General features: G+C 42.5%; 41 protein-coding genes, 1 other RNA gene, 1 pseudogene and 2 other annotated features. Of the genes and pseudogenes, 7 read left to right on the forward strand and 36 right to left on the reverse strand.

All coding sequences use genetic code 11. The features are described from left to right. Positions 1 to 620: 620 nt before the first annotated feature. The 5 genes from V179_RS0114170 to V179_RS31335 form a co-directional block, all read right to left on the reverse strand. Positions 621 to 884, reverse strand: coding sequence for a hypothetical protein (locus V179_RS0114170; RefSeq protein WP_028392045.1), 264 nt, complete (start codon positions 882 to 884; stop codon positions 621 to 623). A gap of 123 nt (positions 885 to 1,007) precedes the next feature. Then, a non-coding RNA gene (gene ssrS, locus V179_RS30115) (6S RNA) lies at positions 1,008 to 1,192 on the reverse strand. Positions 1,193 to 1,253: 61 nt separating this feature from the next. Continuing rightward, positions 1,254 to 3,029: an aspartate--tRNA ligase gene (gene aspS / locus V179_RS0114175; protein WP_028392046.1), complete on the reverse strand. Its 1,776-nt coding sequence runs from the start codon at positions 3,027 to 3,029 to the stop codon at positions 1,254 to 1,256. A 12-nt stretch (positions 3,030 to 3,041) separates the two neighbouring features. Then, complete coding sequence (gene hisS, locus V179_RS0114180; RefSeq protein ID WP_028392047.1) at positions 3,042 to 4,313, reverse strand: histidine--tRNA ligase; 1,272 nt, start codon at positions 4,311 to 4,313, stop codon at positions 3,042 to 3,044. Positions 4,314 to 4,390: 77 nt separating this feature from the next. Next, positions 4,391 to 4,626: a binding site (T-box leader), on the reverse strand. Positions 4,627 to 4,729: 103 nt separating this feature from the next. Beyond that, positions 4,730 to 4,906, reverse strand: coding sequence for a hypothetical protein (locus V179_RS31335; protein WP_028392048.1), 177 nt, complete (start codon positions 4,904 to 4,906; stop codon positions 4,730 to 4,732). A gap of 127 nt (positions 4,907 to 5,033) precedes the next feature. On the opposite strand from V179_RS31335, the gene V179_RS0114190 reads away from it, so the two are divergent. Further along, positions 5,034 to 6,737 (forward strand): SH3 domain-containing protein, encoded by a 1,704-nt coding sequence (locus V179_RS0114190; RefSeq protein WP_051404965.1) that lies wholly within the window; start codon positions 5,034 to 5,036, stop codon positions 6,735 to 6,737. A 372-nt stretch (positions 6,738 to 7,109) separates the two neighbouring features. On the opposite strand, the gene dtd is transcribed toward V179_RS0114190, so the two are convergent. The 7 genes from dtd to V179_RS0114225 form a co-directional block, all read right to left on the reverse strand. Then, positions 7,110 to 7,550 carry a D-aminoacyl-tRNA deacylase gene (gene dtd / locus V179_RS0114195; RefSeq protein ID WP_028392050.1) on the reverse strand — a complete coding sequence of 147 codons (441 nt, stop codon included), beginning with the start codon at positions 7,548 to 7,550 and terminating at the stop codon, positions 7,110 to 7,112. Positions 7,551 to 7,562: 12 nt separating this feature from the next. Continuing rightward, the gene (locus V179_RS0114200; RefSeq protein WP_028392051.1) at positions 7,563 to 9,758 is read right to left on the reverse strand and encodes a RelA/SpoT family protein; all 2,196 of its coding nucleotides are present in this window, start codon (positions 9,756 to 9,758) and stop codon (positions 7,563 to 7,565) included. 401 nt (positions 9,759 to 10,159) lie between these two features. Then, complete coding sequence (locus tag V179_RS0114205; protein ID WP_028392052.1) at positions 10,160 to 10,672, reverse strand: adenine phosphoribosyltransferase; 513 nt, start codon at positions 10,670 to 10,672, stop codon at positions 10,160 to 10,162. Beyond that, complete coding sequence (gene recJ, locus V179_RS0114210) at positions 10,663 to 13,032, reverse strand: single-stranded-DNA-specific exonuclease RecJ (protein ID WP_028392053.1); 2,370 nt, start codon at positions 13,030 to 13,032, stop codon at positions 10,663 to 10,665. Before recJ ends, V179_RS0114205 begins: the two co-directional genes overlap by 10 nt. 252 nt (positions 13,033 to 13,284) lie before the next feature. Then, the gene (locus tag V179_RS0114215) at positions 13,285 to 14,202 is read right to left on the reverse strand and encodes a nuclease-related domain-containing protein (RefSeq protein ID WP_161632348.1); all 918 of its coding nucleotides are present in this window, start codon (positions 14,200 to 14,202) and stop codon (positions 13,285 to 13,287) included. A gap of 368 nt (positions 14,203 to 14,570) precedes the next feature. Continuing rightward, on the reverse strand, positions 14,571 to 16,820 hold the full coding sequence (gene secDF, locus V179_RS0114220; RefSeq protein ID WP_028392055.1) for a protein translocase subunit SecDF: 2,250 nt from the start codon (positions 16,818 to 16,820) through the stop codon (positions 14,571 to 14,573). A gap of 260 nt (positions 16,821 to 17,080) precedes the next feature. Next, positions 17,081 to 17,383 (reverse strand): post-transcriptional regulator, encoded by a 303-nt coding sequence (locus V179_RS0114225; RefSeq protein WP_028392056.1) that lies wholly within the window; start codon positions 17,381 to 17,383, stop codon positions 17,081 to 17,083. Positions 17,384 to 17,517: 134 nt separating this feature from the next. On the opposite strand from V179_RS0114225, the gene spoVB reads away from it, so the two are divergent. Then, a complete protein-coding gene (gene spoVB, locus V179_RS0114230; RefSeq protein WP_028392057.1) occupies positions 17,518 to 19,080 on the forward strand; it encodes a stage V sporulation protein B in 1,563 nt (520 codons plus the stop codon). On the opposite strand, the gene V179_RS0114235 is transcribed toward spoVB, so the two are convergent. Further along, positions 19,081 to 19,740 carry a DUF421 domain-containing protein gene (locus V179_RS0114235; RefSeq protein WP_028392058.1) on the reverse strand — a complete coding sequence of 220 codons (660 nt, stop codon included), beginning with the start codon at positions 19,738 to 19,740 and terminating at the stop codon, positions 19,081 to 19,083. A gap of 248 nt (positions 19,741 to 19,988) precedes the next feature. On the opposite strand from V179_RS0114235, the gene V179_RS0114240 reads away from it, so the two are divergent. Further along, a complete protein-coding gene (locus tag V179_RS0114240) occupies positions 19,989 to 20,354 on the forward strand; it encodes a TIGR04086 family membrane protein (protein WP_034301183.1) in 366 nt (121 codons plus the stop codon). A gap of 125 nt (positions 20,355 to 20,479) precedes the next feature. Here V179_RS0114240 and yajC read toward each other — a convergent pair whose 3' ends face one another. From yajC to V179_RS32225, 9 genes are all read right to left on the reverse strand, one after another. Next, entirely contained in the window at positions 20,480 to 20,764 is a 285-nt protein-coding gene (gene yajC / locus V179_RS0114245) for a preprotein translocase subunit YajC (RefSeq protein WP_028392060.1), read from the reverse strand. 38 nt (positions 20,765 to 20,802) lie between these two features. Next, positions 20,803 to 21,942 carry a tRNA guanosine(34) transglycosylase Tgt gene (tgt, locus tag V179_RS0114250; protein WP_028392061.1) on the reverse strand — a complete coding sequence of 380 codons (1,140 nt, stop codon included), beginning with the start codon at positions 21,940 to 21,942 and terminating at the stop codon, positions 20,803 to 20,805. 67 nt (positions 21,943 to 22,009) lie between these two features. Then, positions 22,010 to 23,038 (reverse strand): tRNA preQ1(34) S-adenosylmethionine ribosyltransferase-isomerase QueA, encoded by a 1,029-nt coding sequence (queA, locus tag V179_RS0114255; RefSeq protein ID WP_028392062.1) that lies wholly within the window; start codon positions 23,036 to 23,038, stop codon positions 22,010 to 22,012. A gap of 70 nt (positions 23,039 to 23,108) precedes the next feature. After that, positions 23,109 to 24,113 carry a Holliday junction branch migration DNA helicase RuvB gene (ruvB, locus tag V179_RS0114260; RefSeq protein WP_028392063.1) on the reverse strand — a complete coding sequence of 335 codons (1,005 nt, stop codon included), beginning with the start codon at positions 24,111 to 24,113 and terminating at the stop codon, positions 23,109 to 23,111. A 12-nt stretch (positions 24,114 to 24,125) separates the two neighbouring features. After that, positions 24,126 to 24,740 (reverse strand): Holliday junction branch migration protein RuvA, encoded by a 615-nt coding sequence (gene ruvA / locus V179_RS0114265; RefSeq protein ID WP_028392064.1) that lies wholly within the window; start codon positions 24,738 to 24,740, stop codon positions 24,126 to 24,128. 597 nt (positions 24,741 to 25,337) lie between these two features. Next, entirely contained in the window at positions 25,338 to 25,850 is a 513-nt protein-coding gene (locus V179_RS0114270) for an intercompartmental signaling factor BofC (RefSeq protein ID WP_028392065.1), read from the reverse strand. A 180-nt stretch (positions 25,851 to 26,030) separates the two neighbouring features. Then, positions 26,031 to 26,738, reverse strand: coding sequence for a YhcN/YlaJ family sporulation lipoprotein (locus tag V179_RS0114275; protein WP_235179113.1), 708 nt, complete (start codon positions 26,736 to 26,738; stop codon positions 26,031 to 26,033). A 109-nt stretch (positions 26,739 to 26,847) separates the two neighbouring features. Continuing rightward, positions 26,848 to 27,855 (reverse strand): phosphotransferase, encoded by a 1,008-nt coding sequence (locus tag V179_RS0114280; protein WP_084552357.1) that lies wholly within the window; start codon positions 27,853 to 27,855, stop codon positions 26,848 to 26,850. Positions 27,856 to 27,870: 15 nt separating this feature from the next. After that, entirely contained in the window at positions 27,871 to 31,422 is a 3,552-nt protein-coding gene (locus V179_RS32225; protein ID WP_326929548.1) for a hypothetical protein, read from the reverse strand. A gap of 855 nt (positions 31,423 to 32,277) precedes the next feature. Between V179_RS32225 and V179_RS31740 the strand changes: the two genes are divergently transcribed. Further along, on the forward strand, positions 32,278 to 32,448 hold the full coding sequence (locus tag V179_RS31740) for a hypothetical protein (RefSeq protein WP_235179123.1): 171 nt from the start codon (positions 32,278 to 32,280) through the stop codon (positions 32,446 to 32,448). A gap of 148 nt (positions 32,449 to 32,596) precedes the next feature. Here V179_RS31740 and V179_RS32485 read toward each other — a convergent pair. The 4 genes and pseudogenes from V179_RS32485 to nadB all read right to left on the reverse strand — a co-directional run. Then, positions 32,597 to 32,710, reverse strand: a pseudogene (locus tag V179_RS32485) (LysM peptidoglycan-binding domain-containing protein); the annotation flags it as partial. Positions 32,711 to 33,005: 295 nt separating this feature from the next. Beyond that, positions 33,006 to 34,112, reverse strand: coding sequence for a quinolinate synthase NadA (gene nadA, locus V179_RS0114290; RefSeq protein WP_028392069.1), 1,107 nt, complete (start codon positions 34,110 to 34,112; stop codon positions 33,006 to 33,008). Continuing rightward, on the reverse strand, positions 34,112 to 34,960 hold the full coding sequence (gene nadC / locus V179_RS0114295; protein ID WP_028392070.1) for a carboxylating nicotinate-nucleotide diphosphorylase: 849 nt from the start codon (positions 34,958 to 34,960) through the stop codon (positions 34,112 to 34,114). Before nadC ends, nadA begins: the two co-directional genes overlap by 1 nt. After that, on the reverse strand, positions 34,941 to 36,524 hold the full coding sequence (gene nadB, locus V179_RS0114300; RefSeq protein ID WP_028392071.1) for an L-aspartate oxidase: 1,584 nt from the start codon (positions 36,522 to 36,524) through the stop codon (positions 34,941 to 34,943). The genes nadC and nadB overlap by 20 nt, the downstream gene beginning before the upstream one ends. Between nadB and V179_RS32490 the strand changes: the two genes are divergently transcribed. The 3 genes from V179_RS32490 to V179_RS0114310 all read left to right on the forward strand — a co-directional run bounded on the left by V179_RS32490 (position 36,444) and on the right by V179_RS0114310 (position 38,367). Beyond that, a complete protein-coding gene (locus V179_RS32490) occupies positions 36,444 to 36,620 on the forward strand; it encodes a hypothetical protein (protein ID WP_407637236.1) in 177 nt (58 codons plus the stop codon). The two genes, nadB and V179_RS32490, sit on opposite strands and share 81 nt — an antisense overlap. Before the next feature lie 19 nt (positions 36,621 to 36,639). Further along, positions 36,640 to 37,764, forward strand: coding sequence for an IscS subfamily cysteine desulfurase (locus V179_RS27990; RefSeq protein WP_034301187.1), 1,125 nt, complete (start codon positions 36,640 to 36,642; stop codon positions 37,762 to 37,764). Between the two features lie 69 nt (positions 37,765 to 37,833). Then, positions 37,834 to 38,367 carry a transcription repressor NadR gene (locus tag V179_RS0114310; RefSeq protein WP_028392072.1) on the forward strand — a complete coding sequence of 178 codons (534 nt, stop codon included), beginning with the start codon at positions 37,834 to 37,836 and terminating at the stop codon, positions 38,365 to 38,367. 116 nt (positions 38,368 to 38,483) lie between these two features. Here V179_RS0114310 and pheA read toward each other — a convergent pair whose 3' ends face one another. The 10 genes from pheA to V179_RS0114360 form a co-directional block, all read right to left on the reverse strand. Beyond that, complete coding sequence (gene pheA / locus V179_RS0114315; protein ID WP_028392073.1) at positions 38,484 to 39,359, reverse strand: prephenate dehydratase; 876 nt, start codon at positions 39,357 to 39,359, stop codon at positions 38,484 to 38,486. A gap of 300 nt (positions 39,360 to 39,659) precedes the next feature. Beyond that, positions 39,660 to 40,112, reverse strand: coding sequence for an ACT domain-containing protein (locus V179_RS0114320; protein ID WP_028392074.1), 453 nt, complete (start codon positions 40,110 to 40,112; stop codon positions 39,660 to 39,662). A gap of 303 nt (positions 40,113 to 40,415) precedes the next feature. Next, complete coding sequence (gene obgE / locus V179_RS0114325) at positions 40,416 to 41,705, reverse strand: GTPase ObgE (protein WP_028392075.1); 1,290 nt, start codon at positions 41,703 to 41,705, stop codon at positions 40,416 to 40,418. 30 nt (positions 41,706 to 41,735) lie between these two features. Further along, on the reverse strand, positions 41,736 to 42,293 hold the full coding sequence (locus tag V179_RS0114330) for a Spo0B C-terminal domain-containing protein (RefSeq protein WP_028392076.1): 558 nt from the start codon (positions 42,291 to 42,293) through the stop codon (positions 41,736 to 41,738). A gap of 467 nt (positions 42,294 to 42,760) precedes the next feature. Further along, the gene (gene rpmA, locus V179_RS0114335) at positions 42,761 to 43,051 is read right to left on the reverse strand and encodes a 50S ribosomal protein L27 (protein WP_028392077.1); all 291 of its coding nucleotides are present in this window, start codon (positions 43,049 to 43,051) and stop codon (positions 42,761 to 42,763) included. 15 nt (positions 43,052 to 43,066) lie between these two features. Then, complete coding sequence (locus tag V179_RS0114340; RefSeq protein ID WP_028392078.1) at positions 43,067 to 43,396, reverse strand: ribosomal-processing cysteine protease Prp; 330 nt, start codon at positions 43,394 to 43,396, stop codon at positions 43,067 to 43,069. Between the two features lie 11 nt (positions 43,397 to 43,407). Next, the gene (gene rplU, locus V179_RS0114345; protein ID WP_028392079.1) at positions 43,408 to 43,716 is read right to left on the reverse strand and encodes a 50S ribosomal protein L21; all 309 of its coding nucleotides are present in this window, start codon (positions 43,714 to 43,716) and stop codon (positions 43,408 to 43,410) included. A gap of 13 nt (positions 43,717 to 43,729) precedes the next feature. Continuing rightward, positions 43,730 to 43,811, reverse strand: a sequence feature (ribosomal protein L21 leader region). 42 nt (positions 43,812 to 43,853) lie between these two features. After that, entirely contained in the window at positions 43,854 to 45,341 is a 1,488-nt protein-coding gene (locus V179_RS0114350; RefSeq protein WP_028392080.1) for an Rne/Rng family ribonuclease, read from the reverse strand. Between the two features lie 43 nt (positions 45,342 to 45,384). Continuing rightward, positions 45,385 to 46,251, reverse strand: a complete 867-nt coding sequence (locus tag V179_RS0114355; protein WP_028392081.1) for a M50 family metallopeptidase — start codon at positions 46,249 to 46,251, stop codon at positions 45,385 to 45,387. Beyond that, positions 46,244 to 47,014, reverse strand: a complete 771-nt coding sequence (locus V179_RS0114360) for a M23 family metallopeptidase (protein WP_028392082.1) — start codon at positions 47,012 to 47,014, stop codon at positions 46,244 to 46,246. Before V179_RS0114360 ends, V179_RS0114355 begins: the two co-directional genes overlap by 8 nt. Between the last annotated feature and the right edge of the window lie 976 nt (positions 47,015 to 47,990).

Below are 47,990 nucleotides of genomic sequence, written 5' to 3' on the forward strand. Positions count from 1 at the left end.
CCTTTACACTACATACCTTAGTTAGCCATGAAAAGTTTGCTTTTTTGAAAAAAAATTAAATCTTTTGTTGGTTACCCTAGAAAAATCTCAACTCTTTCTATAAACCTGCCCGTAATGAATTATTTTATATAAGCCCGATTCTAAGTATTTCGGTTCCACCTATGTTAGCTACGGCACATCGGCCAGAGCGCATGCACAAACCGTCTTTACGTGCCGGATATCAAATTTACGTGCCGATTTGGCTTCTTTTCGGTCCGGAACGGAGCTCTTTCGTGCCGAAATCATCACTTTTCGAGCGAGATTGGCGATTTTCGCGCCGGAGCTTAAATCTCTACGGTTCAACCACTTAATTACTATTTTTTTATGAACCCCGTTGCTGTCCCAGTTATGTTAGCTATGGCACATCAGCTAATGCACATGCACAAACCATCATTACGGGCCGGATTTCAAATTTACGTGCCGGTTTGGCTTCAATTCGGTCCGGAACGGAGCTCTTTCGTGCCGAAATCATCACTTTTCGAGCGAGATTGGCGATTTTCGCGCCGGAGCTTAAATCTCTACGGTTCAACCACTTAATTACTATTTTTTTATGAACCCCGATGCTGTCCCAGTTATGTTAGCTACGGCACATCAGCTAATGCACATGCACAAACCATCAGTACGGGCCGGATTTCAAATTTACATGCCGGTTTGGCTTCTTTTCGGTCCGGAACGGAGCTCTTTCGTGCCGAAATCATCACTTTTCGAGCGAGATTGGCGATTTTCGCGCCGGAGCTTAAATCTCTACGGTTCAACCACTTAATTACTATTTTTTTATGAACCCCGATGCTAAGTATTTCGGTACTAGCTATGCTAGCTAAGTCATAACGGCCAGAGCCATGCATAAACCATCATTACGGGCCGGATTTCAAATTGCGCGCCAAAGCTAATTTCTTTACGACTATTAAAAATCCATACAAAAAACCCCACTCCTATGGAGCAGGGTTAATCATCTAATGTTATGAAGTAAGAGGCCCGATTGTGCCGTTTACGCCTTTGTTTTGAACCCGCTCTTCGCAGGTGGGTGCGCTGTTCTGATCGTTGGCAAGTCCTCTTTCATGGAGGCATTTGCGTAGGGCAGAAACCTGGGCTCCCAAAACAATAAGTGTTCGGTCAAAACTTATCGGTTAAAGAACGAACACATCAGGACTCTTACTTGTTGGAATCATCATAACATACTGAATATTCACTTACAAGATTATTTATCTAGGAATTTATTCTTGTTTTTCCCCAACAATTGACAAATGTAATTCATCAAGTTGGGCCTTGCTTACTACACCTGGAGCTTGTGTAAGCATGTCTGACGCACTTGCAGTTTTCGGGAAGGCAATGGTGTCACGTAAGTTTGTACGGCCTGCCAATAGCATCACAAGACGGTCTAGTCCTAATGCGATCCCGCCATGTGGAGGTGTACCGTATTCGAATGCTTCTAATAAGAAGCCGAATTGTTCTTTTGCTTCTTCTTCACTAAAGCCGAGCGCCTTGAACATTTTTTCTTGGACATTGCGTTCGAAAATACGTAATGAACCGCCACCTAATTCGTAACCATTTAAAACTAGGTCATACGCTTGGGCACGTACACTTGCTGGGTCTGTTTCAAGCATTTCTAGGTCTTCACGGAAAGGCATTGTGAATGGATGGTGAGCTGCGAAATAGCGTCCCGCTTCTTCATCATACTCAAGCAATGGCCAGTCGGTAACCCAAAGGAAATTGAATTGGCTATTGTCGATTAAGCCTCTGTCTTTTCCAAGCTTAATTCGTAGTGAACCAAGTGCATCCGCGACAACATTTTTCTTATCAGCAACGAAAAGAAGAAGATCGCCTGTTTCTGCTTCAACAATTGAACTTAATTGTGCTTGGTCTTCTTCTGTGAAGAATTTTGCGATTGGTCCTTTTAAGCCATCTTCTTCCACTTTCAGCCAAGCAAGTCCTTTTGCTCCGTATACAGCAGCAAATTCGCCAAGTGCATCAATGTCTTTACGTGAATAATCAGCTGCACCAGCTTTTACATTTAAAGCTTTTACTTGTCCACCATTTGCAATGGCACCAGAGAATACTTTAAATCCACTATCTTTCACAAGTTCAGATACATCAATTAATTCCATAGCAAAACGAGTATCTGGTTTGTCTGATCCATAACGGCTCATCGCTTCTTCATATTTCATGCGTGGCAGTGGTAAGGTGATGTCGATTCCTTTTACATCTTTCATGACTTTTGACATCATAGCTTCTGCCATGTTCATAATGTCTTCTTGGCTCATAAAGCTTGTTTCAATATCGATTTGTGTAAATTCAGGCTGTCTGTCGGCACGTAAGTCTTCATCACGGAAACAGCGGGCGATTTGATAATAACGTTCAACGCCAGATACCATCAGCATTTGTTTGAAAAGCTGTGGAGATTGAGGCAATGCATAGAATTCTCCGTCATGAACACGGCTAGGAACTAAATAGTCACGTGCCCCTTCTGGTGTGCTTTTTGTTAAAATCGGTGTTTCAATATCAAGAAAACCTTCACCATCTAAGTATTCACGAACAGCTTTCGTCGTTTGGTGACGCATTTTCAATGTTTCAAACATAACCGGACGACGTAGATCCAAGTAACGATATTTCAGACGAAGGTCTTCTGACACTTCTGTTTTATCAGTAATTGCAAACGGTGTTGTTTTTGCTTCATTAATAATCGTGATCGCTTCTGCCAAAACTTCAATCTTACCTGTTGTAATATTGTTGTTGACGTTGCTTTCGTCACGGGTCACGACTTTCCCTTGTATATCGACAACATATTCGGTACGAATTTTATCCGCAACCGCTAATGCATCTTTTGATATGTCAGGATTAAAGACAACTTGGACAACCCCAGATCGATCTCTAAGATCAATAAATATCAAACCGCCTAGGTCGCGTCGTTTTTGGACCCAACCTTTTAATGTAACTTGTTCGCCAACTGCTGTTTCAGTTACTTCACCACAAAAATAACTTCTCCCAAACATTCTATTTCCTCCTTAAGCGTAAAGCTTCTTAAATTCAGCAACAAATGTAGCTAGTTCATATTCAACCTGTTCACCGGTCGCCATATTTTTTACATTAATTTTTCCTTTTTCAAGCTCATCGTCACCAAGTACAGCCACGAATTTCGCTTCTAGTCGATCGGCAGATTTAAATTGCGCCTTCACTTTCCGATCGCTGTAATCTTTTTCCACTGTAAAACCTGCTTCGCGTAATTGATACGCTAGTTTTACCGTGTAATCTTTCGCTGCATCGCCCATGGAAACGAGGTAGCAGTCGATGCCTTGCTCAATCGGCAGTTCAACGTTTTCCGCTTGAAGTGCCGCAATTAGTCGCTCAATACTTAGGGCAAAGCCGATTCCAGGCGTTTCAGGACCGCCGATTTCTTCAGCTAAGCCATTGTAACGGCCACCGCCGCAAAGCGTTGTAATCGCACCGAATCCTTCCGCTTCACTCATAATTTCAAATGCCGTATGATTGTAATAATCTAAACCACGTACAAGGGTCGGATCAACGACAAATTCAATGCCAAGGTCTGTCAAATGCTTTTGAACTTTTTCAAAATACACACGTGATTCTTCATTTAAATATTCAAGAATCGACGGTGCTGTTTTCATCAATTCATGATCACGGTCTTTTTTACAATCCAAAATACGCAATGGATTTTTCTCCAAACGACTTTGGCAATCACTACAAAACTCGCTAATCCGCGGTTTAAAATGGTCGACCAAAGCATTACGGTGAGCCGTTCGACTTTCTTTGTCGCCAAGACTGTTAATCACAAGCTTCAACTTTTTCAAACCAAGCTCTTTATACAGTCCCATGGAAAGAGCCAATACTTCAGCATCAATCGCCGGATCCTTACTTCCTAACGCTTCAATTCCGAACTGCACGAATTGACGGAAACGGCCTGCCTGCGGACGCTCATAACGGAACATCGGCCCGATATAATATAATTTTACCGGCTGATTCGGAAGACCGAACATTTTATTCTCGATATACGAACGAACTACAGCAGCCGTTCCCTCCGGACGTAACGTCAAGTCCCGATCGCCACGGTCTTTGAATGTATACATTTCCTTTTGAACGATATCTGTCGTATCACCGACACTGCGTAAAAACAATTCTGTGTGCTCAAAAATCGGTGTTCTGATTTCTTTATATTGATAGCGACGGCATAAATCACGCGCCGTTTTCTCGATATATTGCCAAATCTCCGTTGTACCCGGAAGCAAATCTTGCGTACCTCTTGGAATTTGAATGCTCATGAGAGATCCCCCTTAAAAAATTATGTAAATTCACATTTAATAAACAAAAAACTCCCATCCCTTGTAACATTGCTGCTACAAGGGACGAGAGTTGAAATTCCCGTGGTGCCACCCTTATTGAAACATATCATTATGCTTCCACTTAAAAAACAGTTAACGCCTGTCCTACGTTCATCTCTTACTAAAAAATTTTTTCAGAGTGAAACCTCAGAAGTGTTCTTCATTAAGGCATCATGTAGAAATGCTTTCAGCCTAAGGCATTTCTTCTCTTTTCATGTGGTTCTTAATTACTTTTCTTCATCATTGGTTGTTTATATGTATAAAAACTATAATAATTCTACTCATATACTTCATTAATAATAAGGACTATACCTAGTCTTGTCAATACCGCCATATTATTTCCCAATAGAAAGAGACTAACGGCCACCGAGCTTTTTTTTCAATTTTTGTACCTCTCGCTGATTTAAGCCATATTCTGATGCAAGTTCAAACATTGTTGAATCTTGTTCTTTTTGTAAATGATCTCGGAAATCGACACCGGAAAGTTGATTGGCTGGGTCTAGGCTTAATTGCCCTTTTTCACTAAATTTCATCATTCATCCCTCCTGCTTTTTTCTTAGTTTTACCCAAACCTCCAAGTTTTCTTCCTAAATAAACAGGAATTTTTATGAAAAAGTAGAATTATTTATTGCTAGACGATTTTTCAACGAGGAGGAAGACATGAAAACTAAAACATATATCGCCGGGATTCTGACAGCAGCTCTTCTTACATCAAGTGGTTTTTCGATCCAACCTGTATATGGTCAAAGTAACTCAGACATCACTGTCAATACAGAAGTGATCAATGTACGGGAAGGTCCGGCTTTAAGTTTCCCGGTTGTAGAAGAAGTTTACCGAGGAAGTACGTATCAGGTCGTTTCTGAGGAGAATGATTGGCTGGAAATTAAACTTGGTGAAAACAAATCGGGCTGGATTGCAGGCTATCTTGTTGCCGATCAAGCGGAACGTGCAAAGCGTCTTGAAAAAGCAACGGTAACGTCTGATCATGTACGGATCCGCAAAGGCCCTGGCACGACTTTTGAAGAAACAGGTTATATAAATAGTGGCACTGAAATTAGCATCCTAGATCGAGATAATAATTGGATCCATTTTAAAAACGAGACGATTTCTGGATGGATATCTGCCGATTTTATCCAAGCGGGTAGAACTGAAAATAAAGTTACCAACGTACAACCTGTTAAAGCGACAGGAATTGCCTTAACGAACAATCTCAATGTCCGTGCATCTGCTTCTAAGGACGGGAGAGTAATTGGCAAACTAAAAAAAGATGCGACTATTTCATTCGAAGACATTCAAGGTGAGTGGGGGAAAATTACCTTGAATGGCGAAAGTGGTTGGGTAAATACATCATTCATTGCAATCGACGGTGAAGAAAAAGCCACTGTAACCGCGTCTGAACTAGTTGTTCGGAAATTTGCTACGACCGATGGAGAAATCATTGCGACTGTTCATCAAGGGGATTCCTTCACTATTTTGCAAGAGCGAAACGACATGGCAAAAATCCAATATGAATCTGGAAAAACCGGTTGGGTTGCGACTCGGTATTTGCAACAGCCAGGAAAATCGGTTCAAACCGTACCTATAAAGGAAGAAAAACCTACTAGTTCCACGATCGTCATACTTCGTGATGGTACTAGTTTGCGAAGTGGTCCAGATACAAATACTACCTTACTCGCTCGTGCAAATAAGGGCGAAACTTTTTCCGTCCTCGGCGTGGAAAATGACTGGTACAAAATCCAGCTCGCAGAACAGACGGCTTATGTGGCAGGCTGGCTCGTTTCAACGGATGGACAAGCCCAACAAAGTAAACAATCCGGTATAGAAAAAAATCTCGCCGGTAAAGTGATTGTCCTTGACCCAGGCCATGGCGGAAGCGATCCAGGTACGATTGGCGTAGGCGGTACAATGGAAAAAGATTTAACGTTACGAACAGCTCGGATGCTTCAGGCAAAGCTAGAACAAGCAGGAGCAAACGTTATATTAACGCGCAGCCTTGATGCGTACATCACACTGCCAGCTCGGGTCGGGATTTCACAACTAAACGCGGCAGATGCCTATATTAGCATCCATTACGATGCGACTGAAGATACAAGAATTAACGGCTTTACGACATATTACTATCATTCCTATCAAATGCCGCTTGCCAAAGTACTTGACGATGCCCTAAGCTCAAGCTTGAAAATTAATAATCGCGGATATCGTTTCGGCGACTATCACGTTTTACGAGAAAATGACCAAAACGCAGTCCTACTCGAACTCGGCTATTTAAGTAATCCAATTGAGGAAGTTAAAATCACCTCAGGTGCATATCAAGAAAAGGTAACTACTGCTATTCATAATGGATTAATGACGTTTTTTAAATAAAATGAAGTTAGACGTGCCTACTCCGGGCACGTTTTTTGGTTATGTTCAAAACTGTTCTTTCCTCTTCCTAAATGGGGTGCTGGCATGTAAATCTCGGATCGCGCTCGATAAGTAGAGACTCCGGCGCGAAAGGATCCCATTCTCGCACGTAAAGAGACGAATCCGGCACGCAAATCTGATTTGCGGCACGTAACGGATAAAAAGGACGCATCTTTTTTCAGTTTGCGCTCCGGATCGCAATATGTAAATGAGCAACACCTGGAAAGAAGTTCTCCTCTATTTGGTAAGCGTCTATCAACTTGGAGGCTAAACTATGAAACATAACCGGAAAATGTCAAAAAAAAGAAAGCAAACCAGCTTTGGTCTACTTTCTTATTTACTCTCAACAATCAAGGTTACCGGGCCATCATTGGTAAGCTCGACTTGCATATTAGCTCCGAATTGGCCTGTTTCAATGCGGATGTTTCGCTTACGAAATTCTTCGTTGAAAAGTTCGTAAATGGCGTTCGCTTCATCTGGACGAGCGGCGTCCATGAAGTTCGGGCGGCGGCCTTTTTTGCAATCGCCGTATAAGGTGAATTGTGAAATAGAGAGGATTGAACCACCTACGTCGAGTAGGGAATGATTCATTTTCTCGTTTTCATCTTCAAAAATACGGAGATTAGCAATTTTTTCAGCGAGGTATGCGGCGTCTTCCGCTGTGTCGCCATGTGTAACACCGACCAGTAAAACAAGACCATGGTCGATGCTACCAATTGTTTCATGATTCACAAGTACTCTTGCTGCTTTAGAACGCTGTACAACAACACGCATGGTGATAACTCCTTAGTTCATGATTCTTCTAACTGAATAAATATCGGAAATTTGCTTCACTCGTTCGACGACCTTCTGCAGATGACTAATATTTTGGATCGCAATGGACATATTGATCGTCGCTACTTTGTTGCGATCCGACTTACCAGATACAGCCGTGATGTCCGTTTTCGTTTCATAGACCGCTTGTAGCACCTCGTTCAATAAACCGCGACGGTCATAGCCGCTAATTTCAATATCTACATTGTATTCTTTGCGATCATTCAGATTTCCTTCCCACTCAACCGGGATGAGACGGTTTTCTGCTTCGCTCGTGTTTAGATTGGTACAATCTCTTCTGTGAACAGAAACCCCACGGCCTTTCGTAATGAAGCCGACAATTTCGTCGCCTGGAACTGGATTACAGCATTTTGATAAACGAATTAATAGATTATCAATGCCTGCTACGCGAACACCAGATTCCCGTTTTTTCGATTTATGAATCGTTTTAAGTTCAGAAACAGCTTCGGTAATCGTTGGCCCTTGTTCCATTTCTTTCTGTTTCCGCAATTTCTCGGTAAGCCTAGTGGTAATTTGTGCAGCCGTGATGCCGTTATAGCCAACAGCCGCATACATGTCTTCTTCGTTAGAGAAATTAAATTTTTCAGCAACACGTTTGATGTTTTCTTGAGTTAAGATTTCTTTTAACTCAAAATCCAAAGCTTTAATTTCCTTCTCGACCATTTCGCGGCCTTTATCGATATTTTCTTCCCGACGTTGCTTTTTAAAAAATTGTCGAATTTTATTTTTTGCCTGTGAGGTTTGCGTGAGCTTCAACCAATCTGGACTTGGTCCATAGGAATGCTTAGACGTTAGAATTTCAATGATATCGCCTGTTTTCAGCTTGTTATCAAGCGGGACCATCTTGCCATTTACTTTAGCTCCTATCGTCTTATTGCCGATCTCTGAGTGAATGCGATAAGCAAAGTCAATCGGATTCGATCCAGATGGCAGCTCAATCACATCGCCTTTTGGGGTAAAAATAAACACCATATCTGAGAATAAATCAATCTTCAATGATTCGATAAATTCTTCAGCATTCGTCGCATCGTCCTGGAATTCAAGAATTTCACGGAAAAAGGTGAGTTTTTCTTCTAATGAAGATTGCTCATCAATTTCTTTGCCTTCTTTATACGCCCAGTGTGCAGCAATCCCGTATTCTGCAATTCGATGCATTTCGGACGTACGAATTTGCACTTCCAGCGGATCGCCTTTTGGACCGATCACCGTCGTATGCAGCGATTGATACATATTTTGTTTCGGCATCGCGATATAATCTTTGAAGCGGCCTGGCATCGGTTTCCAGCATGTATGGATAATACCAAGCACGGCATAACAATCTTTAATGCTATTGACGACAATCCGTACAGCAAGCAAATCATAGATTTCACTGAATTGCTTGTTTTGCATGGCCATCTTGCGGTAAATGCTGTATATATGTTTCGGTCGACCAGAAATATCCGCTTTGATTTTCACTTCATCTACTTCTTTGCGTACTTCCTGAATGACTTCATCTAAGTATTCTTCACGTTCGGCCCGCTTTTTCTTCATTAAATTTACGATACGGTAATATTGCTGAGGATTCAAATATCGAAGCGCTGTATCCTCAAGCTCCCATTTTATCGTACTAATCCCAAGACGGTGAGCGAGCGGTGCAAATATTTCCAATGTTTCGTTGGAAATCCGCCGTTGCTTTTCATGTGGAAGATGCTTTAACGTTCTCATGTTATGAAGACGGTCAGCTAGTTTAATTAAGATTACTCGAATATCTTGAGCCATGGCCACGAACATCTTCCTATGATTCTCGGCCTGTTGCTCTTCTTGTGATTTATATTTAATTTTACCGAGCTTAGTTACACCATCAACAAGCATCGCCACTTCTTCACCAAACTGCGTTTCGATATCTTTCAACGTCACTTCGGTATCCTCCACTACATCGTGCAAAAATCCACCTGCAATGGTCGAAGGATCCATCTCAAGTTCTGTTAAAATGCCTGCAACTTGAATGGGATGAATAATATACGGCTCGCCTGATTTACGAAACTGCTCTCTGTGAGCGTGCTCCGCAAATTTATAGGCACGATAAATAAAGTCTGTCTCATCCTGTTGAAGATAGTTACTTGCCCGTTCAACAACCTGTTCAGCTGTTAAAATTTGATCATTTGCCATCGTATCATCTTTACCCCACTTTACCCAGCAGAATCGCCTATCAAAAGGTTTTTTCGAATCAGGTTAATAAAAAATAGCCACATTTAGTGCTGCCGCTGATGCTTCATCTTTCTACAAGACAAAATGGAAGGTACAGGTATTCAGCAAAAAGTGACATGTATTACAATTGGAAGTCAAGATCTTCCGCTATTTACGTCCAGAAAACAGAAAATTAGTATTGTATCTATTATCAAGAAAAAGAAGCCATATGTAAAGAGCTAAGACAGTATTTTCTGCATAATTCGAGGTGTTTTTAATTGGTAACGACAATATTCACCGTTTCTTTACAATATATCCATAATAAAAAGGGCCGACTTCACATTTTCACAGTGAGGTCTGACCCTTGGAAATATTCTCTCGTTTTAGTAGCTCATTAAAGTTAACACGTCATAACCTTCTAACTTACTTCTTCCTTCTAAGTATGTTAAGTCAATTAAGAAGGCAATTCCTGCAACTACACCACCAAGTTCTTCAACAAGCTTGATCGTTGCTTCAATCGTTCCGCCCGTTGCAAGCAGGTCGTCTGTAATTAGTACACGTTGTCCTGGTTTAATAACATCTTTATGCATCGTTAATACGTCTTTGCCGTACTCTAAGCCGTATTCAACTTTAATCGTTTCGCGTGGCAGTTTCCCTTCTTTACGAACTGGTGCAAAACCGACACCAAGTGAGTAGGCTACTGGGCAACCAATAATGAAGCCACGTGCTTCCGGTCCTACAACGATGTCAATTTGTTTGTCTTTCGCATATTCAACGATTTGATCTGTTGCGTAACGATACGCTTCGCCGTTCTCCATAAGACTTGAGATGTCTTTAAATGAGATCCCTGGTTTCGGCCAGTCAGGTACAATCGTGATAAACTGCTTTAAATCCATTGCTTTGTTTCCTCCTCAAGGCTTTGAGCCTTATGAACTAAATGATTGAACCAATCGAATAACTGCTGATAGGAAGAATAAACAAGCTCGCGTTCAAGCTCAAATTGCTCTTTCTTACGTGCATATGATTCTGATTCGCTCAAGTCGCGTTTATTCGCATTGTTTGTGAGCATAATTAACCCATTCTCTATTGTAACAAAATCTAGTTCAAAAAACACCTGTGAGATAAAATCAATCGTATCTCGTGACCAACCGCGATATTTCGCTAAATCATCACCATGTCGTTTCAAATCAAGCGGGCCTTTTTTTGCTAAAAAAGCATAAAACCATTTGAAATGTTCGCGCGTTGGCATCGTGCTGAGAAAATTCTCTTGCTGATGGTACAGATGAACATAAATCCGAGCAGGTTCTTTGTTTGCGATTAATTTTTCCAAAATAGACTTATACGGCGGCATATCCATTAAGATTAATGAACAATCGTTTACATCAACTTGTGCTGCCTCTTCTTCATTCTGAATGTGCAAAAACCCTTGTTCCTGTTGTAAAAATGGGTAACGACTAAGTGTCGTTTCTGAGAAAATAATGACTTTACGATTTTGCTTCGGCACATCTTCAAGCCATTTTTCCACCTTATTCAGGCCGCGGTAATCGAAAAGCTGCCAATTCGTAACCGAAATATCTTGAAGAAAAATTTGCGGTTTCTTCATATTATTCCATTCATTAATCCCTAATTCCCCTATTACCGAAACTTCCGCATTTGGTGAAATATGATCAGCATAATTGCCGATTCCAAATCCGATTCCATCCAGTTTGACCGTTCCATTATCAAGTTGAAGTTTCAAGTGGTTTTGGTTCGAACCTATTTTACGAATCCCTGTAACACCAACGCTATCAATGACAACACGAGGTTTCGGATTGCTCATCCCGAACGGAGCAAGCAGACTCATTTCTTCAATGGTTTGAATGCTCACCTCGGTAAGATCCGTTTTCGCATCAAGCTTAGTGATCGGTGTGAAATCTTCTTCTGTTAATTGGTCAGCCGCTAGTTTGTTCAACCTGTTTCTTAAATCTGAAACATCATCGAGCTTCAACGTCATTCCTGCAGCCATTGGATGACCCCCGAAGTGAGGTAGAATATCTGAGCACAAGGTTAGATTTTTAAATAAATCAAAGCCTTCGATACTTCGAGCTGACCCTTTTGCAAGTCCTGTTTCGCTGTCATAACTTAACACGATAGTTGGGCGGTAAAATTTCTCAACAAGCTTGGATGCCACAATACCGACGATGCCCGAATTCCAGCCTTCTTTCCCAATAATCAGGACACCATTATCGGCTGGTGGATAGTTTTCCTCTACTTCACGAATGGCTTCTTCGGCTATTTCAGCCACAATCGCTTGCCGTTCTTTATTCATTGCATCAATTTCTGTCGCTAGATCAGCCGCCGTTTCCATATCTTCTGCCATGAGTAAATCTACAGCAGGATCAGCTGCTCCGAGTCGTCCAGCAGCATTAATCCGCGGCGCCATGCCGAACCCGATCGATTCTTCATTCAACGTGTCCTGCTGGATGCTTGCTTTTTTCATAAGTGCAAGGAGTCCTGGACGTCTAGTCTGACGCAGCTGTTCAATTCCCTTTGCTGCAAGTAAGCGATTTTCCCCATGAAGCGGGACAAGATCAGCAATCGTTCCAATCGCTGCAATTTCAAGCAAGTCCTCTGGCAGTTCTCCAAGCAGCGCATGTGCAAGCTTGAAGGCAACGCCAACTCCAGCCAAGTCTTTGAATGGATAAGGGTTTCCGTCAATTTTAGGATGGATAATTGCCAACGCTTCTGGTAATTCCACACCTGGTTCGTGGTGATCGGTGACAATGTAATCGATGCCTAACTCTTTCGCAATCTTGGACTCGTGAATAGCTGAAATCCCTGTATCCACCGTAATTAATAGCTTTACTCCTTCTTGCGCTGCTAATCGAAAGGCCATTTCATTCGGGCCGTACCCTTCCGTAAATCGATTAGGAATGTAAAAATCAACATTCGCACCAAGCTTATTCAACGTATCCATCATCACGGTCGTCGAACTAACGCCGTCCGCATCGTAATCACCGAAAATGCGAATTTTTTCGCCTTGATTTATGGCAGCTTTTATTCGTTCAACAGCCAGATCCATCCCTTTTAGTAAAAACGGATCGTGAAAGGCTTGTTTTTTTATAAAAAGAAAAGAGCGAGCTTCTTCAACCGTTTGGAAGCCTCGATTAACCAATAGCGATGCAACCAGAGGTGTTATATGAAGTTCCTTTGCTAGCATATTCGTAATCTGCTCATCAGCAGATTGTAAATTCCAACGAGTTCTTGGCTTTAACAATACATTCACCCCTCAATCCTATAATTATACAAAAGAGGACGAGGGGTTTCAAACTTATTTCGTTTCCATCCGGTCTCGCTGCATAGATTTTTCTTCCTTTTCATCTATTACGTGCCGCAAATCAAATTTGCGTGCCGGATTCGTCTCTTTACGTGCCAGTTCGGAAGGTTTTCGTGCCGGAATAGGGACGTTTCGTGCGTGATTTACGATTTGCGTGCCAAAGAAACATTTTGACCTAAAATGATGAGATACTTATTCATCAATAATAAGTTGATATGTAACAGCTCTTGATTTGCCTTCTTTAGGGAGGTTCATAGAGTTAAGGAGTTTTGCAGAAATCGATGCTGAAGGTATATCGAGAAAATTGCGAAACTCCCTATTCGTAATTTTAGTATCAACAAGTAGTGCATAATCTTGGATAGATTGGATGTGAGCTTTACTTGATTGATGATCACAAATATTGCATCTCCATTTACCTAATAATTTTTCCATTGGCAGTGTAAAGCAGATTGGACAATGAACACCACTCATAAGGATTTCTCTTTGGATTTGATATTTCAATAATAAATCTTGATTCAGTGGTGTATGTGATTTCATAATAGTTTTTGACACTTTCTTCATTGCTTTATGTGTCAGAAATTCTTTTGAATATTTATTCTCTAATCCTTGAAAAATGTGCAGAAATTTCTCTTTATGAATAACCTTTTTTGTAATTTTATGATTTCCCTGGGTTGTTTTTAATTGAGTATAAGGATTTGAAAAAATAACGAGGGTTTCAATTGGAATTGATCCGAGTTTTTGTTCATGAAGATATATTAGAAGATTGGAGCGGTGTTGTTCTACTTGTGAAACAGGATCCGGGAAGGTTTCCTCGATGTCCTGTTGAGTCGTTCGGATTAATTGATCAAACTGGGGATCAAAATAAACCGTCCCTACATAATTCTTCACTTCAAGAATTAACGCAAAATTGGCGGAAAGAATTAAATAATCGATCTGAAAAAAATGATTTTTAATCGGCAGTCTTATATCATGAAAAATCAGGTATTGTTTCTCATTCAAAAAACTCAATGTATAAACGAGCGACTGCTCACCTCGAAAACCAGCCAAATACTTGCCATAATCATTCTCAATAATTGGTCGTTTCGGATCTTCTAAAGGTAATCTTCGCAATAAAGCCTCCATTTTTCTTAATGTTAGCGAAGGTCTACATTCTTTAATAAACAAAAAATCACTCCTTATATGTTGTTATCTAAATCATTCGACAAAATCAAAGGAAATCCTACTCATTATAGCAAAACCCTATTTAATCTTTACAAAATAAGGTGGAAAATTGTCTAGTTCTGTATCATATCAAACCTTTACGGGCCGCTATTCAATTTTGCGTGCCTGGTTCGTCTCTTTACGTGCCAGTTCGGAAGGTTTTCATGCCGGAATGGACACGTTTCGTGCGTGATTTACGATTTGCGTGCCACAGCCTTATTCAATCAATTCACGAAGAAAACAAAATAAAGGACCAGCACAATCGCTGGTCCTTCATATTATACTTGTCCTTCTAGATTTTCTTTTTTAGCTTTTTCTGTGTTGAGTGTTCCTTTTTTCTTCAGTTCTTTTACTTTCAAGTCAAGCCAGAATTGAGAAGCAATGAAGAGTGAAGAATATACGCCGCAAAGCATTCCGATTAGGAGTGCAAGTGCGAAGTTTCTAATTGCATCGCTACCGAAGATTAACAAGGCGACAACAGCAACAAGTACGGTTAATACGGTGTTGATGGAGCGTGTTAATGTTTGGCGGATACTGATGTTCGTAATTTCTTCGAGTTCTTCCACTGTCTTGATTTTCTTCTTATGACGTAGGTTTTCCCGGATCCGGTCAAAGGTTACGATCGTATCATTGATCGAGTAGCCGATGATCGTCAGTACCGCTGCGATAAAGGTTAGATCGACTTCAATTTGCAGTAAGCTGAATATGGTTATGATGAAAAATGCATCATGCAGGAGCGCGATAACCGTTGGTACACCCATTCTCCATTCAAAACGAACAGAAACATACAGGATGATACCTAGTGATGCAATCAAGACAGCCTTCAAAGCATTTTTCGCAAGTTCTTTACCGACTGTTGGCGAAACAGTGCTGACATTCGGCTCAGATTTATACTTTTTGATGAAATGGCTTTTTAGGTCAGCGATTTCTTGTTTAGTCAGGACACCTTTTAATCGGACAACACCTGATTGATTATTTGTACCAGCAAGGACTATATCTTCTGTCTTCAGATTGAGAGAATCAAATTCACCTTTAATTTCTTCTTTCGTGAGCGGCTGAGCTGAAGACACTTCAATGCGTGTACCACTGCTGAAGTCAATGCCAAGGTTCAAGCCGAAAACAAATAGGAAGATGATGCCGATGATCGTTACACCAATTGATAGCCCGTAAAAGATTTTTCTTGTTTTAACAAAATCAAGTTTATCAAAACGAGTAGGCAAGTGATATAGGTCCATTTTTTCAGCAAGATCATGAATATGTTTCTTGTTTACCCCAAACCAGCCTGGGCGCTTGTTAAAGATATTGCTGTTCACCCATAGGTTCATACAGAAGCGAGTTCCATAAACCGCTGTAATAAAGCTCATTAAAATACTGATGATAAGCGTCGTTGCGAATCCTTTAACAGAGCTTGTGCCATAAAAGAACAATACGCCTGCAGCAAGTAGCGTCGTTAAGTTGGCATCGAAAATCGTGCTAAGTGAGTTTTTCGTGCCTTCAGCTACAGCAGCTTTCACAGAGCGGCCAAGCTTGATTTCATCCTTAATCCGTTCATATGTAATAATATTCGCGTCTACAGCCATTCCAACTCCGAGAATCAATGCAGCGATTCCTGGCAATGTCAAGACAGCGTTCATCCAATCAAACACAAGTAATGTTAAGAAAATATAAACAGCTAAAGTCACGACCGCGATGAAGCCTGGGAATCGGTAATAGCCTAACATGAATACGAAAATAAGCAGAATACCGATGATTCCTGCAAGAATGGTTTCATTTAATGCCTGCTCACCAAACTGTGCCCCCACTGATGTTGAATATACTTCTTTCAATTCAACTGGCAGGGAACCTGCATTTAACAGATCAGCTAGTTCTTTTGATTCTTTCACTGTGAAGTTTCCAGTAATCTGAACCGTATCTGTATTAAATACTTGGGATACTGCAGGTGCGGAGATCATATTCTCTTGATTTCCTTTGATGGAATCTTTTCCTTCTTCAAAATCAAGCCAAATTGCCAAAAGATTGGTACCTTGAGGCATAGCTGAAATTTTTTGCGTCACTTCTTTGAATTTATTTTTATCTTTTAAGGTGACAGATACAGCAGGAGTGTTATTTTCATCAAAAGTTGGCTTTGCTCCGCCTTCTTTTAAATCAGAACCAGTTAGCATCAATTTATCGTTGTAATCACGGAACGTGAGCTTCGCTTGAGTCGATAAAATTTCCCGGGCTTTATTCTGGTCTTTAACACCAGCTAATTGCACACGAATTCTATTTTTTCCCTCAATTGAAATGACTGGTTCACTAACACCAAGGACATTCACTCTTCGGTTTAAAGACTCTACCGTACTACTTAGTACATCTTGAGTCACCTTTTGATTTTCACCTGGTATTACTTCATACAGAACCTCAAATCCACCTTGAAGATCAAGACCGAGCTTAATATTGCTCAAGATTCCTTTTGAAGTGGTACCTATCGTCGCGATAATTAATAACAAGATGAGAAAAAACGCAACGATTCTACTTCTTTTTACCATTGATTTGTGGACCCCTTTCTATTACACGCCTTACCCAATAGTTTCAATGATCGGTATTATCGGCATCCTCACGAAAGAAACGGGTTCTCCCGAACTAAGTTTCAACCTGTTCGTAGTTGATGAAAAGCGTATAACGTACCTAATCAAAAAATAGGCTTAAAGCGCTATTTCTCCAAGAAATTTTCATAATAATTGCAACACCATTATTATGAAACAATTACAAACTACTGTCAATTTAAGTTTATCCCATTTACAAAACATTAATCTTTAAGTAGTTCTTTCAGCTCTTCACTCGATAATTCCTCGAATAAATTGGGTGCTGTATAGGCTTCTATCATTTTATAGGTCATATATTGGTTAGAAGAAAGAGTGAGGATGTCTTGGACAATTTCATGAATATGTATATCTGGCTCTGGTTTTTTCCATCTTTTCGAAACAAGACATCCCCATAGTTCATTTTCGTTCACCTCATCTAAACCGAACAGTCGTAATTCTTCTACTTTGTTGCGTAAAACAGGCTTTACTTTTATAAAATAGCGCTGATAGGGATGATGTTTCTCCATTAGTGACACCTCCATGGGATCATTTTGCTGATTTTTCCGTTGCTTTTTAGAAGACTAAGTCATGCTTTGTCCACATTCTCATATAGATAATTGTATATGATATTAGCTTTTTTGAGAAGGCAGGGATGAATGGCATGTCGAAGTTTTTAAAAGGAACCCTCATTTTGCTTGGTGCGAGCTTGATAACGAGGATTCTTGGATTTATTAATCGAATCGTAATTGCCCGTTTCATCGGTGAAGAGGGCGTTGGTTTATACATGATGGCGCTTCCCACTTTATTCCTTGTCGTCAATATTACGCAACTCGGCTTGCCCGTAGCCATTTCCAAGTATGTTGCAGAAGCAAATGCTAAAGGTGATGAACGAAAAGTAAAGAAAATCCTTGTCGTTTCAATTGCCTGTACGATTACTTTATCACTCATTTTCACACCAGCTATGATTTTACTTGCTCCTTGGATAAGTCAACATCTTTTCACAGATGATCGTACCGAGTGGCCGTTAATGGCTATTGCACCAATTGTGCCGATTATCGCTATTTCATCGGTTATTCGAGGCTACTTCCAAGGCAAGCAAAATATGAAGCCGTTCGCGTTTTCGCAAGTGATTGAACAAATTGCTCGGATTACCTTCATTGCTGTTTTGACAAAAGCGTTTCTGCCATATGGGATTGAATATGCAGCAGCTGGTGCGATGTTTGCTTCAATTATCGGTGAACTTGTTTCACTCGTTTATTTACTTACGATGTTTAAAATAAAAAAACATTTTAAAATGCGTAAAAATTTCTTTTCCGTTTTTTCATCTAGTAAATCAACGCTTAAGGAATTGATGAGTATTGCCTTACCAAATACCGGTAGCCGCTTCATTGGAAATGTCGCTTGGTTTCTCGAGCCAATTGTCGTTGCTCAAAGCCTAGCCATTGCCGGATTAACAGCTTCTATGGCGACAAAACAATATGGAGAACTAGCCGGATATGCCTTACCTTTATTAATGTTGCCATCTTTCGTGACCGCGTCCTTAGCAACATCCCTAATCCCATCTATTAGCGAAGCTCGATCGGTTGGTGATACTAATTTAATCGAGCGAAGGCTTCAGCAATCGATCCGAATTACCTTAATAACAGGTGCCTTAGCTGTTGTCGTTTTATTCGTCCTGGCTGAACCGATTTTACAAATGATGTACGGATCTGATAATGCGGCTGTTTTCATTAAATTTTTAGCCCCGTTTTTCATCTTGTTTTATTTTCAAACGCCATTACAGTCGATGCTTCAGGCACTCGATTTGGCCAAAGCGGCTATGGTAAACAGCTTAATCGGTTCCATTGTCAAAATTGCAGCTATTTGGTTTCTTGCTTCAAAAGAAAGTTTCGGCATCATGGGTGCCACAATCGGAATTGCCGTAGGCACTGTATTAGTCACATTCCTACATTTCACAACTCTTTTAAAAATCATCCCGGTTACGATCCATCTTCGTTTATATGCATCGACACTATTCATTACACTGCTAACTGGACTTTGTGGACATTATTCGTATTATACACTGGTCATTTCTCAGCCTTTGTTGCCAAGACTGTTGATTTCATGCGTTAATATGGTTGTCACATTCACTTTGCTTCTTTTACTTCTTGGAGAAATAAAGAAAACCGAACTGCAACGGATTCCGGTTATTGGCCATATGCTTGCAAGACTTGCCTGGCGCTAGCTAATGCTCCGGGCTATTTTTTTCATCAATAAACAATTGACCGTCCGTATAGCTGCAAAACGAAATGTGCTTAATGTTTGTGTATCCTTTTTTATCTAGCTCTTGCATGAGCCACTCGGGCGTTTGATTAATATAAGTCAAATTATCTTCTTGTAATTCGCCATCTAAAATAAGTGGAAAAGGACCCGTTTTCGCCGATTTCTTTACTTTAGACTTTTCAATGACAGAAAGCTCACCAGACGTTTCTAATATTGCATACTCGACATCGCCAATATTAATAATATTTTGTGATCTTAACTGAGCCAGTAAATCATCGAAATTATAGCGCTGACTCCGCATCGCATTTTCATTAATTTTCCCTTTACTAATAATGACTGTCGGTGATCCTTCAACAAGATTCCGGAATTTTAGGCTTTTTAATGAAAAATAAGCAAATGTGATTTGCGTGATTAATAAAATCATCATCGGTAATAACGTAGACATGATCGGTTGATCCAATCTATCTATAGAAACGACTGCCATTTCCCCAATCATGATAAATACGACTAAATCCAACACACTAAGCTCCCCTACTTCTCTTTTCCCCATCATCCGAAAAATAATCAGAATGACGATGTAAAGAAACAGGGTCCTCAAACTTAATTCGATATAATCATGCATCTGTCATTCCCCCAATCTGTTTTAGGATAGACGGAATACAGGGAAATTATTTACCTTGTTTAGCACTCTTTTTTGTCCCAGTTTAACAGGCTGTATTCCCCACCTCTTGAAGTTTCACTTAATCCGGCTGATCCGTTATTCACTTGGTCTAAAACTAGACACATACGAATATGCTTGTACAAAGACATCTAGGCCTATTAGACTTCGAGCCATGATGAAAGGGGAGGAATACAATCGAAACGAGAAAAATGGGGACTGCAATTCTGCATGGAGTAGGCGTCATTTTTATATTAATCATTCTGTTTAGCTTTATTTTTTCAATGATTCTGCGATTTACGAGTGTTACGGAAAGTTCACTCACTTATATTATTATGGCGCTTTCTTTTATCACATTGTTTATTGGGGGCTTTGTTTCAGGTGGCAAGGGGAAGAAACAAGGGTTACTGTTAGGTAGTGGAACAGGGGTGCTTTATGTACTGATTATTCTTATGTTCCAATATCTTGGTCATGACTCACTATTCTCGTTGAAACAATGGATTCATCAAGGCTGCTTCGTTGTGACCGCAATGATGGGCGGCGTCCTTGGAGTGAATATGAGCTCATCACAGACGTAAAAAAGATCATAGATACAAAGAAAGGGTCAGACCCCGCAACAATTAAACACAGCATAAGATAGGTGTATGAGACACTATATACTGATTTAGAGTGCGAGGTCAGACCCTTCAATTTTCATTCTGAATTATACGAGTTCTTTTTCCGGAGCGCTTTCCTTTACTTCGCGGATTGCAGAACGCTCGAATTTCAGTTTACTTCCATCTGTCGCTTTAATGACAGCTGTTGCATCTTCAATGCTGTCAATTGTTCCATGAAGACCGCCGATTGTAACGACTTTGTCCCCTCTCTTTAAGCTTGATTGCATCAAATTAACCGCTTTTTGTCGCTTTTGATTTGGACGAATCAATAAGAAGTAAAACAGAACAAACATTAATACTAATGGTAGAATTCCACCTAGTCCTTGTGGCATAATATCTCTCCTTTCTGAATAATATCTATTTTTTTGAGTTAGAAATTCCTAGCATTTGGCTTATTAAAACCGTATTGCTCAAAAAATTCTTCTCTAAAGTCTAACAATCGATCTTCACGGATCGCTTGTCTAACCTGTTCCATTAAGTTTAACAGAAAATGAAGGTTATGGTAAGTAGTTAATCGAATTCCGAATGTTTCTTCACATTTAATTAAATGACGAATATAAGCGCGACTGTAATTTTTACAAACATGGCAATCACAATTTTCATCGATTGGTCCGAAATCACGCGCATATTTCGCATTCTTGACAACTAATCGACCATTGCTTGTCATTAAAGTACCATTGCGGGCAATCCTTGTTGGCAATACACAGTCAAACATATCCACACCACGTATCGCGCCATCAATTAATGAATCCGGTGAACCAACCCCCATTAAATAACGCGGCTTGTCACTTGGCAATAGCGGTGTCGTAAATTCAAGAACGCGGTTCATGATATCTTTCGGTTCACCGACAGATAAACCACCAATTGCATAACCAGGGAAATCTAGTGAAACAAGATCTTTGGCACTTTGTTTACGTAAATGTTCGAATTCGCCACCTTGGACGATCCCGAATAACCCTTGATCATGTGGGCGCTCATGAGCGTTTAAACAACGTTCAGCCCAACGAGATGTCCTCTCAACCGATTTCCTCATATACTCTTCAGTTGCTGGGAATGGCGGGCATTCATCAAACGCCATCATAATATCAGAGCCAAGTGCATTTTGAATTTCCATCGCTTTTTCAGGACTTAAGAAAAGCTTGTCCCCATTCAAGTGATTTCGGAAATGTACGCCTTCTTCTTCAATTTTTCGGAAGTCGCTTAAGCTAAATACTTGGAATCCGCCTGAGTCGGTCAATATAGCCCGATCCCAGTTCATGAATTTATGCAGGCCGCCTGCTTCCTTAATAATATCATGACCCGGACGCAGCCATAGATGGTACGTATTACTTAAAATAATATTGGCACCCATTTGTTTTAAATCTTCTGGTGACATGGTTTTTACAGTCGCCATTGTTCCTACTGGCATAAAGGCCGGCGTTTCATAAGAGCCGTGTGGTGTATGAACAATTCCTAGCCTCGCACCACTTTGTTTACATGTTTTAATATGTTCATAACGTATTGCAGTCAAAAGCAAGAACTCCTTTATTTATTAAATTTTTTATCCCTGTAAAACTCCCACTGATGAAAGTTCCACTTTATATAATCAACATCGCATCGCCAAAACTGAAAAAGCGGTATTTTTCTAATACGGCTGTTTCATAAGCATGTAGCACATGTTCTCTAGTGGATAGTGCACTGACTAACATAATCAACGTTGATTTTGGCAAATGGAAATTCGTGATCATGCCATCAATCCCCTTAAACTCATAACCCGGGTGAATAAAGATACTCGTCCAACCACTTTCTTCTTGAAAAACACCATCATGACGCGATGCAATCGTTTCTAGTGTTCGGGTTGAAGTCGTGCCGACGGTGATAATTCTTCCTCCAGCCGAACGAACTTGGTTCAAGATCTGTGCCGTTACAGCTGTCATTTGATAAAATTCCGAATGCATATCATGGTTGTCGATATCATCGACGCTTACGGGGCGGAAGGTGCCTAAGCCGACATGCAATGTGATAAAGGCTATATGAACACCCATCTCTTTAATTTTTCTAAGCAGTGGTTCGGTAAAATGCAGCCCAGCTGTAGGAGCTGCTGCTGATCCCCGCTCCCTTGCAAAAACAGTTTGATAGCGGTCCTGATCATCCAATTGTTCTTTAATATAAGGAGGCAGCGGCATCGTTCCAAGCTCGTCCAACACTTCGTAAAAAATCCCATCATAACTAAAGTCAAGGATTCTACCGCCATGTTCAAGCACGCCTGTACAAACGGCTTTGAGCTTCCCATCACCAAATACGATAACCGATCCTTCTTTAATCCGTTTTGCTGGTTTTACAAGCGTTTCCCACGAATCATTTTCTTCTTGCTTTAAAAGAAGAACTTCTATCTTCGCACCTGTTCCATCCTTACTACCGAATAATCGAGCTGGAAGAACTTTCGTATCATTCAATACGAGACAATCTCCTGGCTTCAGATAATTCGTTATTTGCTTGAATGTTTCATGCTCCATCTCACCAGTCTCTTTATTTAGCACCATTAAACGGCTTGATTCACGGTCTAAAAGCGGAACTTGGGCAATCAATTCTTCTGGCAAATGAAAATCAAATAAATCTACCTTCAACTTTTTCACTTCCTAAATCTTCAAATCATTCTCTTGATGCTTGACGAAAACGCATGCGTGTTCGCTCCAATCATTTTTCCATTAGCGGATCGATCTGAAAATGCCGATAGACAAGCTCAGTGACAATCCGGCCTCTTGGCGTTCGCTGGATAAACCCGATTTGCAGGAGGTACGGTTCGTAAACATCCTCAATCGTATGGGATTCTTCACCAATTGTCGCTGCAATCGTTTCTAAACCAACCGGTCCACCGCGGAATTTTTCAATAATGGCTTTAAGTAATTTATGGTCAATATGATCTAAGCCTAAACGGTCCACTTGCATTAATTCGAGTGCATAATCAGCCATGTCCCGTGTAATTGTACCATCTCCACGTACTTGGGCAAAATCACGAACCCTTCTAAGCAAACGGTTGGCAATCCGCGGTGTACCACGAGAGCGCCGCGCTAATTCCCCTGCTGCTTGTTGATCCATTTCTGTCTCCATAATCACAGCAGTTCGCTCGATTATATCCGCTAACTGTGGTTCCGTGTAGTATTCAAGCCTGCTTAATACACCAAAACGATCTCGCAATGGCGCAGACAAGGAACCTGCCCGAGTCGTTGCTCCGACAAGCGTAAAGGGCGGCAAGTCAATTCTAACAGAACGAGCAGTCGGCCCTTTTCCAATGACGATATCTAAACAGAAATCTTCCATCGCTGGATACAGCACTTCCTCAACGGTGCGGGGTAGACGGTGGATTTCATCGATAAAGAGCACATCACCTGGTTCAAGGGCACTAAGAATCGCCGCTAAATCACCAGGTCTTTCAATTGCCGGACCAGATGTTGTCCGAACATTCACACCCATTTCATTGGCAATGATTACCGCAAGGGTTGTTTTCCCAAGTCCAGGTGGGCCATATAAAAGAACATGGTCCAATGTTTCTTCACGCATTCTCGCTGCTTCTATATACACACTTAAATTCGCCTTTACTTTCTCTTGGCCAATATATTGTTTTAAATATTGAGGTCGTAGGCTTTGTTCAAAGGATTGTTCGTTCAATTCAGCTTCCTGGTTGAGCAGTCTCTCCTCCATATTCGCCACCCCTTATCTTAACATCATTTGCAATGCTTTTTTAATATATTGTTCTGTCGTCATTTCCTCATCCTGAAGCTTTTTCGCTACCCGCTGCACTTCTTTCTCAGAATAACCGAGTGCTTTCAACGCAAGTGTCGCCTCTTCCAATGCTTCACTGATCCCTGCAGCTCTTATAGCTTTATCATGACCGTCATTGAAAAGATTCGGAAAAGCATCAGGAATGATATTCTCAAGCTTCCCTTTCAAATCAAGTACGATCTGACGTGCCGTTTTCTTGCCGACACCTGGGAATTTCACAAGGAAGCTTTCATCTTCATTTTCAATGGCCTGTACCACTTGCTCTACTTGGCCGGAAGCCAAAATCGCAAGCGCCCCCTTTGGACCAATTCCCGTTACATTCAATAATTTTGTGAACAAAGCTTTTTGCTCACGTGTTTCAAAGCCATAAAACGCGGCAATATCTTCGCGTACATGGTGGTAGAGGAAAACTTGCACCTTTTCATTCATCTTTGCTGAAAAAACAAAAGGATTGGGCGTCATAATCTGATAGCCAATCTCTCCATTTTCCACCACTATGTATTCTGGTCCAATATAATTAATGGTCCCTTTTATATAATCATACAAATCTCTTCGCTCCCTGAATTTGCTTTACCTCTTATTTTACCACAAAAACACGGACAAGACAGAGAAATGATTGCGATCAAGTTAGCAAACAATGAATGGCGTTAAAACGCCACCAGTTACTATGAAGGGTAGATCATGAAGCACGCTATACTTCTCCTAATCACAATGGTGGCGGTACAGAGCCGAAATTTCAGATGCTTTCTCGATCATATAGTGAAACTTCAATCAGTGGGGAGCTTCTTCATCCCCTACTGATTGTTTGTCCCGTTCTACTGCTGCTAAATCTTTGATAAAGCGATAGTACGAACCAGATTCAATGAATCACAGACTAAGTACGCCACGTCCTGTGGCAACATCTGTGTGACCCACATCCTGTGGGCCTCAACTAAACCTCTGCTCGCGCGCATCGGTAAGTTTCAATGTTTATCACCAATGGGGCTTTTACGGGCAGTTATCCCCCACCTCCGCTTCCACGATTCCTGCTAAGTAGAAGGTCTATACTAGTAAGTCGCAAAGCCCCGTCCCCATGTCCTTCATACAAAAATAGACATGCTCGTCCCCATTCCCGAAACGAAACATGTCTTTTATTGGCTTGATTCATTTTTTATTATATGGAAGAGAATAAGACTTGTACGCTTCAAGCACCTTTTCATATTGATTCTTATTCAAAATGGGAATTCCATGTACAAGCTCTTCTTGTTCTTTCACTTCTAGCTTCTCTATATCGAGTTGGAAAAAAGACTGAATGATTTTTTGCTCCTCCGGTTTGCCGTTAAATATGGAGAAGATTCCATCTTCACTGATTCCAAAAAATCCATTTGATTTTAGTAACGGGGAAATATCTGGTTCGTTTTTCTTTAAAACTATTCTTTCATTATTTTGGTCAACAAGCTCCCAACCTACATATTCCGCCCAAAAATCCTCCATCGCTAAAATAGACTCAGTATGCGTCTCTTCACTCATCTCACCATCCAAATACACCCGCTGCAAAACGACCTTTCTTTCTAAAGCTGCCGTTATCACATTGGTTTGTTCTGATGCTGATGAAACAGATCCAATCCAAGCTATTCCTGTTAATAGAATAGATAGAAAAACTAATTTCAATTTCACTTAGTAATCACCTCTTCTGGCCGAAGTGGAATCATTTATTCCATAGTTTGACCAAGAAGAAAGATTTTACTCATATCCCTCAAAAAAAGGGCCAGACCTTACATCTACTATAACGTTTGTATGACGAGTAAAGTCATAATAAATGTTGTATAGAGTGTTGGCCAGACCCTTTGGAAATTATTATTTTATATGGTTTTCATGAATGTTAAGCGTATCCATCATATTTTCCACATTTAAGATGACTTGTTCTTTTGGTCCGCCGCCACGAAGCTTATTGTCTAGCACGGTTGTGCGATAATAAACTCCTTGGTCAGTTAAGACGTACAGCTTTCGACCGCCTGCCATAGATTTAACGCTGCTTTCAACTTTTTCTTTAGCAGCAATTGCCACGTCCCTAGAATAATCATCGAGCAATAATGTAACTATGAGCTCTTTATCTCTGACAATTGCGCATGATTCTTGCACATGATCGACTTTGTTTGCTGTTTTCATGATGGCGTCGACAAGTCTGCCTTCATACGCATTGTAATACGACGATTTCGTCCTTAGTGGAGTAATGTGACCGTGGTAATTACGATCTTTTGAGCTGAAACGGCGATCTTGAAATAGGATGCCATCCCCATATTCCGATCTCGGAATGGTGGGATCCTCGCCATTTCTTTCTAGATTTTCTTGAATCTGATTGGCTTCGTTATAATCGTACACCACCTGGCCAATTGGTGCTTGATACGTGATTTGCCGGACTAAACGATCCTTACTATTCGAATCATAGCCGCCCGTTTTTAGGACATCGTCTTGATTCTTATCCCCAGCCTGATTATTAGCCGAGCAACCAACGAGTCCGCACAACAAAACCACACATGGGAGCACGAGTTTTTTTTTCTGCACCAACGTAGAAAACCTCCTAAAATGAAAATGAGCGAGTATGCTCTATTTTAGTTTCCATTTCAGCTTCGGTTTTTACACTGTCAGTTGCGTCCAGACGAGAGGATTCCTGTCAAAGCAATTCAATCATACCAGCTATTTCTTCATTGAATTTCATCCGTTCCGCAAATCGTTCAACGGTCATTTTCCAGATGCTATGCATCTGCGTTGAATGGTTGGAAACCTGATGTTTACAGAGCCGATTCCACTCACGTAATATATCGGTTGGATATGTGAGAGCATATAAAAATGCTTTATTATCTTTGTAGACTGCGATTTCCGGATACGACCATAGTTCTTTTGCTGGGTCACCTAAATAGGGCCAGATTCGACTACAATATTGCAAATAGTCGATGAGCGGTGCACCGTAGGCAATCAGGTCAAAATCAATCAGGGCAAGTTCGCCATCTTGTTTTCTTAAAAAATTATGATGGGCACAATCGCCATGAATGATAACTGATTTCTCAGCCGTTAACTCATTTTCATGCTGTTTCATCCCGGCTAACGCCCACTTAGCCCAGTTTATCCAACTAGTTAAAATCGGTTCAGCAACTAACTCGCGGAGAAATGGCTCATTGTAACAAAATAGCCCTAAACGTTCTTCCCATTTAACTATTTGATTAAAATAGCTGAGTTTATTGGTTAAGTTTGAGCCGGTACTTTTATGAAATGTACGAAGTACGCGTAATCCTTCGATCCGATTTTTTTCATTTCTAAAATGAAAGCGGTCCGATGAAGGCGAGACGTACTCGATAGCTCCGAATACTTGGCCGGCATGTTCAAACACAGGTAAATGTTCCAAAAACGAATACGAATCGGTAAACCCATTCTTTTTTAAAAGTTGAGTCAATTCTTTTTGCTTGTTTAATGCTACAATCGAAGCAAACCCTTTCATGATAAAAGAATACTCCTTACATTGAACAAGGTAAACAGAACTACGCAAATGTTCGATTTTCAATGGCTGTAGCTGATGACTTTGCAAATAAGAGAGGAGACAAGTGTAAAATACACTGTCTCCTGTTGCCTTAATATGCATCACTTTCGTCGGCAAATGTCGGTCGTCCAAAAGTTTGCGGAGCATTTACATTTCCTGGCATTAAATCTGGTTGAAACTGTCCGGTAATATCTGGTCGAGCACCGTACCATGGCTGACTTCCATTACCTCGTTGACCATCAACTGCTGGATAATCGCCGAATTCTGGATTGCGACCAAATCCTGGCATACCTCCACCTGGTTGACCTCCCATTCCCGGCATGCCTCCACTTGGTTGACCTCCAAATCCTGGCATGCCTCCACCTGGTTGACCTCCCATTCCCGGCATTCCTCCACCTGGTTGACCTCCCATTCCCGGCATGCCTCCTGGTTGACCTCCCATTCCCGGCATGCCTCCTGGTTGACCTCCCATTCCCGGCATGCCTCCTGGTTGACCTCCCATTCCCGGCATGCCTCCTGGTTGACCTCCCATTCCCGGCATGCCTCCTGGTTGACCACCCATTCCCGGCATACCTCCACCTGGTTGACCTCCCATTCCCGGCATGCCTCCACCTGGTTGACCTCCAAATCCTGGCATACCTCCACCTGGTTGACCTCCCATTCCCGGCATGCCTCCACCTGGTTGACCTCCCATTCCCGGCATGCCTCCACTTGGTTGACCTCCAAATCCTGGCATGCCTCCACCTGGTTGACCTCCAAATCCTGGCATACCTCCACCTGGTTGACCTCCCATTCCCGGCATGCCTCCGCTTGGGTGGAACCCAGGCATGCCTCCGCTTGGTTGGCCGCCGAATCCTGGCATACCTCCACTTGGTTGACCTCCCATTCCCGGCATGCCTCCGCTTGGGTGGAACCCAGGCATGCCTCCGCTTGGTTGGCCGCCGAATCCTGGCATACCTCCACTTGGTTGACCTCCCATTCCCGGCATGCCTCCGCTTGGGTGGAACCCAGGCATGCCTCCGCTTGGTTGGCCGCCGAATCCTGGCATACCTCCACTTGGTTGACCTCCCATTCCCGGCATGCCTCCGCTTGGGTGGAACCCAGGCATGCCTCCGCTTGGTTGGCCGCCGAATCCTGGCATACCTCCACTTGGTTGACCTCCCATTCCCGGCATGCCTCCGCTTGGGTGGAACCCAGGCATGCCTCCGCTTGGTTGGCCGCCGAATCCTGGCATACCTCCACTTGGTTGACCTCCCATTCCCGGCATGCCTCCGCTTGGGTGGAACCCAGGCATGCCTCCGCTTGGTTGGCCGCCGAATCCTGGCATACCTCCACTTGGTTGACCTCCCATTCCCGGCATGCCTCCGCTTGGGTGGAACCCAGGCATGCCTCCGCTTGGTTGGCCGCCGAATCCTGGCATACCTCCACTTGGTTGACCTCCCATTCCCGGCATGCCTCCGCTTGGGTGGAACCCAGGCATGCCTCCGCTTGGTTGGCCGCCGAATCCTGGCATACCTCCACTTGGTTGACCTCCCATTCCCGGCATGCCTCCGCTTGGGTGGAACCCAGGCATGCCTCCGCTTGGTTGGCCGCCGAATCCTGGCATACCTCCACTTGGTTGACCTCCCATTCCCGGCATGCCTCCGCTTGGGTGGAACCCAGGCATGCCTCCGCTTGGTTGGCCGCCGAATCCTGGCATACCTCCACTTGGTTGACCTCCCATTCCCGGCATGCCTCCGCTTGGGTGGAACCCAGGCATGCCTCCGCTTGGTTGGCCGCCGAATCCTGGCATACCTCCACTTGGTTGACCTCCCATTCCCGGCATGCCTCCGCTTGGGTGGAACCCAGGCATGCCTCCGCTTGGTTGGCCGCCGAATCCTGGCATACCTCCACTTGGTTGACCTCCCATTCCCGGCATGCCTCCGCTTGGGTGGAACCCAGGCATGCCTCCGCTTGGTTGGCCGCCGAATCCTGGCATACCTCCACTTGGTTGACCTCCCATTCCCGGCATGCCTCCGCTTGGGTGGAACCCAGGCATGCCTCCGCTTGGTTGGCCGCCGAATCCTGGCATACCTCCACTTGGTTGACCTCCCATTCCCGGCATGCCTCCGCTTGGGTGGAACCCAGGCATGCCTCCGCTTGGTTGGCCGCCGAATCCTGGCATACCTCCACTTGGTTGACCTCCCATTCCCGGCATGCCTCCGCTTGGGTGGAACCCAGGCATGCCTCCGCTTGGTTGGCCGCCGAATCCTGGCATACCTCCACTTGGTTGACCTCCCATTCCCGGCATGCCTCCGCTTGGGTGGAACCCAGGCATGCCTCCGCTTGGTTGGCCGCCGAATCCTGGCATACCTCCACTTGGTTGACCTCCCATTCCCGGCATGCCTCCGCTTGGGTGGAACCCAGGCATGCCTCCGCTTGGTTGGCCGCCGAATCCTGGCATACCTCCACTTGGTTGACCTCCCATTCCCGGCATGCCTCCGCTTGGGTGGAACCCAGGCATGCCTCCGCTTGGTTGGCCGCCGAATCCTGGCATACCTCCACTTGGTTGACCTCCCATTCCCGGCATGCCTCCGCTTGGGTGGAACCCAGGCATGCCTCCGCTTGGTTGGCCGCCGAATCCTGGCATACCTCCACTTGGTTGACCTCCCATTCCCGGCATGCCTCCGCTTGGGTGGAACCCAGGCATGCCTCCGCTTGGTTGGCCGCCGAATCCTGGCATACCTCCACTTGGTTGACCTCCCATTCCCGGCATGCCTCCGCTTGGGTGGAACCCAGGCATGCCTCCGCTTGGTTGGCCGCCGAATCCTGGCATACCTCCACTTGGTTGACCTCCCATTCCCGGCATGCCTCCGCTTGGGTGGAACCCAGGCATGCCTCCGCTTGGTTGGCCGCCGAATCCTGGCATACCTCCACTTGGTTGACCTCCCATTCCCGGCATGCCTCCGCTTGGGTGGAACCCAGGCATGCCTCCGCTTGGTTGGCCGCCGAATCCTGGCATACCTCCACTTGGTTGACCTCCCATTCCCGGCATGCCTCCTGGTTGACCACCCATTCCCGGCATACCTCCACCTGGTTGACCTCCCATTCCCGGCATGCCTCCACCTGGTTGACCTCCAAATCCTGGCATACCTCCACCTGGTTGACCTCCCATTCCCGGCATGCCTCCACCTGGTTGACCTCCCATTCCCGGCATGCCTCCACTTGGTTGACCTCCAAATCCTGGCATGCCTCCACCTGGTTGACCTCCAAATCCTGGCATACCTCCACCTGGTTGACCTCCCATTCCCGGCATGCCTCCGCTTGGGTGGAACCCAGGCATGCCTCCGCTTGGTTGGCCGCCGAATCCTGGCATACCTCCACTTGGTTGACCTCCCATTCCCGGCATGCCTCCACTTGGTTGACCTCCAAATCCTGGCATGCCTCCACTTGGTTGACCTCCGAATCCTGGCATGCCTCCACTTGGGTGGCTTCCGAATCCTGGCATGCCTCCACTTGGTTGGCCTCCGAACCCTGCCATTCCTCCACTTGGTTGATCTCCGAACCCTGACATGCCTCCGCTTGGTTGGCCTCCGAACCCTGCCATTCCTCCACTTGGTTGATCTCCGAACCCTGACATGCCTCCGCTTGGTTGGCCTCCTGATCCCGGATTACTTCCGTGATCTGAATGGTCTCCATATCCCGGATTACTTCCGTGACTTGAATGGCCACCATATCCTGGTTGTGCTACTGGAATATTAGCATCATAATAATCAGACTCTACCGATTCATGTTCGTAGGATCCACCTACATTTTGTGGATAGTTAGCTTGATGATGATGTCCTGGACCCATGGCATACCCTGGTTGATAAGGATTATATGGTTTTGCTACATGTTTTGGGCCACATCCACAATCGGATTCTTGTTTTTGCGGTTGGATATATGGCTGATACTGTGATCCCATCACGCCGCCAAAAGACTCCATAGAGGACTCATGTTTTGCATACGGAACATGATGACCACCCTGATAAGGCTGATTGGGCATGACCCCATGTATATTGTCGGTTCCATAATAATGAGGATGGTGATACATTTCATCAGATGAAGATTCGTGCATATGATAGTGGTGCGATCCAACTTGCGGCATCGGATATCCTGGCCCGTAAACCGGCTGCTGCGGATACTCATAACCAGTTGGACATGGCATGCTTTGCGTGCCTGCTACCATACCAGGCATATGTGGATAGGCCCAAGGATTAGGTGGAGGCGGATAACAAAAACCAGTACCTGGCATGATCGGTGTAATAGGCATACACTCCTCTTCCATAATTACCTCCACAGACTCCACTTCCATGGATTCTACAATCTTCTCTTCTTCATAACTAGGAAGCACATGTTTTGGCTTTTCAGGTATTACAGGCATTTGTGGCTGAACAACGGGCTTTTGCACATTCATATTCGCCATATTGACCATATAATAGTTATTAATATCAATTTCTGGAATAACCGGTTGAGGGATTGGCATTTCTTTTACAATCGGTTTTTCCTTCACGATTACTTTTTCCTTCACAATCGGTTTTTCTTTTATGATTGGCTTTTCCTTTACTACGTGATGCTCTTTTACGATCGGTTGTTCTTTTACGATTGGTTGTTCCTTTACCACTTGAGGCGCTTGAGGTGCTTGCACCATCGGTTGTTCTTTCACCATATGTTGCTCTTTTACGATTGGATATTCTTTCACAGCGTGCTGCTCTTTCATGATTGGATGATGTTCCACAGCCCCAGCCTTCGTACCGTAATTGATTTTCGCATGATGGTGCCCATCTTTCGCGACATGACCGCTTGCTCCAGGAATCTTTATTTTCATACCAGGCATCATCATATCCGGATTGCTAAGATGTGAATTTACCTTCTTAAGTTCTTCAAAGCTTACGCCATATTTCTTTGAAAGTTTCCAAAGTGTATCACCTTTTTGGACTATATGAATTTTCACGCTGTTAACCCCTCCTATGCATAAGTCCATATATACTATGAAGCGTTAGGCAAATTGCTATCATTATCATCAAAACTTATGCGAGAGATTACATTTTTATGAGAGCAATCCCGTTCACCACTGGGGAAGGATCAAAATTTTCTAAAAAACATCCATGAGCGTCTGCTCCTAACTAAAACGATGAAAAAAGTTCAGGTTCTCAAATCGAATAACCTTATGAAGGTGGCGGTGCGGAGGTGATTTTGCAAAGCCCCGCCCCTTTTCCGAAGAGAATGCCATTTAGGTATTATCTTCGGAAAAGGGGCGGGGCTAGAATATTTTAAGCTTACGCACGCTCAAGCATGCGATTTAAAGCAAGAATAGCATCATTTGCGATTTCTTGTGGCACCTCAATCGGATTAAACCGAACTCCACTTACAATTGATTCTAATGACCAGAGTAAATGAGGTAAATCGATGCGGTTCATCGTTAGGCAAGGGCACATATTAGGATTCAAGGAAATAATGTTTTTATCTGGATATTTGTTGATTAATCGTTTGACAAGATTCATTTCTGTGCCAATCGCCCACTCACTGCCGGGACTTGCTTGTTCAATTTTATCGATAATATAGGAGGTAGAACCGGCATAGTCAGACATCTCAACAACTTCTCTACGGCATTCAGGATGAACAATGATATTCATATTTGGACGCTCTATCCGTAACGTTTCTATATTCTTGGTTGTGAAATTTTCATGAACAGAACAATGTCCCTTCCACAATAGCACAAGAACATCTTCCACATTACCATCATAGATCAATTCATCTTTATGCGGGTCCCATACAGCCATTTTATCTAGAGGGATGCCTAGATCATAAGCAGTATTTCTTCCTAAATGCTGATCAGGTAAAAATAATATTCTTTGTTTTTCGGAAAACGCCCACGAAACCATTTCTTTGGCGTTCGATGAGGTGACGGTCGCACCACCATTTTTTCCGACAAAAGCTTTAATGGCAGCTGTTGAATTCACATAAGTAAGCGGCAAAATTGTGTCTCCGTACATCGCTTGTAGCTTTGTCCATGCTCGTTCAGTTTGCTCGATATCAGCCATATCGGCCATCGAACAACCAGCTCTCATATCTGGTAAAATGACCGTTTGCTCTCGTGTTGTCAAAATATCAGCCGTTTCCGCCATAAAGTGAACGCCGCAAAACACGATCGATTCCGCCTCACGGTTTTTGGCAGCAAGTTGTGCCAATTGTAAGGAATCGCCTGTTACATCGGCGAACTGAATCACTTCCTCACGCTGATAGTGATGACCAGGAATAAATAATCGTCCGCCAAGTTCTTTTTTAATTTCCCAAACACGAGCTTCCATTTGTTCGTTTGACATCGTTTTATACATATCAGGTAAAACACTTGTTGATGCTTGTACCAAATCCAGAATACTCATTAGAGAGCCTCCTTACATTCCATTACTTTTGCGCTTATATCCAATGCCCGAACACTATGGGTCAGACAACCTAGAGAAATAAAATCAACATTTGTTTGGCGGTATAATGCCAATGTATCTAAGGTGATCCCCCCAGATGCTTCCGTTATAATATGGGGTGGCACGAGTTTAACAAGCTCAGCAATTTCTTCTGGCGTTCTATTATCAAACATAATAATATCAGCGCCGGCTGCAACGGCTTCTCTTACTTGCTCTGCCGATTCTGTTTCTACTTCAATTTTTATCGTATGACCAAGCTTCGATTTCACAATTTCAACTGCTTTCGTAATCGAACCAGCGAAGGATATATGATTATCCTTAATCATGACAGCATCATATAACCCGTAGCGATGATTAAAAGCTCCGCCAGAACGGACTGCATATTTTTCTAGCATCCTTAAGCCTGGCGTTGTTTTTCGTGTATCACACGCTTTCGTCTTCGTTCCTTCTAATAGGGTACAAGCTTGCTTAGATGCCGTAGCAATACTAGACATTCTTTGCACTAAATTAAGAACAACTCGCTCCCCCTTCAACAGTGCCGCCATGTTTCCAGTGATGGAAACAAGTGTACAGCCTGCCTCAAATTCTTCGCCATCTTGTACAAAAAGCTCAATAAACACATGCTCATCTAGTAACGAAAAGCCGGTCTTAATCACATCACTTCCCGAAAAAACACCTTTTTCCTTCGCTAAAAAAGTTAATGTGCCACGCTCATCTTTAGCAAACAATATATCACTCGTCACATCTCGATCACCGATGTCTTCGATGAAAAATGCTTCTAATATTTGCTTAAGCTTTAATTTGTTCATATAGCTCCCGACCTTTCAATTGATGGATGGCTCGATTTCGATCAAGCACAACTGATTCCTCACGCCAATCCTCATCATGTTCAAACGGATAGTCTGTTCTGAAATGACCGCCTCTACTTTCCGTTCGCTCGATTGCTGAGTATGCAATCAACCATGACACGATGACCGCGTTGATTCTTTCGATATCACGTAAAGCGAGTTGTGTCACATCAACAAACAATAATGCTTCTATATTGAATGATTCCAGCCACGATAGGAGTCTGGAAAGTTTTGCTTGATTACGGACGATTCCCGCATCATTCATTATATTTGCTTGTATAACTGTTAGATTAGGTAAAATTAAATGTGATAGCGCTCGTTTTGTTTGCTTTTTTTCAATAGGCAAAACACGTTCAGGTGCTTCTGCAAGATACCGGCCAACAGACTTTCCAAAAACGAGTCCTTCAAGCAGAGAATTGCTCGCAAGACGGTTCGCACCGTGAACGCCTGTACAAGCGACTTCACCTACTGCATATAACCCTTTGACGGACGTTCTTCCCCATTCATCAACTTCAATGCCACCCATTAAAAAATGATTTCCTGGTGCAACCGGAATTCTTGCCTTGGTTAAATCCTGTCCATTGTTTTCACAAAGCGCAGCAATGGTGGGAAATCTTTTTTTGAAATCAGCAATCATCGAAATGTCTAGATAGACTTGTTCACCATTTTTCAAATAAGCATAAATTGTTTGTGCGACAATATGACGGGGAGCCAGCTCCTTTTGGGGATGCACATCGTTCATTATTCGCTTCCCTGACTCTGAAACTAGCTCTGCTCCTTCTCCCCGAACAGCTTCTGACACAAGTCCTACTGTTTTGCCATTTATATAAAGCAAGGTTGGATGAAATTGAATGAATTCCATATCTCGAATTCTCGCTCCTGCTTTAAATGCTAATGCAATGCCATCTCCGCTCACAGTGGGTGAATTGGAAGTAAATTGAAATAATGAACCACAGCCCCCAGTTGCCAAAACAACCGCTTTCGCATAAATGGAGTTTATTTTTCCTTCTTTGCTCATCGTTTTGACGCCGATACATGAGTCGTCCTCGCCGAGAATTAATTCAATCGCCGCTGTATGCTCCATCACGTGTATGGAAGATTTGGCTAAGCGCTTTAGATAATGTTCCATCAGATGCTTTCCTGTTGCATCACCATGACGATGGAGAATCCTTCTTTGGCTGTGCGCTCCTTCTAGCCCTAGCAATGGCAAACCATGTTCATTACAATCAAACACCATTCCTGAATGCATGAGCTCTTGCATTACGACAGGACCTTCGTTTACAAGCTTGTCAACAGCAAGTCGATTATTGTAATTGCGACCAGCGCAGACTGTATCTATTTTATGTAGCTCAGGTTTATCGTCATTGGCTATGGCACAAGCAACGCCACCTTGAGCTAAGTAGGAATTACATTGTCTTAATTCTGATTTTGTGATGAGTATCACATGTTTAGTCTTGCTAGCTGTAAACGCTGTCTGCAAAGCAGCAACACCACTACCGACTATCAGTACATCCACCGGGTCCATACTTCCGCCTCCTGTATAAACAGATGTCTTGACACATATCTTTACATACTATTTAATGATTTACAAGAGTTTTTTTCTAGCAGTCTATTTAATTAACAAAATGGATGTGGATATATTGAGATATTTTGACTATGCAGCAACAACGCCAATCGATTCTGATGCACAGAAAATTTGGATCGAAGCTTCACAACGTTACTTCGGCAATAGCACAAGCCTTCATGACATCGGTACCAATGCTTCTGGGCTCCTCGATTTATCCCGGCAACAACTTGCCGATATTCTTGGAGTCAGAAAAGAAAGTGTCGTATTTACAAGTGGTGGAACTGAAAGCAATATCCTCGCCTTAGAGACTTTTTTAGCTTCACGAAACCGAGCAAAAAATCATATCATGATCAGCCAAACAGAACACGCTTCGTTAGCAAATTATGTGAAAAAACTTGCAGAAACAGGCTATGAAATAACATATTTACAGCATTTAGCCGATGGAAGAATTGATTTGGAACATCTATATGATAATATGAACGAACAGACATGTATGGTCATTGTTCAGCACGTCAACTCTGAGACTGGCGTCATTCAGCCGATTATAGAAATCGGCCAGATTACGCAGGAACGAGGAATTTTCCTACATGTCGATTGTGTACAATCATTTGGGAAATTTCCGCTTCAAACCATTTGTGCGCTTTGTGATAGCATCAGTATTTCCAGTCATAAGGTCTATGGACCAAAGGGCGTTGGCGCCGTCATTTTTCCGAAAATCGGTGAGCTGACCCCACCGATTCCAAACATGACGCATGAAGCGGGCTTTCGCGCTGGAACGGTCAACGTTCCTGGCATTGCCGCCTTTATTACGGCAGCAAATGCATTCGTAGATCAACAAAGTCAAGAGTTCAGTCGTGTGAAAACATTACGCGATCTTTGCTTGAATCAGCTTTTTGAACATGACGTGGATGTTCAAGTTATTGAATCGTCCTACCAATCCCCATACATTCTTGCGCTTACGTGTAGAGGATTACAAGGCCAATATATGATGCTAGAGTTAAATCGAATGGGGTTTTGTATATCAACAGGAAGTGCTTGTCAAATCGGCAAGCAAGAGCCTTCAAAAACGATGATTGCACTTGGAAAATCAGAAGAAGAGGCACATCAGCTCATACGGATTTCTTTTGGCAAACACACGACGGAGGAAGATGTTCAAAATCTTTGTCAATGTATCATTGAAATTATTACCGTTTCATAACAAGATTACGGTTTAGGAGTCTCTTATGATAAACTTAGGATATCGATAATTACGCTAAGGAGCGGTACAATGACAGACAGAAAGAAATTGTTAGGGGAAGAAAGACGGGAAAAATTACTGAGTTTATTACAAACATCAGCGCAACCGATCACAGGAAGCGCACTCTCGAAAATGACGAATGTAAGCCGACAAGTTATTGTGAGCGATATTACCTTGCTAAAAGCAAGAAATGAACCAATCGTCGCCACGAGTCAAGGATATATATATTTGCAAACAAAAAAGCCAATCATGCATGAACGGACTGTCGCATGCAATCATGACCCATCACTCACTGAAATAGAATTAAATCTGCTTGTTGATCTAGGTATTATGGTAAAGGATGTAAAAGTTGAACATCCTGTGTACGGCGATTTGACAGCTTCCATTATGGTGACCAATCGCAAGGAAGTTCAGCAATTTTTAGAGAAGGTGACAAAGACGAAAGCCGCCTACTTGTCCGAATTGACGAACGGTATTCATTTACATACCATTGCCGCATCTTCAGAAGAACTACTCAATGAAGCAGAGGCAGCGCTAAAGAAAGCAAACATCCTCATTGATTAAAGGATGTCTCCTAAAGGTCTGACCTCGCACTCTAAATCAGTAAGTAGTGTATTTTATCTATAACTGTATTTAGTTATTGCGAGGTCTGACCCTTTGCATGTACAGCACCATTCAACTCACTTTTGCATGACGCTACTTTTAACAGAGAAGCTAGGATAGGAGCCTAGAACAGACACTTTGCAACCTAAAGCCTCTAACTCAGCAATCGTTCCTGGAATCAACACTTCGTCCATCGCCATTTCTACATCAATAATAAAGAGGTAATCGCCAAGACCCGTTTTCATTGGTCGAGACTCGATTTTGGAAAGATTCAACTTCCTCCAAGCAAATGCAGATAACACTTGATGCAGCGCCCCCGTATAATCCGCTGGCAGCGTGACCATAAGCGTCGTCTTCCTGCCACCTTCTGCCGCCATATGTCCACGATACGCTACATCTTTATGAGAAACGACAACGAACTTCGTATGATTATGGGAATAATCATGAATATTATGATTCGTGATGACAAGTCCGTACTCTTCTGCTGCCATCTCATTAGCAATCGCCGCAATTTTCCGCTCTGGATTCTCTTTAACCATTTTTGCTGCCGCAGCCGTTGACGTTGTATATTCATAAGGAATCCCTTTCAACTCACGGTGCAAAAATTTATGACATTGCGCGATCGCATGGGAGTGAGAGTAAACGATATCCGGTTTAAATGCAGGATCACTATGATTAGGATGAACCATAAAATGCTGCTGAATCGGAATAATAATTTCTCCCCGTATCGGCAACTGTGCTTCATGGGTTAAATAATCAATCGTGATGTTAACCGAACCTTCCAACGCATTTTCAATCGGAACGAGAGCAAGTTCCACCTCTCCTTTTTCAACTGCATCTAGACAGTCAAGAATCGTCGGCATCGGTATTTTCTTTGCATCAGGAAAAAGCTTAGAAACCGCTAAATCCGTGAAAGTTGCCTTTGGACCCAAGAAAGCAATTTCATATGTCATGTAAAATAACTCCTTTTTCACGAAAATAATGTTTATCTTATGATATATTCTGATATTTTACAATAGTTTTGCAACAAAAGGGTGGAAAAACAAAAATTAAATGTATGAAATTAAGAATATGCATCGAATTTTGTCATTGATCAGCGATAAAACTTCCATTTTCCAGCTTTACAAGCGCCAAGGGTTTGCGTGCTGGAATCGATACTCTGCGAGCGGGATTTAAGTATTGCTCACCGGAGCTGAATTTATGCGTCAATCTATAGAAAAAAAACCCACGCACAATATGCATGGGACAGCCAATCACGTACCAGATCCTAATACTTCTACCCTTTCGACGAATTCCATTTTCCTGAAATTTGTCATCATTTCATCCACTCCAACCTTCATCGCACTTGCATCGAGTGATAAAGTTACATTGGCTCGACCTTGTAGAGGAATCGTTTGGTGAATAGTTAACACATTACAGCCAGATGATGCGACGACACGCAGCAACTCTGATAAAGTTCCGGAGCGATCTTCCAGATAAAAGAATAATGTAACCAATTTTTCCTTTACAATCGTATGAAACGGAAAAACGGTATCACGATATTTATAATAAGCACTTCTACTTAAATCTACCCGTTGGACGGCTTCCCAGACTGATTCAGCTTTGCCTCTTTCAATCATTTCTTTCGCATCCAGTGTTTTCTTCATCGCTTCCGGCAGCACATCTTCTCTAACTAAGTAGAATTTTTTATCAATTTTGTTCGCCATGCGCGCACCTCCAACTTTATGACGTTAAAATATTTTTGTCTTTATCTCGCATTAACGGGCAGTAAGCCCCCGTTTGGTGAGATACAGTGAAACCTACCGATGTGAACTTCAGCGGTTTTGTTGAGGCCCACAGGATGTAGGTCACACAGACGTTGCCGCAGGACGCGGCGCACTTAGACTGTGATTCATTGAATAGGGTTTTCGTACTGTCGATTGATCGAAGCGAATGCGAAGATCTTAGCGACAGTAGATCCGGACTAGCAATCAGCGGGGAATGAAGCCCCCACCGATTGAAGTTTCACTTTATTCAACAAACTCAAATTCATATTCCAGTATTCGAACAGTCACTCCATTTGTCGCTCCACGTGAGCGTAATGCTTCATCCACACCGAAAGTACGTAGCTGTCTTGCAAAACGGCGAACCGATTCATCGCGGGTGAAATCCGTCATTTTGAATAGGCGTTCGATTTTAAAGCCAGAAACATTAAAGCTTCCGTCAGACTCACGAGTAATTTCAAATTCATCTTGTGCCACTTCATGCTTGTACATGACGCGGTGAACACCTGTCTCTTCCTCTTCATGCTCAAGAGGGAATTCTGGTGTTTCCTCGATTTTATCTGCAACAGCATATACAAGCTCGCGAATTCCTTCACGTGTAACAGCTGAAATCGGGAAGATTGGATAGTCTTCTGTCAATTTTTCTTTAAAGATCTGCAGATTTTCTTCTGAATCAGGCATATCCATCTTACTTGCAACGATGATTTGTGGACGCTCAGTAAGTCTGAGATTGTATTCTTGAAGCTCTTTATTAATCGTTAGATAATCTTCGTAAGGATCTCTACCTTCTAGTCCTGACATATCAATAACGTGTACGATGACACGCGTTCTTTCGATATGACGTAAAAATTGATGTCCGAGGCCAACACCCTCAGAAGCTCCTTCAATTAATCCAGGCAAGTCAGCCATAACAAAGCTACGACCATCTTCAGTTTCAACCATACCAAGATTCGGAACAATCGTAGTGAAATGATATTCAGCAATTTTCGGACGTGCAGCAGAAACAACCGAAAGCAAGGTTGATTTCCCAACACTTGGGAAGCCAACTAGCCCTACATCAGCAAGTAATTTAAGCTCAAGAATAATATTCCGTTCTTGCCCTGGTTCACCATTTTCCGCAATCTCCGGAGCCGGATTGGATGGACTTGCAAAACGGGAGTTCCCACGTCCGCCACGTCCGCCTTTTGCGATAATTGCACGTTGACCATGTTCAACTAAATCAGCAATGACCTCTTTTGTATCATCGTCCATGACAACTGTACCTGGTGGTACTTTAACAATCATATCACTAGCGTTTTTGCCGTGCATATTTTTGGACATGCCGTGTTCGCCACGCGGTGCTTTGAAATGACGTTGATAACGGAAATCCATTAGCGTCCGTAATCCTTCTTCCACTTCAAACACAACATTCGCGCCGTGACCGCCATCTCCTCCAGCCGGTCCGCCCATTGGTACATATTTTTCTCTTCGGTAAGCAACGATTCCGTTCCCACCATCTCCACCTTTTACAAATACTTTGGTTTGATCGATAAACATGTTATCACTTCCTTATCTCTGTATGTAATCCTAAGATGTCTTCTGTTTCCTATTGATATCCATAGTAAAGTAAAACATTTGCTCTGTTGTTTCTTCAAAATCAATCGTCTGGTTATCTTTTGACGAATTCCGCAAAAACTCAGTCACTAAGGCTACATCTTTTATCTTTCCCTGTAAATCAAAGGAAAATCGGATTAAATCGGTACTTTCATTTTTATATATGCTGATTAATAATCTATTTTCGCTATAAGCATCCAGCTGTTCTTCAAGAAAATGAAAAAAATTCATTGTCCAATCGTACATCATTTGATCCATCACGCTCGTACCTTGCACCATATCAATTACTTCGAATTCACTCTGAAACACACGAAATCTCCAATTAGCAGTCAGCAAAAGCTCGCTAAATTTAGGCATGTCAATACTGGATATCTTTGCCTCATGCCTAGCTACTAGTATGATATCATCAATGATTGCTTTCACACGGTCGGGTTTGCTTAGTTCCAGGTTCCCTTTTATTAATTGAATTTTATTCAGCCAGTCATGTCGTGAATGACGTAAAATTTCAACGGTTGACCAATCTTTTTCCATAAATGATTACTCCTGCTATTTCGTCATAGGCTCTGTCATGTATTTTTAAATGAATAATAGCTGCACTTCTCACGTATTTTAATTAGTAATTAGCGTAAAACTTAAGGTGCTTCTGCTTGTCGCTGATAAACAGGCGCCTTCCGCTTTTCTATTCATTATATCAAATATTCGCGAAGTGCGGTTAGTAGGAGGTTGATTATTATCCTTACATGAACCACCTTCCAAAAAACTCTTTTTGTATGAAGGACATGGGGCGGACCTTCGCAACTTAATAATACAGCCAACACATACATATAAGTTCTTTGGACGATGGCAGAGCATGTTCAATCATTTTTCAATTATAAAAAAGGGTCAGACCCCTTCTTCACGATATATAGCAAACCATTCATGCAAATGTCGCGATATATTGTGATTATAGAAGGAATCAGACCCTTTAAAGCAAAGCTTCTTATTCAAAGATGCAAGGATTATGCTTCTTGTGCAACTGGATACACGCTTACTTTTTTACGGTCACGTCCGAAACGTTCGAATTTAACTACTCCGTCCACTTTCGCGAATAGAGTATCATCTCCACCACGTCCAACGTTTTCACCCGGGTAGATTTTCGTTCCGCGTTGGCGGTATAGAATAGAACCACCAGATACGAATTGACCATCTGCACGTTTAGCGCCTAAACGCTTTGATTGTGAGTCACGACCGTTTTTTGTTGAACCTACTCCCTTTTTGGAAGCAAAGAACTGTAAGTCTAATCTTAACATATGTTCCACCTCCTATTACTTGAGGATAATTTTCATGTATTTTCCGTAATCACGTTCGATCGTCTGAAGCGATATAAGCATACTGTTTAAGAGCAGCTGTACCTTCTCCTGTGATTCATCCGAAATGGAATCCGGAAAAATACAGCGAAGATATCCACCGTCTTTACCTTGCTCAATCTCAGGTTTTACATCTGTTAAAGACATAATGGCATTAAGCGCCCCGAAGGAAACCGCTGATGCCCCTGCACAAACAAGATCAGAACCTTTTTTAGCGAAATTAGCATGTCCACTCATTGTAAAAGATTTAATTACATTTTGTGGAGCATCAAAAGTCACAGTGATCATAATAATCAGCCTTACGCGTTGATTGCTTCGATAACAACTTTAGTGTATGGTTGACGATGACCTTGTTTTTTGTGGTAGTTCTTCTTCGATTTGTATTTGAAAACAGTGATTTTCTTTTGTTTCCCTTGTTTTTCGACTTTACCTGTTACAGTAGCGCCGTCAACTAGTGGAGCACCAACTTTCACGTTTTCGCCACCTACGAATAAAACTTTGTCAAATGTAACAGTTTCGCCTGCTTCTACATTTAATTTCTCAATGTAAACTGCTTCGCCAGCTGCTACTTTAATTTGTTTACCGCCAGTTTCAATAATTGCGTACATACCTGCACCTCCTTGAATGTCTCAGACTCGCCAATCATAGGCGTTTTGCATTAAGCAAAAACTTGTGAACCTACTTTGAGCGGTTGTAGCACGGGTGCTACAAACATAACAGTAAAATCCTATCATATATTCATGGATCATGTCAATAGATTTTCACGTACTATCATCAGTTCATCTTTTGTTCCAAATCGTTTAATTTCATATCGATGATCATTCCCTTTGACAATCCTAACAACAATTTCTTTATGAAGCATCTCTTCAAGCACCGGCTTATAAGCGTCCTGTTCTCCAAACAAGATCGTTGAGACGGCTTCGTTTGTTTCAATCAAGACGGCTTCCTCGTCACGCTTCCGATGTTCCATCAGTTCACGTTCGAGCCGAAAGGCAACCGTTTCTGCGCTATCCACCTTGCCCGTACCGAGACACACAGGGCAAGCCATGGTTAATTTTTCGCTTAGTGAAGCTGATGTCCGTTTTCTCGTCAATTGGAAAATCCCAAGCTCTGTAAAACCAAGCAACTGAACACGCATCTCATCTTGTTTCGTTTCTGTTTTCAGCATCTCAACAATCGCGTGGTGGTGCTGAGCTTGTTTCATATTGATGAAATCAATCAAGATGATTCCACCAATATTCCGAAGTCGCAGTTGATGAGCAATCTCTTTTGCCGCTTGCATATTTGTTTCAAAAAGCGTCTGTTCCTTCTCAGCCTTGCCAGTAAACTTGCCCGTATTCACATCAACAACTGTGAAGGCTTCCGTTTCTTCAAAAATAAGATAGCTGCCATTTTTTAACCAAACAACCTTCTTCAACGCTTGCTCTGCTTCACTTTCGATGCCTAAATGAGAAAAAATATTGACCGGTCCAGCTTCATAAAAAATCTCCCAGCCACTTCCATGATCTTGCTGCCATTTTTTCAATTCCTGAAAACAAGTAAAATCATCCACATAAAGCTCTCCACTTGGCGCTTGGGACATTTCTGTTAAAATACTTTCAAAAAAAGAATCTCGGCGCGACACAAGAGTAGGTTTTTTTAACGAGGTAGCTTTTTTGAGTAACTGAGCATAGTTTTCTCTCTGTGTTTCTAGCTGTTTGAGGAATACAGCCTCGCTCATTTCTTCCATCGCTGTTCGAATAATAAGCCCTTCATCTGCTTTTTTATGTGTAAGGACCATGCTTCGCCATTGATTCTGACTTTCTGAGCTTTTGAATTTTTTAGACACACCGACATAATCGATTCCATGTATATAAACAACATGATTGCTCGAAAGCTCAATCAATCCTGTCAGCTTTGCTCCTTTTGTCCCCGCCTCATCACGAGTCACTTGAACAAGCAGTTTTTCCCCTTCACGTATGTACTGACTAATCGAGCTTTTCTGTGTACCTTTTCGTTTCGCTTCTTGATAAGATGGAAGCTCATCCCGATACAGAAATCCACTCTTTTTTTCCCCATAATCAATAAACGCCGCCTCCATACCAGGCAGAACTTTCGTCACTTTACCAAGGTAAATATTACCGACGCTACCAGCAGATTTCGGCGGCTCAATTTCTAATTTAGTAATACGTCCATTTTCTATACATGCGTATCTTTTTTCTCGTGTAGATAGATTGGCAATTAGCTTTTTCATGATAAAATCCCTTCAAACAATGTGTGAAGCAAGAATATCACATTTAATAGGCATATAACAATTCACCAATTTTGCCATTGGTCATTTTATTTGTAAAATAGGCATGAAGTAGTTCATTTTCATCTAACGAACCGCTTTCCTGGCCATTTTTCATGACAATGACTGGATGCTTACAACCACGCTGAAATTTCTCCAATACTTTGTAAATCATCTCATTCTCATCGACTTGAATCGGTTCAAGCCTTGTTAAGTCCATACTTCTGCCATAATGGCGATCAAGTAGAAATCGAATGAACGCATAATAACGCTGACGCCATTCCATCGCTAGCGTAATCCCAATAAAGCAAGCAATAATCCATACGTTTAAATTGAACGAAATCAATAGCACCGACAGAATGAGACCTGCTGTTGCCAAAATCGCTGAGAAAAGAAGTGTGAACGAGTGCGCATCGAGAAAGGATTTGCGTTTGGATAATCCCAGAAACAACAGTTTACCACCATCTAGCGGCCATACAGGAAGCAAGTTGAACAGCATCACAGCTGCATTGCTGTAAAAGAATTGCTGATACATCTCATATGGCATGATCGAAAACGAGTAGAACAAGTAGGCAAGGCCGACGAGCCAAACATGCTGAACAGGTCCTGCCAAAATCACAATCAAATCTTCCTTAAGTGATTTGTTTCCATACTCATCTGTTTCCATAGTGCCTCCAAATGGAAGCAGATGGATTGATTTAATCCGCCATTTAAAGAAATGAGCTGCTATAGCATGGCCCATTTCATGAAAGAAAATAATGACAAAAAACATGATCATTTGCGTGAAATGTGAAGTCAAGACAGAAATCGCAATCACGAGCCATAATGTAGGATGAATGTTGACTTTCCATAACAGCTTTAATAATTCATTCAAAGGAAATCACCTGTGTCGGATCAATAAATTGATCATTTTTTTTAATAGCCAAATAAAAGGTCCCCTTTGAACCGTTTTCACTAGCTGTTACCTTGCCGATTTCAGTGCCTTTAGCCACAGGATCATAAAGCTTTACATCGACTGATTCTAGTTGGCCATACCATGATTCACTCTTATCAGCATGTTGAATCATTACTGTTTTCCCCAAACCTTCCTTCACGCCGGCAAACATGACAATGCCTTCCCTAAGTGCATTCACCTTTTTATTTTGCGATGTCTCAATCAACACCCCTTCACCATTTACCTCAAAACTTTCTGTGATTTTACCAATAACCGGTAGTGCTGATTGATTATCTGGACGATCCGCAACTGTACCCGATTCTTTTTTCGTTTTATCAGGATAAAATGCGATCGGTTTCCCAAACGTATCCTCATACCATGATGCAACTGTCGCAAACTGAAACTCTTGATTCATCGTTTCTTTCACAACACTTCTCACTTCATCAAGCTGTGTGGACGGATGTTTAAAAGCAATGGCTACTAATAAAAACAAACATGCAGCCGCAAGAATTTTAAACAAAAACCACTCTTTTTTGAAAAGGGGAAAATCATTTCCTGGCGATGGACTTTCATATGATAATGGGGGGCTATAACCATCTGTTTCATCTTGAATTAAATTCGCCCATGCTCCCTGTTGATGATGTTCAGCCCGCTTTCTCCGCTTGGCAATTCGTTCCTGAATTCTCTTTCTTCGATCATCCATACTTTGGTCCTCCCCCGTCTTCTAGCTTTGTACAAGTGTATGACGTACTTGTCCGAACTATGACAGTTACGCATAGGGGGCAATGTAAAATCAGGCATAGCCTGGGCAACAGCTCACTGGTTCTAGAATTGCGTGCCGGAACGGGGGTGTTACGTGCCGGAATTTGTACTTTGCGAGCCGGATTCACAATTTGCGTGCGAGATTTGCGATTTGCGTGCCGAAGCTCAATTCAACGCTAAAATTTTCGAAGCTAGCCTACCTATTCCTTCGAGATCAGTCCTTTATGACAGATTTCATAGGCAATCTGTAGCTTATTTATGTGGTCAGACAATGTTCTGTGGAAATACCAGACTTTGCGCAGACATCAGCTCACCAGTTCAAGCATTGCGGGCCAGAATTCGAATTTGCGTGCCGGAACGGGGGTGTTACGTGCCGGATTCACGATTTGCGTGCGAGATTTGCGATTTGCGTGCCGAAGCTCAGTTCAACGCTAAAATTTTCGAAGCTAGCCTACCTTTTCATTCGAGATCAGCCCTTTATGACAGATTTCATAGGCAATCTGGAGCTTATTTATGTGGTCAGACAATGTTCGGTGGAAATACCAGACTTTGCGCGGACATCAGCTCACCAGTTCAAGCATTGCGTGCCAGAATTCGAATTTGCGTGCCGGAACGGGGGTGTTACGTGCCGGAACGGGGGCGTTACGTGCCGGAACGGGGGCGTTACGTGCCGGAACGGGGGTGTTACGTGCCGGATTCACGATTTGCGTGCGAGATTTGCGATTTGCGTGCCGAAGCCCAATTCAACGCTAAAATTTTCGAAGCTAGCCTACCTTTTCATTCGAGATCAGCCCTTTATGACAGATTTCATAGGCAATCTGTAGCTTATTGATGTGGTCGGGCTATGTTCTGAGGAAATACCACACTTTGCGCGGACATCAGCTCACCAGTTCAAGCATTGCGTGCCAGAATTCGAA

The sequence above is a fragment of the Bacillus cihuensis genome (assembly GCF_000504145.1).
Classification (GTDB): Bacteria; Bacillota; Bacilli; order Bacillales; family DSM-1321; genus Peribacillus; species Peribacillus huizhouensis.

What these genes read in the sequence shown, in the direction of transcription:
- V179_RS31335 (WP_028392048.1), bottom strand. Translation starts at nt 4,906, where the DNA reads ATGAAATTTAGTGAAAAAGGGCAATTAAGCCTAGACCCAGCCAATCAA.
- V179_RS0114190 (WP_051404965.1), top strand. Translation starts at nt 5,034, where the DNA reads ATGAAAACTAAAACATATATCGCCGGGATTCTGACAGCAGCTCTTCTT.
- obgE (WP_028392075.1), bottom strand. Translation starts at nt 41,705, where the DNA reads ATGTTTATCGATCAAACCAAAGTATTTGTAAAAGGTGGAGATGGTGGG.
- V179_RS0114240 (WP_034301183.1), top strand. Translation starts at nt 19,989, where the DNA reads ATGGGGACTGCAATTCTGCATGGAGTAGGCGTCATTTTTATATTAATC.
- V179_RS0114235 (WP_028392058.1), bottom strand. Translation starts at nt 19,740, where the DNA reads ATGCATGATTATATCGAATTAAGTTTGAGGACCCTGTTTCTTTACATC.
- V179_RS0114340 (WP_028392078.1), bottom strand. Translation starts at nt 43,396, where the DNA reads ATGATCACTGTGACTTTTGATGCTCCACAAAATGTAATTAAATCTTTT.
- yajC (WP_028392060.1), bottom strand. Translation starts at nt 20,764, where the DNA reads ATGCCACAAGGACTAGGTGGAATTCTACCATTAGTATTAATGTTTGTT.
- dtd (WP_028392050.1), bottom strand. Translation starts at nt 7,550, where the DNA reads ATGCGTGTTGTTGTACAGCGTTCTAAAGCAGCAAGAGTACTTGTGAAT.
- secDF (WP_028392055.1), bottom strand. Translation starts at nt 16,820, where the DNA reads ATGGTAAAAAGAAGTAGAATCGTTGCGTTTTTTCTCATCTTGTTATTA.
- V179_RS32225 (WP_326929548.1), bottom strand. Translation starts at nt 31,422, where the DNA reads ATGGTGGCCATTCAAGTCACGGAAGTAATCCGGGATATGGAGACCATT.
- V179_RS0114205 (WP_028392052.1), bottom strand. Translation starts at nt 10,672, where the DNA reads ATGGATTTAAAGCAGTTTATCACGATTGTACCTGACTGGCCGAAACCA.
- V179_RS0114320 (WP_028392074.1), bottom strand. Translation starts at nt 40,112, where the DNA reads ATGGCGAACAAAATTGATAAAAAATTCTACTTAGTTAGAGAAGATGTG.
- V179_RS0114170 (WP_028392045.1), bottom strand. Translation starts at nt 884, where the DNA reads ATGCATGGCTCTGGCCGTTATGACTTAGCTAGCATAGCTAGTACCGAA.
- nadA (WP_028392069.1), bottom strand. Translation starts at nt 34,112, where the DNA reads ATGAGTATTCTGGATTTGGTACAAGCATCAACAAGTGTTTTACCTGAT.
- V179_RS0114350 (WP_028392080.1), bottom strand. Translation starts at nt 45,341, where the DNA reads ATGAAAAAGCTAATTGCCAATCTATCTACACGAGAAAAAAGATACGCA.
- V179_RS0114360 (WP_028392082.1), bottom strand. Translation starts at nt 47,014, where the DNA reads ATGGATGATCGAAGAAAGAGAATTCAGGAACGAATTGCCAAGCGGAGA.
- V179_RS0114200 (WP_028392051.1), bottom strand. Translation starts at nt 9,758, where the DNA reads ATGGCAAATGATCAAATTTTAACAGCTGAACAGGTTGTTGAACGGGCA.
- V179_RS32490 (WP_407637236.1), top strand. Translation starts at nt 36,444, where the DNA reads ATGTTTAGTCTTGCTAGCTGTAAACGCTGTCTGCAAAGCAGCAACACC.
- nadC (WP_028392070.1), bottom strand. Translation starts at nt 34,960, where the DNA reads ATGAACAAATTAAAGCTTAAGCAAATATTAGAAGCATTTTTCATCGAA.
- pheA (WP_028392073.1), bottom strand. Translation starts at nt 39,359, where the DNA reads ATGACATATGAAATTGCTTTCTTGGGTCCAAAGGCAACTTTCACGGAT.
- aspS (WP_028392046.1), bottom strand. Translation starts at nt 3,029, where the DNA reads ATGTTTGGGAGAAGTTATTTTTGTGGTGAAGTAACTGAAACAGCAGTT.
- hisS (WP_028392047.1), bottom strand. Translation starts at nt 4,313, where the DNA reads ATGAGCATTCAAATTCCAAGAGGTACGCAAGATTTGCTTCCGGGTACA.
- V179_RS0114280 (WP_084552357.1), bottom strand. Translation starts at nt 27,855, where the DNA reads ATGCTCCGCAAACTTTTGGACGACCGACATTTGCCGACGAAAGTGATG.
- nadB (WP_028392071.1), bottom strand. Translation starts at nt 36,524, where the DNA reads ATGGACCCGGTGGATGTACTGATAGTCGGTAGTGGTGTTGCTGCTTTG.
- spoVB (WP_028392057.1), top strand. Translation starts at nt 17,518, where the DNA reads ATGTCGAAGTTTTTAAAAGGAACCCTCATTTTGCTTGGTGCGAGCTTG.
- rplU (WP_028392079.1), bottom strand. Translation starts at nt 43,716, where the DNA reads ATGTACGCAATTATTGAAACTGGCGGTAAACAAATTAAAGTAGCAGCT.
- rpmA (WP_028392077.1), bottom strand. Translation starts at nt 43,051, where the DNA reads ATGTTAAGATTAGACTTACAGTTCTTTGCTTCCAAAAAGGGAGTAGGT.
- ruvB (WP_028392063.1), bottom strand. Translation starts at nt 24,113, where the DNA reads ATGGAGGAGAGACTGCTCAACCAGGAAGCTGAATTGAACGAACAATCC.
- V179_RS0114330 (WP_028392076.1), bottom strand. Translation starts at nt 42,293, where the DNA reads ATGGAAAAAGATTGGTCAACCGTTGAAATTTTACGTCATTCACGACAT.
- V179_RS0114225 (WP_028392056.1), bottom strand. Translation starts at nt 17,383, where the DNA reads ATGGAGAAACATCATCCCTATCAGCGCTATTTTATAAAAGTAAAGCCT.
- V179_RS0114310 (WP_028392072.1), top strand. Translation starts at nt 37,834, where the DNA reads ATGACAGACAGAAAGAAATTGTTAGGGGAAGAAAGACGGGAAAAATTA.